The organism is Rhizobium aureum, from assembly GCF_030182495.1.
Lineage (GTDB): Bacteria > Pseudomonadota > Alphaproteobacteria > Rhizobiales > Rhizobiaceae > Rhizobium > Rhizobium tropici_C.
Genome location: NZ_JAQJCI010000017.1, coordinates 56395 through 113420 on the forward strand (window position 1 = coordinate 56395; position 57026 = coordinate 113420).

58 protein-coding genes and 1 riboswitch (2 of these 59 only partly in view) are annotated in these 57026 nt (G+C 60.0%); of the genes, 27 read left to right on the forward strand and 31 right to left on the reverse strand.

Annotation, left to right across the window (positions count from 1 at the left end; genetic code table 11):
• From uvrB to PH552_RS27100, 3 genes are all read left to right on the forward strand, one after another.
• Positions 1-300, forward strand: partial view of an excinuclease ABC subunit UvrB gene (gene uvrB / locus PH552_RS27090; RefSeq protein ID WP_112344005.1) — the 3' portion only. Its footprint begins 2487 nt before the window's first position; 300 of the gene's 2787 nt are visible here — the last part of the coding sequence; its start codon lies off the left edge, out of view; the stop codon is at positions 298-300.
• Positions 301-483: 183 nt separating this feature from the next.
• Positions 484-942, forward strand: coding sequence for an SRPBCC family protein (locus tag PH552_RS27095; RefSeq protein ID WP_112344004.1), 459 nt, complete (start codon positions 484-486; stop codon positions 940-942).
• A gap of 160 nt (positions 943-1102) precedes the next feature.
• Positions 1103-2161 (forward strand): adenylate/guanylate cyclase domain-containing protein, encoded by a 1059-nt coding sequence (locus PH552_RS27100; RefSeq protein ID WP_112344003.1) that lies wholly within the window; start codon positions 1103-1105, stop codon positions 2159-2161.
• Here the strand turns inward: PH552_RS27100 and PH552_RS27105 are convergent.
• Entirely contained in the window at positions 2142-2705 is a 564-nt protein-coding gene (locus PH552_RS27105) for a nucleoside deaminase (RefSeq protein ID WP_112344002.1), read from the reverse strand. The genes PH552_RS27100 and PH552_RS27105 overlap by 20 nt on opposite strands.
• 455 nt (positions 2706-3160) lie before the next feature.
• Here PH552_RS27105 and PH552_RS27110 point away from each other — a divergent pair, with 455 nt between their 5' ends.
• On the forward strand, positions 3161-3373 hold the full coding sequence (locus tag PH552_RS27110; RefSeq protein WP_004109325.1) for a cold-shock protein: 213 nt from the start codon (positions 3161-3163) through the stop codon (positions 3371-3373).
• Between the two features lie 420 nt (positions 3374-3793).
• Here PH552_RS27110 and dusA read toward each other — a convergent pair whose 3' ends face one another.
• Positions 3794-4792, reverse strand: coding sequence for a tRNA dihydrouridine(20/20a) synthase DusA (dusA, locus tag PH552_RS27115; protein WP_432422022.1), 999 nt, complete (start codon positions 4790-4792; stop codon positions 3794-3796).
• Positions 4793-4950: 158 nt separating this feature from the next.
• Here dusA and PH552_RS27120 point away from each other — a divergent pair, with 158 nt between their 5' ends.
• On the forward strand, positions 4951-5646 hold the full coding sequence (locus PH552_RS27120) for a fumarylacetoacetate hydrolase family protein (RefSeq protein WP_145644371.1): 696 nt from the start codon (positions 4951-4953) through the stop codon (positions 5644-5646).
• Positions 5647-5662: 16 nt separating this feature from the next.
• Positions 5663-6193 (forward strand): gamma carbonic anhydrase family protein, encoded by a 531-nt coding sequence (locus PH552_RS27125; protein WP_112343999.1) that lies wholly within the window; start codon positions 5663-5665, stop codon positions 6191-6193.
• Between the two features lie 49 nt (positions 6194-6242).
• Here the strand turns inward: PH552_RS27125 and PH552_RS27130 are convergent, their stop codons facing one another.
• From PH552_RS27130 to PH552_RS27140, 3 genes are read right to left on the reverse strand one after another with little or no spacing between them, the layout of a single operon-like run.
• Positions 6243-6641 carry a Fur family transcriptional regulator gene (locus PH552_RS27130; protein WP_112343998.1) on the reverse strand — a complete coding sequence of 133 codons (399 nt, stop codon included), beginning with the start codon at positions 6639-6641 and terminating at the stop codon, positions 6243-6245.
• Complete coding sequence (gene znuB, locus PH552_RS27135) at positions 6638-7465, reverse strand: zinc ABC transporter permease subunit ZnuB (protein ID WP_285166424.1); 828 nt, start codon at positions 7463-7465, stop codon at positions 6638-6640. The genes PH552_RS27130 and znuB overlap by 4 nt, the downstream gene beginning before the upstream one ends.
• Positions 7458-8330: an ATP-binding cassette domain-containing protein gene (locus PH552_RS27140; protein WP_181592407.1), complete on the reverse strand. Its 873-nt coding sequence runs from the start codon at positions 8328-8330 to the stop codon at positions 7458-7460. The genes znuB and PH552_RS27140 overlap by 8 nt, the downstream gene beginning before the upstream one ends.
• A 100-nt stretch (positions 8331-8430) precedes the next feature.
• Here PH552_RS27140 and znuA point away from each other — a divergent pair, with 100 nt between their 5' ends.
• A complete protein-coding gene (gene znuA, locus PH552_RS27145) occupies positions 8431-9405 on the forward strand; it encodes a zinc ABC transporter substrate-binding protein ZnuA (protein ID WP_112343995.1) in 975 nt (324 codons plus the stop codon).
• 92 nt (positions 9406-9497) lie between these two features.
• Entirely contained in the window at positions 9498-10703 is a 1206-nt protein-coding gene (locus tag PH552_RS27150; protein ID WP_112343994.1) for a GTP-binding protein, read from the forward strand.
• A 187-nt stretch (positions 10704-10890) separates the two neighbouring features.
• On the opposite strand, the gene PH552_RS27155 is transcribed toward PH552_RS27150, so the two are convergent.
• The 14 genes from PH552_RS27155 to PH552_RS27220 form a co-directional block, all read right to left on the reverse strand.
• Positions 10891-11613: a PAS domain-containing protein gene (locus tag PH552_RS27155; RefSeq protein WP_112343992.1), complete on the reverse strand. Its 723-nt coding sequence runs from the start codon at positions 11611-11613 to the stop codon at positions 10891-10893.
• Positions 11614-11886: 273 nt separating this feature from the next.
• The gene (locus tag PH552_RS27160) at positions 11887-12819 is read right to left on the reverse strand and encodes a lipid A biosynthesis lauroyl acyltransferase (RefSeq protein ID WP_112343991.1); all 933 of its coding nucleotides are present in this window, start codon (positions 12817-12819) and stop codon (positions 11887-11889) included.
• A gap of 5 nt (positions 12820-12824) precedes the next feature.
• On the reverse strand, positions 12825-13853 hold the full coding sequence (locus tag PH552_RS27165) for a zinc-binding dehydrogenase (RefSeq protein WP_112343990.1): 1029 nt from the start codon (positions 13851-13853) through the stop codon (positions 12825-12827).
• A gap of 54 nt (positions 13854-13907) precedes the next feature.
• Positions 13908-15188 (reverse strand): beta-ketoacyl-ACP synthase, encoded by a 1281-nt coding sequence (locus PH552_RS27170; RefSeq protein WP_112343989.1) that lies wholly within the window; start codon positions 15186-15188, stop codon positions 13908-13910.
• Between the two features lie 10 nt (positions 15189-15198).
• A complete protein-coding gene (locus tag PH552_RS27175) occupies positions 15199-16404 on the reverse strand; it encodes a beta-ketoacyl-ACP synthase (protein ID WP_112343988.1) in 1206 nt (401 codons plus the stop codon).
• Between the two features lie 46 nt (positions 16405-16450).
• Complete coding sequence (locus PH552_RS27180; protein WP_112343987.1) at positions 16451-16924, reverse strand: 3-hydroxyacyl-ACP dehydratase FabZ family protein; 474 nt, start codon at positions 16922-16924, stop codon at positions 16451-16453.
• Positions 16925-17046: 122 nt separating this feature from the next.
• Positions 17047-17325 carry an acyl carrier protein gene (locus tag PH552_RS27185; protein WP_041677496.1) on the reverse strand — a complete coding sequence of 93 codons (279 nt, stop codon included), beginning with the start codon at positions 17323-17325 and terminating at the stop codon, positions 17047-17049.
• Between the two features lie 217 nt (positions 17326-17542).
• Entirely contained in the window at positions 17543-17971 is a 429-nt protein-coding gene (locus tag PH552_RS27190; protein ID WP_112343986.1) for a L,D-transpeptidase, read from the reverse strand.
• A gap of 119 nt (positions 17972-18090) precedes the next feature.
• A complete protein-coding gene (cbiB, locus tag PH552_RS27195) occupies positions 18091-19071 on the reverse strand; it encodes an adenosylcobinamide-phosphate synthase CbiB (protein ID WP_112343985.1) in 981 nt (326 codons plus the stop codon).
• A 90-nt stretch (positions 19072-19161) separates the two neighbouring features.
• Positions 19162-20181, reverse strand: coding sequence for a threonine-phosphate decarboxylase CobD (gene cobD / locus PH552_RS27200; RefSeq protein ID WP_285166417.1), 1020 nt, complete (start codon positions 20179-20181; stop codon positions 19162-19164).
• Entirely contained in the window at positions 20178-21485 is a 1308-nt protein-coding gene (locus PH552_RS27205) for a cobyrinic acid a,c-diamide synthase CobB (protein WP_285166418.1), read from the reverse strand. Before PH552_RS27205 ends, cobD begins: the two co-directional genes overlap by 4 nt.
• Entirely contained in the window at positions 21482-22330 is an 849-nt protein-coding gene (gene cobA / locus PH552_RS27210; RefSeq protein ID WP_112343982.1) for a uroporphyrinogen-III C-methyltransferase, read from the reverse strand. Before cobA ends, PH552_RS27205 begins: the two co-directional genes overlap by 4 nt.
• 288 nt (positions 22331-22618) lie before the next feature.
• Positions 22619-23578, reverse strand: a complete 960-nt coding sequence (locus tag PH552_RS27215; RefSeq protein WP_112343981.1) for a nucleoside hydrolase — start codon at positions 23576-23578, stop codon at positions 22619-22621.
• Between the two features lie 153 nt (positions 23579-23731).
• Positions 23732-24136: a cobalamin biosynthesis protein gene (locus PH552_RS27220; protein WP_112343980.1), complete on the reverse strand. Its 405-nt coding sequence runs from the start codon at positions 24134-24136 to the stop codon at positions 23732-23734.
• Between the two features lie 148 nt (positions 24137-24284).
• On the opposite strand from PH552_RS27220, the gene PH552_RS27225 reads away from it, so the two are divergent.
• The 3 genes from PH552_RS27225 (at position 24285) to PH552_RS27235 (ending at position 26337) form a co-directional block, all read left to right on the forward strand.
• Positions 24285-25070 carry a TSUP family transporter gene (locus PH552_RS27225; RefSeq protein WP_112343979.1) on the forward strand — a complete coding sequence of 262 codons (786 nt, stop codon included), beginning with the start codon at positions 24285-24287 and terminating at the stop codon, positions 25068-25070.
• Positions 25071-25171: 101 nt separating this feature from the next.
• Entirely contained in the window at positions 25172-25537 is a 366-nt protein-coding gene (locus tag PH552_RS27230) for a nuclear transport factor 2 family protein (protein WP_112343978.1), read from the forward strand.
• A complete protein-coding gene (locus PH552_RS27235) occupies positions 25534-26337 on the forward strand; it encodes a helix-turn-helix domain-containing protein (RefSeq protein WP_285166419.1) in 804 nt (267 codons plus the stop codon). Before PH552_RS27230 ends, PH552_RS27235 begins: the two co-directional genes overlap by 4 nt.
• 15 nt (positions 26338-26352) lie before the next feature.
• On the opposite strand, the gene cobO is transcribed toward PH552_RS27235, so the two are convergent.
• The 5 genes from cobO to cobU all read right to left on the reverse strand — a co-directional run bounded on the left by cobO (position 26353) and on the right by cobU (position 33386).
• Positions 26353-26997 (reverse strand): cob(I)yrinic acid a,c-diamide adenosyltransferase, encoded by a 645-nt coding sequence (gene cobO, locus PH552_RS27240; RefSeq protein WP_112343976.1) that lies wholly within the window; start codon positions 26995-26997, stop codon positions 26353-26355.
• Positions 26994-27593, reverse strand: coding sequence for a dimethylsulfonioproprionate lyase family protein (locus PH552_RS27245; RefSeq protein ID WP_112343975.1), 600 nt, complete (start codon positions 27591-27593; stop codon positions 26994-26996). The genes cobO and PH552_RS27245 overlap by 4 nt, the downstream gene beginning before the upstream one ends.
• Complete coding sequence (gene cobN, locus PH552_RS27250; RefSeq protein ID WP_113249281.1) at positions 27590-31570, reverse strand: cobaltochelatase subunit CobN; 3981 nt, start codon at positions 31568-31570, stop codon at positions 27590-27592. The genes PH552_RS27245 and cobN overlap by 4 nt, the downstream gene beginning before the upstream one ends.
• Before the next feature lie 236 nt (positions 31571-31806).
• Positions 31807-32856 (reverse strand): cobalamin biosynthesis protein CobW, encoded by a 1050-nt coding sequence (gene cobW, locus PH552_RS27255; protein ID WP_112344066.1) that lies wholly within the window; start codon positions 32854-32856, stop codon positions 31807-31809.
• A gap of 5 nt (positions 32857-32861) precedes the next feature.
• Positions 32862-33386, reverse strand: coding sequence for a bifunctional adenosylcobinamide kinase/adenosylcobinamide-phosphate guanylyltransferase (gene cobU, locus PH552_RS27260; protein ID WP_112343973.1), 525 nt, complete (start codon positions 33384-33386; stop codon positions 32862-32864).
• 141 nt (positions 33387-33527) lie between these two features.
• Positions 33528-33926: riboswitch (cobalamin riboswitch) on the reverse strand.
• 179 nt (positions 33927-34105) lie between these two features.
• Here cobU and PH552_RS27265 point away from each other — a divergent pair.
• Positions 34106-35902, forward strand: coding sequence for a chloride channel protein (locus tag PH552_RS27265; RefSeq protein ID WP_112343972.1), 1797 nt, complete (start codon positions 34106-34108; stop codon positions 35900-35902).
• Between the two features lie 21 nt (positions 35903-35923).
• Here the strand turns inward: PH552_RS27265 and PH552_RS27270 are convergent, their stop codons facing one another.
• Positions 35924-37378, reverse strand: a complete 1455-nt coding sequence (locus tag PH552_RS27270) for a cobyric acid synthase (RefSeq protein WP_112343971.1) — start codon at positions 37376-37378, stop codon at positions 35924-35926.
• A 235-nt stretch (positions 37379-37613) separates the two neighbouring features.
• Between PH552_RS27270 and PH552_RS27275 the strand changes: the two genes are divergently transcribed.
• The 9 genes from PH552_RS27275 (at position 37614) to PH552_RS27315 (ending at position 47103) form a co-directional block, all read left to right on the forward strand.
• A complete protein-coding gene (locus tag PH552_RS27275) occupies positions 37614-37757 on the forward strand; it encodes a hypothetical protein (RefSeq protein ID WP_169645061.1) in 144 nt (47 codons plus the stop codon).
• 796 nt (positions 37758-38553) lie between these two features.
• Positions 38554-39552 (forward strand): ABC transporter substrate-binding protein, encoded by a 999-nt coding sequence (locus PH552_RS27280; RefSeq protein WP_112343970.1) that lies wholly within the window; start codon positions 38554-38556, stop codon positions 39550-39552.
• 247 nt (positions 39553-39799) lie between these two features.
• On the forward strand, positions 39800-40711 hold the full coding sequence (locus PH552_RS27285) for an ABC transporter permease (protein WP_112343969.1): 912 nt from the start codon (positions 39800-39802) through the stop codon (positions 40709-40711).
• Complete coding sequence (locus PH552_RS27290; RefSeq protein ID WP_112343968.1) at positions 40704-41756, forward strand: quaternary amine ABC transporter ATP-binding protein; 1053 nt, start codon at positions 40704-40706, stop codon at positions 41754-41756. Before PH552_RS27285 ends, PH552_RS27290 begins: the two co-directional genes overlap by 8 nt.
• Positions 41757-41913: 157 nt before the next feature.
• Positions 41914-42927, forward strand: a complete 1014-nt coding sequence (gene bmt, locus PH552_RS27295; protein ID WP_285166420.1) for a betaine--homocysteine S-methyltransferase — start codon at positions 41914-41916, stop codon at positions 42925-42927.
• A 628-nt stretch (positions 42928-43555) separates the two neighbouring features.
• A complete protein-coding gene (locus PH552_RS27300; RefSeq protein ID WP_285166421.1) occupies positions 43556-43990 on the forward strand; it encodes a sugar 3,4-ketoisomerase in 435 nt (144 codons plus the stop codon).
• A complete protein-coding gene (locus tag PH552_RS27305; RefSeq protein WP_112343965.1) occupies positions 43990-45105 on the forward strand; it encodes a DegT/DnrJ/EryC1/StrS family aminotransferase in 1116 nt (371 codons plus the stop codon). Before PH552_RS27300 ends, PH552_RS27305 begins: the two co-directional genes overlap by 1 nt.
• Positions 45106-45190: 85 nt before the next feature.
• Entirely contained in the window at positions 45191-46483 is a 1293-nt protein-coding gene (locus tag PH552_RS27310) for a glycosyltransferase family protein (protein ID WP_112343964.1), read from the forward strand.
• Between the two features lie 20 nt (positions 46484-46503).
• The gene (locus tag PH552_RS27315; protein WP_210209435.1) at positions 46504-47103 is read left to right on the forward strand and encodes a GNAT family N-acetyltransferase; all 600 of its coding nucleotides are present in this window, start codon (positions 46504-46506) and stop codon (positions 47101-47103) included.
• 399 nt (positions 47104-47502) lie between these two features.
• Here PH552_RS27315 and PH552_RS27320 read toward each other — a convergent pair whose 3' ends face one another.
• The 5 genes from PH552_RS27320 to PH552_RS27340 form a co-directional block, all read right to left on the reverse strand.
• Positions 47503-48477 (reverse strand): hypothetical protein, encoded by a 975-nt coding sequence (locus tag PH552_RS27320; protein ID WP_145644372.1) that lies wholly within the window; start codon positions 48475-48477, stop codon positions 47503-47505.
• A gap of 82 nt (positions 48478-48559) precedes the next feature.
• Entirely contained in the window at positions 48560-49492 is a 933-nt protein-coding gene (locus PH552_RS27325) for a CgeB family protein (protein ID WP_112343962.1), read from the reverse strand.
• Positions 49493-49624: 132 nt separating this feature from the next.
• Complete coding sequence (locus PH552_RS27330; RefSeq protein WP_483315509.1) at positions 49625-50371, reverse strand: phosphodiester glycosidase family protein; 747 nt, start codon at positions 50369-50371, stop codon at positions 49625-49627.
• A 66-nt stretch (positions 50372-50437) separates the two neighbouring features.
• Positions 50438-51130: a 4Fe-4S dicluster domain-containing protein gene (locus PH552_RS27335; RefSeq protein WP_112343961.1), complete on the reverse strand. Its 693-nt coding sequence runs from the start codon at positions 51128-51130 to the stop codon at positions 50438-50440.
• 101 nt (positions 51131-51231) lie between these two features.
• Positions 51232-52812 (reverse strand): trimethylamine methyltransferase family protein, encoded by a 1581-nt coding sequence (locus tag PH552_RS27340; RefSeq protein ID WP_112343960.1) that lies wholly within the window; start codon positions 52810-52812, stop codon positions 51232-51234.
• Positions 52813-53069: 257 nt separating this feature from the next.
• On the opposite strand from PH552_RS27340, the gene PH552_RS27345 reads away from it, so the two are divergent.
• On the forward strand, positions 53070-53771 hold the full coding sequence (locus PH552_RS27345) for a corrinoid protein (protein ID WP_069613213.1): 702 nt from the start codon (positions 53070-53072) through the stop codon (positions 53769-53771).
• 64 nt (positions 53772-53835) lie between these two features.
• On the opposite strand, the gene PH552_RS27350 is transcribed toward PH552_RS27345, so the two are convergent.
• Complete coding sequence (locus PH552_RS27350; RefSeq protein ID WP_015340221.1) at positions 53836-53997, reverse strand: entericidin domain-containing protein; 162 nt, start codon at positions 53995-53997, stop codon at positions 53836-53838.
• 15 nt (positions 53998-54012) lie between these two features.
• On the opposite strand from PH552_RS27350, the gene PH552_RS27355 reads away from it, so the two are divergent.
• From PH552_RS27355 to PH552_RS27375, 5 genes are all read left to right on the forward strand, one after another.
• A complete protein-coding gene (locus PH552_RS27355; protein WP_112343959.1) occupies positions 54013-54651 on the forward strand; it encodes a DUF1638 domain-containing protein in 639 nt (212 codons plus the stop codon).
• A 234-nt stretch (positions 54652-54885) separates the two neighbouring features.
• Positions 54886-55188 carry a virulence factor gene (locus tag PH552_RS27360; protein WP_112343958.1) on the forward strand — a complete coding sequence of 101 codons (303 nt, stop codon included), beginning with the start codon at positions 54886-54888 and terminating at the stop codon, positions 55186-55188.
• Positions 55181-55759, forward strand: coding sequence for a methylenetetrahydrofolate reductase C-terminal domain-containing protein (locus tag PH552_RS27365; protein ID WP_112343957.1), 579 nt, complete (start codon positions 55181-55183; stop codon positions 55757-55759). The genes PH552_RS27360 and PH552_RS27365 overlap by 8 nt, the downstream gene beginning before the upstream one ends.
• 3 nt (positions 55760-55762) lie before the next feature.
• A complete protein-coding gene (locus tag PH552_RS27370) occupies positions 55763-56869 on the forward strand; it encodes a methylenetetrahydrofolate reductase (protein WP_112343956.1) in 1107 nt (368 codons plus the stop codon).
• A 103-nt stretch (positions 56870-56972) separates the two neighbouring features.
• Positions 56973-57026 carry the beginning of a methyltetrahydrofolate cobalamin methyltransferase gene (locus tag PH552_RS27375; RefSeq protein WP_112343955.1) on the forward strand. 915 nt of this gene lie beyond the right edge of the window, so the window shows 54 of its 969 coding nt (coding positions 1-54); the start codon lies at positions 56973-56975; the stop codon falls past the right edge of the window.

The window sequence follows — 57026 nt, forward strand, 5'->3', positions numbered from 1 at the left end:
CTCGAAAGCCGCGGTTCTGCACCGGGCAAGCGTGCACCGCCAGCGCCGGATTCCCGCTCCTATTTCGCCAAGCCGAGCCTTGACGAAATGGGTCCGGGCGGCGATGCCGGCACGCCGCTTTTCCGCAAGAACACATTGGACGAGATGACCGTCGGCCGCACCGAAAAGCCTGTCACAGGTAAGGTGCCGGACAAGCCGATCATCCGGGCGAAGCCGGGTGTCGGCTCCTATGAGGATGCGGTGGACGAAAAACAGCGCAAGGGACGGACGAAAGGCAAGACGGGCCGGCCTGGGCGATAAGGCGACAGCCGCCAAAGTCTGCTAACCGCAGCTGCCGGCTTATGAGGAGTGACGCCCGGCAAGTATAGAATGACGCCTTGCTGCCGGGGCAATGGCTCCTACATGCCGGCACATAGGAGGCCCACGGCGGGACGAAGGTATTCGTCACGGTGGGAAGCGACAGCAACCACGGGAGAGAGACCGATGCCAGAAGCTTTAATCGTTCGTCGCGAGACCCATGTCTCCGCGCCGCCTGCGGCCGTCTTCGCGCTGCTGACCGATCCCGAAAAGATCCTGCGCTGGATGGGCACGGAAGCCAGGACGGAGCCGCAGCCGGGCGGCATCTATCTCGTCAATGTCACCGGCGCCCGCGTCGCGCGCGGCTCCTTCCGCGAAGTCGTGCCGGTGCATCGCCTCGCCTACAGCTTCGGCTGGGAAGGCAGCGAAGAAGTGCCGCCGGAGTCGAGCCTGGTGGAGATCGATCTGATCGAGCAGCCCGACGGGACGCTGGTGCGCCTCACCCATTCGGGCCTGCCGACGCCGGAGCAATGCGAAGCCCACGCAAAGGGCTGGGCGCATTATCTCGACCGAATGGCGGAAGTGGCAGCCGGACGGGATCCGGGTCCGGATGTGATGCGCGGTCACGACGGCCAGAAACAATAATGCCTTAGGGCTGCTCCATCCGGCTCGATGGCTTGAGGAACAAGGAAGTCACCGCCCAGGGACAATAATTTCGCGCGCTGGAACTTGATGATCTCAGCGCTGTCGGGAAGGTTGCGCCGGCAAGGATGACAGCTCGCGAGCGGCGTGGCATGATCGCTGCATGGATTTACCCGCCCCCCTTGCCTGGCTGGTCGACGAAGCCGGTACCGCGCTCAGCCCCGAACGCTTCCTGGCCGATCTCGGCGGTCGTCTGCTGGCCGTCGGATTGCCGCTGACTGGCGGCGCCCTGACGCTTGCGGCGCCGCATCCTATCATCACCCAGCGTTCCTGGCTTTGGCGAGCGGAGACGGGCACGGTGATCGAAGCCCTCGGCTTCGCCGGCACATCGCTCGGACAGGCCGGCCGCGACTGGCTCGGCGAACTCGGTCCGACATGCGAGGAAACGATCGGCACCGCGCCCGGCAATTCCGTGCTCGCCTGGGCCGGAACCCGGCCCTTCACCTCCCCCGAAACGGACAGGCTGCGTCAGGTCGCGCGCTTTGCCGCCGCCCCCCTGGCCGGCCTTGCCGCGCGGGCCACTCTATCGACCCTACTCGAAGCTTATCTCGGCCGCAGAAGTGCGGCGCGCGTGCAAGCAGGCGCGCTCAGCCGCAATAGCGGCGAGACCATTCGCGCAGCGCTGCTTTGCGCCGACCTTCGGGATTTCACGGCTCTCTCCGAAGCGACGGAGCCGACTGTCGTCATCTCGGCCCTCGACGCCTGGTTCGATCGCGTCGCCGGCGCCGTGCATGCCTTCGGCGGCGAGGTGCTGAAGTTCATCGGCGATGGGGTGTTGGCAATCTTCCCTGTCAATGAAAGGCCGGCGGAAGCCTGCGAAGCGGCACTGCGCGCCGTCACCGCCATCCGCGCCGGCATGGTGCATCTCGACGCGACCCGGGCAAACCAAGGCCTGCCGCCGCTCCCCTTCGGCGCCGCGCTGCATTTCGGCGACATGCTCTGGGGCAATATCGGCGCCGCCGACCGCCTGGACTTCACCGCCATCGGCCCCGCCGTCAACCTCGTCAGCCGGCTGGAGGGGCTGTGCAGGCCGCTCGGCCGCACCGTGCTGATCTCCGGTGCGCTTGCGGCGGAGACGACGACGCCGCTGGTGCCTTTAGGGGATTATGAGCTACGGGGGATTGCCGAGCCTTGTTCGGTGTTTACGTTGGCTGAGAGCTAGGTCCGCACCACCTGCGCTGCAATACATCGTCGTCAAGCTCGGCTCTCACGGCGGCCTGAAAATGCGAAGCTCCGCCTGTAATCCAGAAGTTTTCCGTCGTCGTCGCAAGAAACTCCGCAAAAAGCTTGGAAGCCTCCTGACGACGCACGCCTCCAACGATCTCCACCGTTCTCGAGAGGTGTCTTGGAGGCGAATTTACCAGCCTAACGTGAGCGCATCCGCCATACGCATCGGGCATAGCGAAAACAAGCCGCGTTATCGGCAAGTGCATCATCGTACCGAAACACATGATGCAAGACTCGAGTGTCGTATACAGCGTCAGGCCATCGTTTCGCGAAAAACTATAGTTTCCCTTGAATACCTGATGAAACAAATTCATTTCCGCATGATTCAAATGATTCGAAACCATGGTTTTATGAGAGCGTCCCAAAACCTTGTTTTCCATGCATAGAACTGCGCCTACGGGAAACACGCCTTCATTCAGCGCGATCCGGGCTTCATCAAGTGCGAGACCCATCATGTATTCGTCACTCGATTGAGCCATGTAATTCCCTCAAATCCCGCATTAAAGTTTGTGCCTAAGATAATGGCCTTCGTTACAGCCGCGTGACGATTTATCGCTTCTTCGATCATCGCCGGCGCCTTCTCGTCAGGCAACGAATACATTTATCATGTAACTTCGCCGGCGCCTGAGGCACCAGCCTCTCGTCAACCCCTTGAAATTCCCACCCTATCCTACCCGTTCCCCACCCGGCCCTAATATTGCCCCTTGCCTTTTTCCACAAACCCTGTCACCCATATGCATGCTCGGGCATTTGCATGCCGGTGACTGGACTGATTTGGTGATCCGCTTGCGACAGGCAGCGGTTGGGTCTTCTGACCCGCGCAGACGTTCTTTCCCCGTACGTGACTTCTCGACTGGCTTTCGCATGTCGCGGAAGCAAAGCCGTCCGGGTTTATCCGGATAAACTAAGACTGATGGGTAAAGGACTATCCCCCATGGCCACCAAGGGCACCGTAAAATTCTTCAACCAGGACAAGGGTTTTGGTTTCATCACTCCTGACGGCGGCGCAAAGGACGTTTTCGTCCACATCTCCGCTCTTCAGGCTTCCGGCATCCAGTCGCTGCGCGAAGGCCAGCAGGTCACGTTCGACACCGAGCCGGATCGCATGGGCAAGGGCCCGAAGGCTGTCAACATCCAGGCTAACTAAGCCCTGGGTGACTGCCTGAATGAAGTTTCGGACGGCGCGGTGCAAACCGCGCCGTTTTTCGTTTGTGAAGATAGCACCCTCGCCCTGAAGCAAGCCTGGCTATGCCCTTTACCGCAAGCCCGTTGTCTGCCCTGGACCATCCCAACATTCCGTCATCCTCGGCTTGACCCGAGGATCCAGGCACAAGCCTCACCGTCTCCTCTGCGAAAAGGGATACACTCGCAAAGCGAAACCAGCACTCTCGTCGATTTAGACGCGCCAACGTGCCTGGGCGTGGATCCTCGGGCCAAGCCCGAGGATGACGGGTGAGTGGTGATCTTTTTAACACTAAACTACTTCCTCAACTCTCAGCCGATCACCCGCTTAGGTGGGGCCGACAGCTGCCCTCGAAGGACGAAGGCAGTTGGAATCATCGTCACCTCAAGCGCTGACCCGCTCGGAATGCGCGCTGAAATCCACTGCTGCGAAGGCCACCGCAATCACCTCCGGCCCCGCCCCCGGCTTGTTGGCGTCGGTGGAGAGGATCTGGCGATAGCGGCGCGAGCCGGGCAGGCCGGTGAAGAGACCGACCATGTGACGCGCGACATGCTGCAGACGGCCGCCGTTGGCGATATGGCGCTCCACATAATCCATCATCCGGTCGCGCAGCGCGTTCCAATCGGCCTCGGTGGCCGGTTCGCCATAAAAGCGATGGTCGACATCGGCAAGGATCGCGGCATTCTGATAGGCGGCGCGGCCAAGCATGACACCATCGACATGGGCGAAATGCTCTTCCGCCTGATCCAGCGTCTGGATGCCGCCATTGATGCCGATGAAGACCTCCGGCCAACGCTGCTTCATGCGATAGACGATGTCGTAATCCAGCGGCGGTATTTCGCGGTTCTCTTTCGGTGACAGGCCCTTCAGCCAGGCCTTGCGAGCATGGATCCAGATCGCATCGGCGCCGGCATCGAGCACGCGCGTCATCAGCTCCGGCAAGGCCTCTTCCGGCTCCTGCTCATCGACGCCGATCCGGCATTTCACTGTGACGGGCGCCTTCGAAACCGCCTTCATCGCTGCGATACAAGATGCCACCGTCTCCGGCGTCAGCATCAGGCAAGCGCCGAAGGTGCCTGACTGTACCCGATCCGAGGGACAGCCGACATTCAGGTTGATCTCGTCATAGTTATAGGCTTCCGCGATCCGCAGCGCCTCGACAAGCTTGGCCGGGTCGGAGCCACCGAGTTGCAGTGCAACGGGATGCTCGCTGACATCATGCCCCAGAAGCCGGTCGCGCGGCCCATGGATGATCGCGTCGGCCACCACCATCTCGGTATAGAGCAGCGCATGCCGGCTGATCTGCCGATGCAGGTACCTGCAATGGCGATCCGTCCAGTCGATCATAGGGGCTACCGCGAAGATCTTGCGGCCGGTTTTCAGCGCGTCGCTATACATGGGAAACCTTTCTGATCCGCGCTCTACACCAAATCCCTCAAAAAGGCCAGTTTTCGTGGCAGTCACAATGATGCTAGTTTGTCCGGACGGAGTCGGAGGGCAACAGGCCTTCCCAAGAAAGAGCAAGAGTTTCGAAAGCCGATATGAACGCCCCATTGACGACAGTCATTCCGCCGCCCGCCCCTGTCCTTCTACCGATCGAGGGTGAGACCGAGTTTTTCCCTGTACGTCGTGTCTATTGCGTCGGCCGCAACTATGCCGACCATGCCATCGAGATGGGTCATGACCCTACCCGCGAGCCGCCCTTCTTCTTCCAGAAGAACCCGGACAACCTGCTGGTCTCCCGCGATTTTCCCTACCCTTCGCTATCGTCCGACGTGCATCACGAAGTGGAGCTTGTCGTGGCGCTGCGCAGCGGCGGCGCGAACATCCCGGTCGAACAGGCCCTGGATTGCGTCTACGGCTATGGCGTCGGCATTGATTTCACCCGCCGCGACCTCCAGGGTGAAGCCAAGAAGCTCGGTCGCCCCTGGGAAATCGGCAAGGCCTTCGATCATTCGGCCCCCATCTCCGCGCTCGTACCCGCCACTCATGTCGGCCATCCCGACAAGGGCGGCATCTGGCTGATGCGCAATGGCGAGGCTGCCCAGAGAGGCGATCTCTCTCAGATGATCTGGAAAGTGCCGGAGATCATCGCCGAGCTCTCCAAGCTCTTCACGCTCGCACCGGGCGATATCATCATGACCGGCACGCCCGCCGGCGTCGGCCCCGTTGCGCGCGGCGACCGGATCAGCTGCGCCGTCGATGGCGTCGCCAATCTTGTGCTGAACGTCGTCTGATCGAGGAGGATCGACCATGCCCATCTACGCCCTTGCCGGCTCGACGCCGAAAACACCCGAGCCGGGCCGTTACTGGATCGCGCCGGATGCCAGCGTCATCGGCAAGGTCGAGATCGGTGAAGATGTCGGCATATGGTTCGGCGCGGTGCTGCGCGGCGATAACGAACCGATCGTCGTTGGCAAGAACACGAACATCCAGGAAGGTACAATGGTTCATACCGATCCGGCCTACCCGACCATCATCGGCGAAGGCTGCACGATCGGCCATCATGCCATCATCCATGGCTGCTCTATCGGCAACAATTCACTGATCGGCATGGGAGCCACGATCCTGAATGGCGCGAAGATCGGCAATAATTGCCTCGTCGGTGCCAATGCACTCGTCACGGAAGGCAAGGAGTTCCCGGATGGCTCGCTCATCGTCGGCGCACCGGCAAGAGCGATCCGCACGCTGGACGAAGCCGCGATCGAAGGCCTGCGCCGCTCCGCGCGCAACTATGTCGCCAACTGGCAGCGCTTCGCCCGCGATCTTAAAAGATTAGATTAGGAATTTCTTATAAATTCTTGGCAAGTTGGAATAAACCGCGGTTTGCAATTCAAGCAGCGCAATTTGCGCAATGACCGCGAATTTCGATGGTCGACTTTTCCGCCTTGAACTTCTGCGATTTCAGCCAGTCCATCAGCCGATGATCCACTTCGTCGTCGTGGAACTCGATCACTTGACCGCAGCTCTCGCAGATGGCGAAGGCGACAAGGCCGTGGCTGTGGCAATCCTCATGCGGATGGGCGCAGGCAACGAAGGAATTGATGCTCTCGAGTCGGTGTACCACGCCATATTCGAGCAGCTTATCCAGCGCGCGATAGACCTGAAGCGGCGCGCGGAAACCCTGATCGCGCAATTTGTCGAGAATAGTATAGGCGCTGAGCGGCGCTTCCGCCTTGGTCAGAATATCGAAAACGAGGGACTGGTTCTTGGTGAGCATCGGAGTGGTCATGACGACTGTCCTCTCGGTTGCGCCGCTGGCGTGCCGCCCCTGCGAACGAGGGGCAGCAGACTGAAGATAAACAAGACGAGCGCCGCGACGACGATGGAAGGCCCGGATGGCGTGTCGTAGCGCAGCGATCCGAATAGCCCGCCGACAACGGCGATAGCGCCGAGCAGCGAAGCCAAGATCGCCATCGTTTCCGGCGCGGCGGCAAAGCGGCGTGCGGTGGCCGCGGGGATGATCAGAAGCGCGGTGATAAGCAGGATACCGACGATTTTCATGGCGATCGCGATCACCACGGCCATCAGCAGCATGAAGAGAAGCCGCGCGCGCTCCGGCCGCAACCCTTCGGCTTCCGCGAGTTCGGGATTGACCGTCGAAGCCAAAAGCGGCCGCCAAAGCCAGGCGATTGCCGCCAGCACGAAAATGCCGCCGCCCCAGATCACCGCAATGTCCGACTGGCTGACGGCCAGTATGTCGCCGAAGAGGAAGGCGATGAGGTCGATCCGCACCCAGCTCATGAAGGCGACAATGACAAGGCCGATCGCCAGCGTTGCATGCGAGAGAATGCCGAGCAGCGCATCCGCCGACAGCGCCTGCCGCCTCTGCAGCAGCAAGAGCAGGATCGAGACGAGCGCGGCAACCGCAAAGACGGAGAGAGTCAAATTCAGCTGGAAAAGCAGCGAGAGCGCCACGCCGAGCAGTGCCGAATGCGAGATCGTATCGCCGAAATAAGCCATACGTCGCCAGATGATGAAGCAGCCGAGTGGCCCAGTCGTCAGCGCCAGCCCAACGCCGGCGACGACGGCGCGCAGGAAGAAATCGTCAAACATGGCGCTCTCCCTCGGCATGGTCATGGCCGTGATGATGATCATCGTGATCGTGCTCATGATGGTGATGGCCATCGTCAGCATGGCAATGGTCCGTAATCGAACCGTCCGCATGCTGCACGCGGCCATCCGGCAGATGCGTATGGTCGTGATGATGGCTGTAGATCGCCAGCGACTGCGCCGCCCGCGTTCCGAAGAGCCTGACATATTCGGGACTCTGGCTAACGGTCTGCGGCGTGCCGCGGCAGCAGACATGGCCGTTCAGGCAGACCACCGTATCCGTCGCCGCCATCACGACATGCAGATCATGCGAGATCAGCAGGATGCCACAGCCCTGCGAATTGCGGATCGACTTGATGAGATCGTAAAGCGCGATCTCACCGTTGAAATCGACCCCCTGCACCGGCTCGTCCAGCACAAGCAGATCGGGCTTGCGGGCGATGGCACGCGCCAGCAGCGCCCGCTGGAATTCGCCGCCGGAAAGATGCTGCACCTCGGCTTTGGCGAGATGCGCGATGCCGACTGCTTCAAGAGCAGCGATCAGCTCGCGCTCAGGCAAAGGCCCGGTCAGCGTCATCAATCGCTGCACGCTGAGGGGCAAGGTCCAATCGATGGCGAGCTTCTGCGGCACGTAGCCGACCTTCAGATTGGCAATACGGTCGACGCGCCCTTCGTCCGGCTTCAGCACGCCGATTGCCGTTTTGGCGCTCGTGGATTTGCCGGAGCCGTTCGGGCCGATCAGGGTGACGATCTCGCCGCGGCTCACGGAAAAATCGACGCCGCGCACCAGCCAGCGGCCGCCGCGTCGGACGCCGACATTATGGAGCGACACCAGCGGCCGGTTCTTGCTGTCGAGGGAAGAAAGCATGAAATTTCCAATTGCACTATTGCGCCATGCTATCGCACACGTTATAGCATAACGCAATTGATGTAATAACATAACAGACCCATTCAAGGGCATTTCTAGCATGAACGCAGCAAAAGCTTTTATTCCCCTCGCCGCCACCCTCCTGCTTTCCGGCCTGCTTGCCGGTACCACTGCGACGGCAGCCGACGCACCAAAGGTCGTCGTCTCCATAAAGCCGATCCATTCGCTTGTCGCCGCGATCATGCAAGGGGTCGGAACACCTGATCTGATCGTTGACGGCGCCACCTCGCCACATACCTATGCGCTCAAGCCGTCGAATGCCCGCAGTCTCCAGCAGGCGCAGGTGGTTTTCTGGGTCGGACCAGGCATGGAAGCCTTCCTGGAGAAACCGCTCGCATCCCTCGGCGCCAACGCCACCGTCGTCGAACTCGACGATGCGCCCGGCATCACCAAGCTCAAATTCCGCGAAGGCGGCGCCTTCGAGCCGCATGACGACGGCGATGAAGCGGCGACCGGGGAAAACCATGCACATGATCATGGTGACCACGATCATGATCACGGCGAGTTCGACACCCATCTCTGGCTCGATCCACACAACGCCAAAGCGATGGTCGCCGAGATCACCACGTCGCTGGTCGCAGCCGACCCTGCCAATGCACTGACCTATGAAGCAAACCAGAAGGCTCTGAACGATAAGCTCGATGCTCTGGATAGCGAAATCGCCGCTGCCGTCGCGCCGGTGAAGGACAAACCTTTCATCGTCTTCCACGACGCCTATCAGTATTTCGAGCATCGCTATGGCGTGCGCGTTTCCGGCTCGATTACGGTTAGGCCGGAAACCATTCCGGGCGCACAGCGCGTCGCCGAGATCCACAGCAAGGTCGCCGATCTCGGCGCGACCTGCGTTTTCGCGGAACCGCAATTCGAACCGAAGCTGGTCAATGTGGTGCTGGAAGGTACGCCCGCAAAATCTGGTGTCCTCGATCCTGAAGCCGCAACGCTGCCGCAAGGGCCGGATCTCTATTTCGACCTGATGCGCGGTATCGCAAGTTCTCTGAAAGAGTGCCTCTCCTGAATAAGGCTATGTAGCGCCGAAGGAAGCGAGCCCTATGCTCGCTTTTTTTATCTTACCAGATGTAATGATATTACATTACGAGCGAGGTTATCATGAACAAGAAGCTTCCGGTCACCGTCCTCTCCGGTTTCCTTGGCGCCGGCAAGACGACGCTGCTCAACCATATCCTCAACAATCGTGAAGGCTTGCGTGTCGCCGTCATCGTCAACGACATGAGCGAAGTAAATATCGATGCGGCGCTGGTGCGCGATGGCGGCGCCAATCTCTCGCGCACGGAGGAACAGCTCGTCGAGATGACCAATGGCTGCATCTGTTGCACATTGCGCGACGACCTGCTGAAGGAAGTCCGCCAGCTCGCGGAGCAGGATCGCTTCGACTATCTGCTGATCGAATCCACAGGCATTGCCGAGCCCCTGCCCGTTGCCACCACCTTCGAGTTCCGCGACGAGGATGGCAGCAGCCTCTCCGACGTTGCCAGGCTTGATACGATGGTGACCGTCGTCGATGCGGCCAATCTTCTTGCCGACTATGGTTCGACGGATTTCCTGGCCGACCGAGGTGAAACCGCCGGCGACGGCGACAACCGGACCATCGTCGATCTCCTGGTCGAGCAGATAGAATTTGCCGATGTCGTGATCCTGAACAAGGTCGGTTCGGCAACGGCTGGACAACGCGACGCCGCCCGCAAGATCATCGTCGGCCTCAACCCCGATGCTCGTCTCATCGAGGCGGATTTCGGCGCGATCGAACCGACGGAGGTTCTCGGCACCGGCCGCTTCGACATCGATCGAGCCGAGACCCATCCGCTCTGGTACAAGGAACTGCACGGCTTCAAGGATCACGTTCCCGAAACGGAAGAATACGGCATTCGCTCCTTCGTCTACCGCGCGAAAAAACCGTTCGATCCCACGAAATTTCAAGCCTTTCTCAATCGCTCCTGGCCGGGCGTCGTCCGCGCCAAGGGCTTCTTCTGGCTTGCAACCCGGCCCTTTTATGTCGGCGAGATGAGCCAGGCCGGCGCGCTTGTCCGCACGAGCAAGATGGGTCTCTGGTGGGCTGCCGTGCCTGAGGATCAATGGCCGCGCGATCCCTCCTTCAAACGCGCCCTCGCGCCCTATCTCGATCCGATTTGGGGCGATCGCCGCCAGGAATTGGTATTCATCGGCGCCGACCCGATGAATGAGAAGCAGATCACGACCGAGCTGGACGCTTGTCTTGTCGAGGCGGATCGTTTCACGCCGGAACGTTGGCGGGACCTGCCCGATTCCTTTGCAAGCTGGAACGGGCCGACGGCATGAAAAAGCCGAAAGTGATCAGGTTTCGCTGCCAATGCTTCGAGTGCGGGAGCGATGACACTCCCGAGGACGACGGATTGCGATCCGCTGCGGCCGAGCCGGACCAGACAGACAGAAAATCAGGCGAAACGAATCCTCGCCTGATGACGGATGTGGTCGGAAAATTGCTGTTTGGGGCCTGAACGTGCGTTCAGGCCACCAGCATGCCAGTGGGAACGGCGATGATCTCATGCATGACGAGTAGCGCGCCGATCACCTCTGTCTTGGCACGCAGCGGCGTCATCGTGCAGTGAAGCACCTTGCCGGACTCCACCTGACGAAAGGATGGATAGAGACACTCCACCTTCTCGCCGGCAAAGCAGGCATCGAGCTTCGCCTTCACACTGCTTTCGAAATAGTCGGAACCGATGAATTCGGAGATATGACGCCCGACGAGCTCCATCGGTTTCGATTTCAGAAATTCCGAATTGGCCGCGTTGCTGTAGAGATAGCGATAGTCCTGCGTGACGACCGCAACGCGATCCGGCAAGCTATCCAGAATGACATCGTTCAAAACGCTGCCTTCCCCGAATCCCAACTCATTGTCGAGACTGGTTTTCTCACTCGAAAATGCCCGTAGGACTTCGCTGGCCGCTTGGTTTGCGCCACCGAAATAACGGTCGATCAGCACCGAAAGCGAAGCGGAATTATGCATCACTCGCGACCGATCATCCGCTTCTTCCCGGATGAGATTGTTCATGAACTGGAGCTGCATGTAGATTTCGAGCAGACTCGTGGCCTTATAGGCCAGGATCGCCGCGATAAGTGGCTCTAATTCGCTATCAAGCGACGCTACAAGCTCATCGTCGCCAAGTTTTATCGCACGCTGAATCTGATTACATTTCGTGGAGAAGGCATGAAAGAGTGCCAGCAAAATTGCCCTCCTGTCCCTGAACACAACAGGACGCAGGGGCCTCGTTTCCCGGCGTTGCCATGCCCAAGGATATTCAGTTTGGTGTCCGCATTCTCACCAAACTTTCTACATTGTGAATTAACATGACTTACCTCCACTTTCAATCCGGATGAACGGAAGTTCTCGGGAAAGGAGAATTTTCTGGAAAGCAAGGCTTACCGACAGCAACGACTGCATGAAAGACAGGATGCAAATCCGCGCACAGATTCGTCGCGCACGCGCCGGAATTCGGGCCTAGAAAACGGTTTTCTTGATATTCCAGCGATCGTGATACCAGAGCCACTGCTCGGGATTTTCCCTCACCCAGCTCTCCACCTTGTCGTTCAGCATCTGCGCCGTTGCCGTCAGATCGAGACCGCCGGCCTCGTTGCGCGGCATCTCTAGCTTCGGCTCGATTTCCAGCCGGTAGCGATTGCCGGGCAGCCGGATGCAGCGGGCCGGGTAGACCTCGCAATTGAACTGGCGCACAAGTTTCGGCAAAAGCGGATTCGTCTTCACATCCCGGCCAAAGAATCGGGTTTTCAGGCCCTTGCGAAATTTCTGATCGACCAGCACGCCGACACCGCGACCCGCCTCCAATTCTCTCGCAAGGCTGAAGGATGATCCGGCGTGGGACGGTACAAGATTGCCCATGCGCTTGGCGCGAAAGTCAAAGACCTTCTTCGCGACATAGGGGTTGTTCGGCGGACGGAACAATACGGTCACCGTCAGGCCGAAAGCGGCGCCCGCGACAGGCAGCAGCTCGAAATTGCCGGTATGTCCGGTAAAGACGATGAACGGCCGAGGATTGTCCCTGAGATCGAGGAAGATCGGAATGCCTGAAACTTCGATTCGCCCGGGCTTGTCGCTATGGGGATCGAAGTCGAAAAGCCGGTCGAGAAAGACATATTCGGCCGCGAGCCGGCCCATATTCCCCCAGCTTGCGCGTGCGATCTCCTCGATTTCGCTCTCGCTCTTTTCCGGAAAGGCATTGCGCAGATTGGTCAGCATCAGCTGATGCCGGCGCATGCGCGGGCCAATCCTGCGGGTCAGCCGATCGGCAAAATTGATGCCCGCATCTGCCGGAAACAGCTTCAGGAAATTGAGAAATCCGAAAATGACCTGCGCCACCAGCCACTGCCGGAAATTTCTGAGCGCAAGGACGATCCGGGTGATGAAAAGCTTCACGCGGCTCAGTCCATCTTCAGGATGATCTTGCCGAAGATCTGGCGCGATTCCATCCGCTCCAGCGCTCGATCGATATCATTGAAGCCGACTTCGGTATCGATCACAGGGTGAACGAGGCCGCGCGCCATCTTCTGCATGGCATTGGCCATGTTCTCCATGCGGCAACCGAAGGAGCCGAGCAGCTTCAATTGCTGCTGGAACAGCATCATCAGATTGATATCGGTCGAAACGCCCGAGGTCGAGCCGCAGGTGACGAGACGTCCGCCACGCTTCATGCAGAGCATGGAGCCTGCCCACGTATCCTTGCCGACATGTTCGAAGACCACGTCGACCCCCTTCTTCTTCGTCAGCTTGCGCACGACGCCCTCGAAGCGGTCGGTGCGGTAATTGATGACGTGATCGGCGCCGAGTGCCTTCGCCTTTTCGATCTTGTCATCGGAACCGACGGTGGTGATCACGGTGCAGCCGATCTTCTTGGCAAGCTGGATTGCGGCGGTACCGATACCCGAGCCGCCCGCGTGAACGAGGATCGTCTCGCCCGGTTCGAGCTTGGCATTGTCGAAGAGCATATGCTCGACGGTGCCGAAGGTGACGGGAGCAAGGGCCGCGCCGATCGCGTCGACGCCGGGAGGCGCCGGGACAAGCAGGCGAGCCGGGAGATTGACCTTCTCCTGCGCGAAACCATCGAGATGGAAGCCGTGCACACCGCTGACATGTTCGCAGAGATTGTCGCGGCCTTCTCGGCAATGGCGGCAAAGCCCGCAGGTCTGCGCACCGTAGATCGATACGAGCTGCCCAGGCAGGACGTTGGCAACGCCCGGGCCGATCGCTTCGACGACGCCAGCAGCCTCGGCGCCGATGACCAGCGGCATCTTGCGCTTGGCGAACGCCATGCCGCGCCATCCCCAGACATCGATATGGTTGAGCGCGACGGCCTTGACGCGCAGGGTCACCTCACCTGCGCCCGGCGCATCCGGCTCCGGCAGATCGGTGATCTCAAGTTTGCGGTCGTCGATCAGTTGCAAAGCACGCATGGCAAAGTCCCTCGCCCCTCGGGCGCAGTTGTATTCTGTTTTTCAGACGTCCGATTAAGCCGGTTCAAGCGCCATGACAAGGCTGGCATTCTGGCCGCCGAACCCGAAAGAATTCGAAAGAACGGCATTCACCTGCTTTTCACGCTTCTTGTTCGGCACCACGTCGAGGATGATCGACGGATCCGGATTGTTGTAGTTGATGGTCGGCGGCAGAGTGCCGGTCAGCATGGTCTGCAGCGAGAACACCGCTTCGACTGCGCCGGCCGCCGTCAGCGTATGCCCGATCATCGACTTGTTCGATGAGACGGGGATGTTCGGAAGCCGCTCGCCGAAGACCGCGGACATCGCACCATATTCCATCTTGTCGTTCTCCGGCGTCGAAGTGCCGTGAGCGTTGATGTAGCCGATATCGGCCTCTGCCATGCCGGCATCGGCAAGTGCCGCCCGGATCGTCGCAATCGCCGGGCCGCCATCGGGCGAAGAGCGCGTGCGATGGAAGGAGTCGGCCTTGTCGCCCGCACCCTTCATGATGCCCAGGATCTTCGCACCGCGCGCGACTGCCGCTTCGAGCGATTCCAGCACCAGCGTCGCCGCCCCTTCGGCGATGACAAAGCCGTCACGATCCTTGCTGAACGGCTTGGAGGCCTTGGTCGGCGGATCGTTCTGCGTCGACAGCGCCGACAGCAGCGAGAAGCGGATCAGTGCTTCGGCACTCAACGAACCATCGGTCGCAACCGTCAGCGCCCGCGTCGTGCGGCCCTGCCGGATCGCCTCGATACCGAGCTGAATGGCGGTCACACCCGATGCACAGGCTGTCGACAGCGTCACCGGCAGGCCGCGCGTGCCAAAGCGATCGGCAAGGCGTTCGGAAATGGCGCCGAAAAGTGCCGCTTCATGGAAGGCCGGATCCGGACGCTGGCGCATGGCCGCAAGGAAACGCTCATAGGCGTCGCCCTGATGATCGGCCGGCGGCGAGCGGTCGGCGAGCTCGAAACGCGCGCTCCATTCCGGCTCGATCGGCGGTGCAGCCAGGAACAGCGGCGCGTCGAAATCGCCAGAAATCCCGGCCTGGGCCAGCGCTTCGATGGTTGTTTCGCGGGCGAAGGCGTAGGAGCGCTCGACAGCGTTCGGGACGGGAATATCGATGAAATCCACCGTGCCGGCGATACGCGTCGAAAGGCCGTCCGTCGGGAAGCGCGTGATACCGTGAATGCCTGACGTGCCGGAGGAAAGCGCGTTCCAGTTATCCTGCAGGCCCTGCCCCAGCGACGTGATGATCCCCATGCCGGTGACGGCGACGATCGGACGTCCAAGATGATCCTTGTAAGCGGTCATATCCTGCTCCTCACGCTTCAGCGGAAATTACGGCGATGCCTTCACCGCGCGAATGCCCGACGGTCGTCACCACAGCCTTGCGAGCACCCGTCGCCATCGGCTTTTCATGCGCGGCATCGAAGGGCGGCACCTTGGCCTGGCTGGCGACGGCGAGCGCCGCAAAGGCGAGCCCGAGCGGGAACTGGCTTTCCAGCCCGTGTCCGGAAATACCGGAATAGGCGCGGATGGCCGAGCCCGGAAGCTGCGCCTCGAGCACCGTCTTTTCGCGCTGGGCCAAGCCGGGGATGGCCGTCGTGCCGGAAAAAACGACTGTCGCGTCGCCCGACGCCTGCTTGGCTGCCGGTGCGAGCAGGCGCTCCAACCGCGCTTCGAACTTGCCCTCGTCGCGCCGGCCGCGATCGCCCTCGACGGCATCGATGGTTGCATAGATATGCGCGCCGCGGCCTTCGGCATGGGCACGCGATTCAAGAACGAGGAAGGCGCTCAGCGATCCCATGATCATGCCGCCGTCTTCCGGCTTGCGCGACCAGACGGGATGCCAGTCACCCTGAGCGTGGGCATTGATCGCCTCGATCAGCAGGATCATGTCCAGTCTTTCAGCGGAAAAGGCGCCCCCCACCAGGGCATGGCTCGATTCGCCCGACTTGATGCGATGAAAAGCGGTCTCGACGGCGGAAATACCAGCGGCTTCCTCACCCATGAAGGTGCGCGACGAGCCCGTGACCTTGTGGACGATCGAAATATTGCCGGCAAGCAGGTTGGAAAGCTGCGCCAGGAACAAAGTCGGCCGCAGTTCGGTGGTCAGCTTCTCGTTCAGAAGCAATTCGCGATCATTGCGCTGCAGGCCTTCGTTGACGATCAGCGTATCGACATTGATGTCGCGCTCGCCGCCGCCGGCTGCAACGATCATGTCCATGGTGCCGCAGGCTTCCAGATCGTCCTTGAAGCCGGCGTCGTCAAGAGCAAGGCCGGCGGTGAAGACGCCAATGCGCTGCCAGTTTTCCATCTGGCGCTGATCGCCCCGCTTTGGAATCTGTTGCGACCAATCGATCTCAGGCAGCGGATGCACGGGATAGGGCTTGAATTTCTCGGTTTCGACGATGGTCGCCGGCGCCTTGTCCGCCTTCAAAAGGGCGACATGCGCGTCCTTGCCAACGCCCTGACAGGTAACGATGCCGATACCCGTGATCACCACATCATTCTGAGCCTTGCTCATTCATCAATCCTCTTCGAATGCGGCGGCGCCGAACAAGCCGGCAGCATCAACCGTTGGCGGCGATGGCGTCGAGAAGCCCGACTTCGCCTGCCCGCTTGCGCACGATATCGCCAAGCGGCAACTCATTAAACGGCATGGTCCGCAGCTTCAACTGCGCATCGCAGACCTTCTTTCCGGCGATGGTGATGCGCGCCTTGGTGACGGCGAAGCCCGAACCGTCATGCTCGAGTTCGGCCTCGATATCAAGTTTGGCTTCCGGCTCGACGAACGTCCGCATCTTGGCACCGTCCACCGACATCAGGAATGGCATATAGGCGAATTTCGTCGCGGCAAGCACGAGCATGCCCGAGGCCTGCGCCATTGTTTCGATCAGCAGAACACCCGGGACAAGCGGCATGCCGGGGAAATGGCCTTCGAAAACCGGGCTTTTCGCCGGAACGACGGAATGCGCCTTCAACAGGCCCTTGGACAGATCGACCGATTCGACCCTGTCGATCATCTGGAAATATTCCAGCAGCATTAACGCCTCCGCTCCAACCCGATAACGCAGCATGCGTCGGGCGGGATACGCTATTTAAGAATGAAACCGCCCGGCCGCCATGTTCAGGGGCGGCTGGGCGTCAAAAAATGCAAGGATGTTGCTCAGCCCTTGGCGGCGCGCAATTCATCGATCTTGGCGCAGAGATTCTTCAGGACGAAGTACTCTTCGGTCGAGACCTTGCCTTCGTTGACTTCCTGCGTCCACTTCTCGAGCGGGATCTTGATGCCGAACTCCTTGTCGATAGCAAAGACGATATCCAGGAAGTCCAGGCTGTCGATACCGAGGTCGTCGATCGTGTGGCTATCCGGGGTGATCGTGTCACGATCGATTTCGCTGGTTTCAGCGATGATGTCGGCAACTTTGTCAAATGTAGCAGTCACTGCCCATACCTCTTGAAATAATAATTCACCCCCTCATAGGGAAATCCATATCAAAAGCCAATGGTTTCCACCAGAAACTCCGGCAATTTGGCGAAGCACTGTTGCGCAAACAGCAAAGTGACGATCGCGTCACAATTGCGGAATCAAGGGCGACATGCGCGCAAGATGCGGCAGTATTGCGGCTACAGCGAAGCGAAAGGCTTGCCGCGTTGCGGCGCTAATCGCTGATCACGATGCGGGTATTGTGAAGCCCCGCATCCGACGTCATCGCAAAGAAAGTGGCGGCGTTGCGTGTGTCGAGCCGCACGCAGCCATGCGATGCCGGCCGGCCAAGTCGCCTCACCTCGTAAGTGCCGTGAATGGCATAGCCGCCGTTGAAGAACACGGCATAGGGCATCGGCGCATCGTCATATTTCTTCGAGCGGTGATCCCTGGACAACCATTTGGCGGTATAGGAGCCGACAGGCGTCACATAACCCGTGCGAGCCGTCGATACGCGCCAGCGATATTTAAAAGCCCCGTCCTCGGAAACGGTCATTGTTTGCGATCGAAGATCGACCACTGCAAGAACAGTTCCGGCATGAGCCGAAATGGCATGAAACTGCATGAACAGACATGCCGTTGCTACGAATGCGACACGCTTCATCTTGCCCCCTCCGACTGTTTGCTTCCTTCCAGAGCAATTCAGACGATGGGGAATTCTATCGCTATGCTAATTATACCAAATTAATACATATAGTGAGCGATTGCTTAATTTAGGGGCGCTCACAGCAGCAGCAGAAATCCCAAAAAGGCGAGAAATGTCAGCATCGAGCATGCGGAATAGAAGATGGAAATACCGGCTTCGATATCGCTGACGGTAGCGGTATCGCGGCCGGAACCGTTGATCATCGGTTCACGCACGAGTTCCCCGCCATAGATTCTCGGACCGGCGAGCTGGATATCAAGCGCGCCTGCCATGGCGGCCTCCGGCCTGCCGGAATTGGGCGAACGGTGCAGTCCGCCGTCCCGGACCCCGATGCGGATCGCATTTCCAAGCGCGGAAATCCCCCGCTTGGCCAAGGCTCCGGCAGCAATCAGCAGAATGGAGAGCCGTGCAGCCGGCCAGTTGGCAATATCATCCAGGCGCGCGGCGGCGCGGCCGAAATCTATATAGGTCTCGGACTTGTGGCCGATCATCGAATCGGCGGTATTGAGCATCTTGTAGAAGAACAGGCCCGGAAGGCCGAAAAAACCGTACCAAAGGGCGGGGGCAACGACGCCGTCGGAAAAATTCTCGGCGAGGCTTTCGATGGCCGCGCGGCAAATCCCGGGTTCATCCAGCGTCTCGGGGTCGCGGCCGACGATGCGCGATACGGCCAACCGACCGCCTTCCAGACCGTCCGCACGCAGCGCACGCGATACCTCGCCGACATGATCGGCAAGGCTTTTCTGCGCCAGGAAAACCGCCGCGAGTATCGCTTCTGCCAATATGCCAAGCCAGCCGAAGAAGGCGAGAAATCCATGAATGGCCCAGCCGGCGATGGCAGCTCCCATGAGCAGCGCGACGATGGACATGATCCCGTTGCGGCGGCGGAGCACTCCGGGCAGATGCTTTGCATTGAACCGGCCGTCGAAATATGAAATCGCCTTGCCGAACAGCACGACCGGGTGCGGAAAGCGCTTCCACAACCAGTGGGGATCGCCGACGATACGGTCGAGCAGCAAGGCAAGGACCAGAATGAGCAAATGTTCGTCGGCGGTCATTGCGAATAATCCTTTAGAGCATGATGCCGAAAAGTATTTGAGCGGTTTTCGGACACCATCATGCTCTACTTCTTTGTTTCTAGAGCGGATTCAGATTTTAGGTCGAACAGACCTAAAATCATCCGACTCTAGCACCCCGGCGAGTCTTTGATCAGCCTCCTCGTCCGGGGTCAGTCCGAAGCGCAGCCAATTGCGGGCGTAATCGAACTTGCGGACCAGGATACGATGGCGGCAAAGATGCGTATATAGGCCCTCGGCGCGGTCGTCTGCAACCAGTGCAAACAGGGGGGTGCCGCCGGCGATCTCAAGCGCCGATCGACGAAGAACTCCTTCCAGCGCCGAATACCGTTGAAGAATGCGGTTTCGGATGGCGCCTGTATCGCCTTCCATGAGCGACGCGGCGATCGAAAGAGCCGGCCCGGAAACCGCCCAGGGACCGAGCCAATCCTCGAAACGGGTTAGGATCGCGGCCTCGGCAATCACGAACCCGAGACGAAGGCCGGCCAGGCCGAAAAACTTTCCGAACGAACGGAAGATGATGAGATTCGGCATCGAGGCGGCAAAAGGCGCCACGCTCGCTGCCGGCTCCATATCGCCGAAGGCCTCATCGACAAGAAGGCTCCCCCCTTGGCTCCGTAGCCTGTCGTGCAAATCCCGCAACTGCTCGATGGGCAGTCTCCGCCCATCGGGATTGTTGGGATTGACGGCAACGACCAGCCTGTCGTCGGCGGTGAGTTCGGCAATCGTCGAAACCTGGCGGACCCGCAGCCCCGCCAGCGTAAAGGCTCTCGCATATTCGCCATAGGTCGGCGAGAGGATCGCGACGCTGCCACCGGGAACCAGCCTCGGAAGCAATTGAATGACGGACTGCGTGCCGGGAACCGGCAAGGGCAGAATATCGCCGCTGCGGTAATAGTTCCTCGCCGCTTCCCGCGCCCGCTCGTGCAAATGCTGGTCAGGCAACCTGTGCCATGCCGCGACAGGGATTTCCGGCAGCGTCACCGGATTGGGATTGATGCCGGTGGAGAGATCCAGCCATTCCTCCGGACGACCGCCATATTGGCGTGCCGCAGCCGTGATGCCGCCTCCATGGACGATCCTGTTGGTCATACGGCGTCACCGGCGAGATCGATCAAATGCATGTAGGAGCCGGCAACGTTGCCACGCTGCAAGCCGGCGGCACCGAGATCGTTATTGAGCGCATCCCTCACTGCAAACAGACGGTCCGCCTCACCTTCCGAGACGATGGTCGAATAATGAAACTCATGGGCCGTCATCGGCTTGTCGAAAAAAGAGCCGGCAAGCGGCACCACGCGCCGATAGCCTAAATGACGCTGCCGCTTCTCATAACTGGTGACCACGGGCAAGAGGCTCAGCATTTCGTGGCGCGCACCTGCCGCATCTACAAGCCCCTCGCCGAGCACCATATAGCCGCCGCACTCGCCATAGATGCGCACCCCGCGGGAAGCCGCCGTCTTCACGCCATCCCGGAAATGCTGAGCGGCAGCAAGCTTAGGGGCGTGCAATTCCGGATAGCCGCCCGGCAGATAGATGGCATCGGCATCGGCCGAGGGGGCTTCGTCCGCGAGCGGAGAAAAGAAGGATATTTCCGCGCCACGCTGCTTCCAACCGAGCAGCATATGCTCATAGCAGAAGGCGAAAGCGATATCCCGCGCGACCGCAATGCGCTGGCCGAACGGCATAAGCCGCGCAATATTGGCCGCTGAGGTGCGAACGAGATGCTGGTGCGCCGCCCTCAACAGCAGATCGAAATCGCAGGCTTTCGAGACGACCTCGGCAGCCGCCTCGATAAACTGCTCCAGTGCACCGTGCTCTCCCGCCTGCACAAGACCGAGATGCCTCTCCGGCAATGCCAGGACGGCATCACTGCGGATAACCGCGACAACAGGCATATGCACCGCATTCAACGCCTGGCGCAGCATTCTCTCATGCCTGTCGCTGGCGACGCGATTGAGCACGACACCGGCAATGCGGATATCGGCACGGAAATTGGCAAAACCGGTAACGATGGCGGCAACCGATTGCGACATGCGCGAGCAGTCGACGACGAGCACGACGGACAAGCCAAGCAAGGCGGCAAGATCCGCCGGCGTGCCCGTACCGTCAGCAGCACCGTCGAACAGGCCCATCATCCCCTCGGTGACGAGCATCCTTCCGCCGGCGCGATGAAGTGCCGCGTTAGCGGAAATGAGTTCGGCGCGCATGGCCCAGGGATCGAAATTGAGGCAGGCCGATCCGACCGCTGCCGCATGAAAGGCGGGGTCGATGTAATCCGGTCCGGCTTTGCCGGATGCGACCGCGACACCCCTGTTTCGCAGTGCTCTCAGCAGACCGAGTGTAAATGTGGTCTTACCGGAGCCTGATGAAGGTGCCGCGATCAGAAGCCCGCTCATGCCGACACCTTGCGTCCGCTTTCGCCGGGCCTTTCAGCGGCCGGCACCAGCGTGCGGCCGGATAGGGCGCCAAGCCAATCGAGCGATGACCGCAATTTCACCACCTCGCCGACGACGACGATAGCCGGCGGCTCGAGACCGGAAGCTTCGACATCAACAGGCGCTCGCCCGAGCGTCGTCTCCAGGACTTGTTGAGAGGATGTCGCCGCATTGCAGACGAAGGCAACGGGTTCGTCCGCCGAACGGCCGGCGGCAATGAGATTGGCGCTGATCTGGGCGATGTGCTTCATCGCCATATACATGACGATGACGGGCGATCCCCTGCCGATGGCCTCCCAATTGATGGCGTCTGGCACAACACCGGACGAATCATGGCCGGTGAGGAAGGTGACGGCGTGATTGACGTCGCGATGGGTGACGGGAATGCCGGCATAGGCCAAACCGCCGATCCCAGCCGTAATGCCGGGCACGATGCGGAAGGGAATTCCGTGCTCGACGAGTGTCAACGCCTCCTCACCGCCGCGCCCGAAAACGAAAGGATCGCCGCCCTTCAGGCGCAGCACGCGCTTGCCTGCCCGCGCTAGCTCCACCAGCCGCAGAGAAATATCCCGCTGCTTGGCAGAAGGCTTGCCGCCGCGCTTGCCGGCATATTCCAGCACCACACCCGATCGGGCGAGCTTGAGGCAATCCTCGTTCACCAGGGCGTCATGCACGATGATATCCGCCTCAGCCAGCCCTTTGGCCGCCAGCAGGGTCAGGAGCCCCGGATCGCCCGGCCCGGCGCCGACGAGCCAGACGGAGCCCGGCTCCAAGGCCGGCAGAGTGGAAAAAGCGGTATCGTTCATCCCATGTGTCCTATGCCCGGATGGGCGAAATTGCAATGTTGAGAACGGGATAAGACAGCCTCGGTTCGACATCGTTCCCATTGCCGACATTACGCCATAGGACTGCCCAGCGTGAGCGATAGCACGCTATGAGCTTTTCCAACGGCGACAGGAAATGAAAAACCTATTGATTGATCGTATGACATTCCGGACTTGGTATGTCCGGAAACTTAAATAGGCCCACAATAAGCTGAGGAAATGGCTCTTCAGCGAGATGTGAAGGGGGCACGCGCCCCCTTCAGAGAGAATTTAATGTCTGATCTTGCCCAGGATCACGTCGCGGATCAGATCGACGACCTGCTGTGAGCGAATGCCGGTGCAGACGATCTGGCTCGGCAGATTGTCCCAATCGCCCGGCGGGAAATGACGGCCGTTCGGCTTGACGATCGTCTGACCATCGGCAATGCCGCCGCAGACGACGCGGACCGAACCTTCGATCGTGTCGAACAGCTCCGGCGCGACGACATAGACGCAGGCGCAGCTGTCGTGCACCATCATGCCGTCTTCGACGGCGTGCTTGTAGAAATCGATATAGGATTGCGATAGATCCGACAGCAGCTGCACCGAAGGTCCGCCGTCCCTCGCCATATCGGCCAGATAGCCGCGGCTCATGGTCGTCACCGCCGTCACGTCGAGGCCCACCACGACCACTTTCCAGGCCGCCGTCATGACGAAATCGGCGGCTTCCGGATCACCGTGAATATTGGCTTCCGCAACCGGAGAGACATTGCCCGGCACATAGAAATTGCCGCCCATGATGACCACACCCTTCACGAGCTTGGCGATATCCGGATCGTGCTTCAGCGCCAGAGCCAAATTGGTCATGCGGCCGACGGCGACCAGGGTCACCTCGCCCGGATTGGCGCGAACGGTGTCGATGATGAACTGGTAAGCCGGCCGCGGATCGGCCGGCAGGTCGATCGTATCGGGCACATCGATGTCGCCGAGGCCGTTATGGCCGTGAACCATTATCGGCCACGGCCGCTCGTGCCGCGAAGGATCGAAAGTGACGCTGGCGCCGCGCGCAACCGGACACGCAATATTCCACTCGCGCTTCAGGAACAGCGCATTGCGGGTCGTCGTATCCACTGAGGCGTTGCCGAACACCGTCGTCACGCCAAGAAGGTCGATATCCGGGTGACGATGCAGGAAGAGAAGCGCCATGGCGTCGTCAACGCCCGGATCGGTATCATAAATGACCTTATGCATGATTTTTCCTTACCAACATGCTGAATAAGCTTGATCTTTCGGAATTTTCGTCATCGCGGATCGCGCTTGAACTACCGGCATACACGAGAACCGCAGACGGCGAAATGCCCCACCGATATCGCACGGACCATTTAAGTCTGACAGCGTTAGCCCTCAGGCAATTCTAGCGATCGCCGCCGTCGCAAAACTGGATTTGATCTTCGGGAGCACAAGCTCCGAATCCGGCCCGGCCGCCGCAAGCGCCGCAGCTTCCGCGACGCCATGACAACCGGTATGGGCGAAAACGAGTTCGGACGGGTTCTTCAGCCTGGGTGTCTCCCGCTCCAATGCGGCCGCCTTGAAGAAGCGGACTGGCAGACGGAAATGCGTGGCGGTCTCGAGGATCGCCTGCTCATTCATGCGCGTATCGATCGACACGACGGCCAGAACCTGCTGGCTCCCGATCCCAACCTCCTGAAAAGCTCTTTCCGCAAGCATCCGCACGTCGTTCCAGTCGGTGCCGCGCTCGCAGCCAAGACCCAGAAGATAGCGGCGGGTGGAATTGGCATAGGTCGTCATGTTCACTCCCAACAGCATCAACCGATATCACAGCTGTAACGAGCGCCTTTCGACGCGTCAATTTCGCCTGGTGTGTCTCGATAGCAATTGCCTTGCGACAAGCGAAGTGCCAGAAGGCCGCTGATTTCCCGCCTCCGAGTTCCCCGCCTTGCCAGACATTACAGTTCAACTCCTGCTTTTGCTTTTTGCCGCCGCGTTCTTCGCCGGTTTCGTCGATTCGATCGCCGGCGGCGGTGGGCTGATTACCGTGCCTGCCATGCTGCTGGCCGGCATTCCGCCGCTGCAGACCCTTGGCACGAACAAGGTGCAGTCGATCTGCGGCGCGGCTTCGGCAACGATCGCCTATGCCCGGCAAGGACATGTCGAGCTTCGCGAGCAGCTTCCGATGGCGGCGATGGCTGTGATCGGAGGCATGCTCGGTGCATTGCTGGCGACCATCATGCCGAGCCAGGTTCTGCGCATCATCCTGCCCTTCCTGCTGATCGCAATTGCGCTCTATTTCGCCCTGAAACCCAACCTCGGCGATGTCGAAAAGCATCGGCGCATGAGCGCCAGACTCTTCGGCGTAACGTTCGTGCCGCTGATCGGCTTTTATGACGGCGCCTTCGGCCCCGGAACCGGTTCGTTCCTGATGCTCGCCTTCGTCACACTCGCCGGCTTCGGCCTGCTGAAGGCGACGGCGCATACGAAGCTGCTCAATTTCGGCTCGAATCTTGGTGGCCTGATCGTCTTCATCTCCTCCGGCGCCATCCTTTGGAAGGTCGGTCTGACGATGGGGCTCGGCCAATTCCTCGGCGCGCAGCTCGGCTCGCGGCTTGCCATGCGCATCGGTGCGAAACTGATCAAGCCGCTGCTCGTCATCGTCTGCATAGCCTTTGCGATCAAGCTGCTGGCGGATCCCACCCATCCCGTCAGGATCTGGCTTGGGCTGTAAGAAACGCGCCTTTGATTACCTCCGACGTAATTGATAGTGCTTCGGTACGCGCCGATGATCGCCCTGCCTGAACGGTTCAGGCGATCCAAAGGAGTTGACCGATGACTGACGCGAACACCATTGCAGACCGCTATATCGCCATCTGGAACGAGGCCGACGCCGAACGTCGCCGCGCGCTCATTGCCGAGGCATGGACGGAAGACTGCAGCTATGTCGACCCGATGATGCACGCGGACAATCGTGAAGAAATCCACGCGCTGGTCACGGCGGCGCACGAGCGCTTCCCCGGCTTCCGCTTCACACTCATCACGAACGGCGATCGCCACGGCGACAATCTTCGCTTCTCCTGGGGCTTCGGTCCGGCCGATGCCGAACCGCTGATCAAGGGCACGGATTTCGCCATCCTCGAAGGCGAGCGACTGAAATCCGTTCACGGCTTTATCGACCAGCTGCCGGTTGCCGCATGATGAACCCGGCCCGCTCTCTCGGCGACCATCTGCGCGAATGGCGGCAGCGCCGCCGCCTGAGCCAGCTCGAATTCGCCCTTGAAGCTGATATATCGCAGCGACATCTGAGCTTCATCGAGAGCGGGCGGGCGCTTCCAAGCCGCGAGATGCTGATGCATCTCGCCGAACGGCTCGGCGTACCATTGCGCGAACGCAATCCGATGCTCCTCGCTGCCGGATTTGCCCCGGTCTTTCCGGAGCGCAAACTGAATGATCCGGCGCTTGCTCCGGCACGCCGCGCCATCGACATGCTCCTGAAGGGGCACGAACCCTTCCCGGCTCTGGCCGTCGACCGGCATTGGACGCTGATCGCTGCCAATGCCGCCGTCGCACCGCTGCTTGCCAGCGTGACCGATACCTCGCTGACCGAAGGACCGATCAATGTCCTGCGTCTAAGCCTGCATCCGCATGGCCTGGCGCCTCGGATCGCCAACCTCTCCGAATGGCGTGCGCATCTATTGGAACGCCTTCACCAGCAGATATCGGCAACCGGCGATCCCGTTCTGACAAAACTGCTTGAGGAATTGTTGGCCTACCCCGCACCTGCGGCACCGAAATCGGTGGCTCCGGAACGGGATTTTGCCGGCATCGCCGTGCCCCTCGAACTTGTCACCGAGGCAGGCCAGCTCTCCTTCATCTCGACCACGACCGTCTTCGGAACGCCCGTCGACGTCACGCTTTCGGAACTCGCAATCGAATCGTTCTTTCCCGCGAACTCGCAGACGGCAGAAGCTCTGAAGGCGATGCTGCTGGGCGATTGAACGCCTGGGAAACGATCAGAACTCGACGCCAGGCTGCCCCTTGATACCCGAGCGGAAGGGATGCTTGATCAATTCCATCTCGGTGACGAGATCGGCGATCTCGATCAATTCTTCCTTGGCGTTGCGCCCGGTCAGAACCACATGGGTCATGTAGGGCTTCTCATTCTTGAGGAACTCAAGCACTTCGTTGATATCGAGGTAGTCGTAGCGTAGCGCGATATTGATCTCGTCCAGCAGCACCATGGAGTTGCGCTCGTCCCGGATCAGCTCCTTGGCCTTTTCCCAGGCGGCAGAGGCCGCGGCCACGTCGCGGGCGCGGTCCTGTGTTTCCCAGGTGAAGCCCTCACCCATCGTATGGAACTGGCAAAGATCGGAAAAATGCTTCTCGATGAGGTCGCGCTCGCCGGTCCACATGGCACCCTTGATGAACTGCACCACCGCACTCGGCTTTCCATGAGCGATGTGGCGGAAGATCATCCCGAAAGCGGAGGAGGATTTTCCCTTGCCCTTGCCTGTATGGACGATGATCAGTCCCTTCTCGTCGGTCTTGGTCGCCATAATCTTGTCGCGCGCGGCCTTCTTCTTGGCCATCTTGTCGGCGTGACGGGCATCGTCGTTCTTCGGCGCGCCCGCACCGGTTTCGGCCAATTCGTCGCTCATTGCATTCTCCCTGATATGATCGTTTTCTGTGCCAGCGGCCCGCCGCGCCAAAGGTAGAGCGCGACAAGCGGCTGGTCTTCCGTGCGCATGGCGTGGCGGATGTTGGAGGGATGATGGATGATCTCGCCCGACCAGCGCGGCAGGAATGGCTGCGCGTCCTTGCTCCAGAGCGAACCGTCTGTCAGCGGAATATAGATCTCTTCCGCTTCGTGATGATGATCCGGGTAATGCACACCGGGACCGAGCAGCAGGAAACCGCCGGCCATCTCTTCGCTTGCGAAATGTCCGCGCGTGCCGAACAACTCGACCCAGCCATATCTCTGCAGGAAATCCGCACCGAAATCTGTGATGCTGTAGGTCTGGGCCCAATGCAGCATAGCCGCCGCATTCGAAAGCTTCTCGAAAAGAGCGCCTTCCGCCCCATCGACCGGTCGCTCTAACTCGCGGAGATAGGTAACGACCGGCAGATCGCGCGGTGCTAGCACCCGCTCTTCAGCCGGCCAGTCAAAACCTTGGATAAAATGCTGAAGCATCAGGTCGCTACGCGACAGCAGGTAATCTCGAAAAGCAACCAGAAGCTCGGCGACCGGACTCATTCCGCCGCCTCATTGCCCTTATCCAGGCTTTCGAGATCGAACCGCGCCGAATTGCTTCTCGGCGTCCAGAGCTTGCGATCGATTGCCTCCAGCAGACGTTCCCGCATCTCCCTCAGCGCCGCCGGGTTCTTCTCCGCCATGAAATCGCGCACATGCTGATCGACGACAAAAGCCTGGTAGACGGCCTCGAAGTGATGATTGCCGACAACGCCCGTCGTCGCGGCAAAGGCAAAAAGATAGTCCACCGTTGCAGCGATCTCGAAGGCGCCCTTGTAGCCGTGACGCATGATGCCCTCGATCCACTTGGGATTGACGACCCGCCCGCGCACGACCCGGCCAATCTCCTCTTCAAGCGAGCGGATCACCGGCTTTTCCGGCCTCGAATGGTCGTTGTGATAGATCGAAGGACGCGCGCCGCCAAGCTGCTCGGCCGCCGCCGCCATGCCGCCCTCGAACTGATAATAATCGTCGCTGTCGAGCAGATCGTGTTCGCGATTGTCCTGGTTCTGCACGACCGCCTGGATCGAACGCAACCGCTCTTCGAAGACGCCACGCTCGGCCCTTCCTTCCTCGCCGGCGCCATAGGCATAGCTTCCCCATACGAGATAAGCTTCGGCCAAATCCGCACGCCGCTCCCATCCCTTCTCGTCGATAAGCGCCTGCAGACCGGCGCCATAAGCCCCAGGCTTGGAACCGAAGACGCGATAACCAGCCCTGCGGCTGGCAGAGGCAGCGTCGAGGCCGGCAGCTTCGAGCCGCGCGATCTCGCCGCGCATACGCGCCGCAATCGGATTGTCCGCCGCATCTTCATCGAGCATGCCGACCGCGCGGATGGCCTTGTCGAACAAGGCGATCTGTTCGGGAAAGGCATCACGGAAGAAGCCGGAGATGCGCAGCGTGACATCGACACGCGGCCGCCGGAGCATGGCCGGCGGAATGATCTCATAGCCGGTGACGCGCCGCGAGGTCATGTCCCAGACGGGCTTGACGCCGATCAGCGCCAGCGCCTGCGCGATATCGTCGCCACCCGTGCGCATGTTCGATGTGCCCCATGCCGTCAGGCCGAAGGAAACGGGCCATTCGCCATGGTCCTGAACGTAACGGCGGATCAGCAATTCAGCCGATTTCCTGCCAAGCTCATAGGCGGCCGGCGTCGGAACCGCACGACTATCGACCGAATAGAAATTCCGCCCTGTCGGCAGAACATCCGGCCGCCCGCGTGTCGGCGCACCGGATGGGCCGGGAGGTACGAAACGGCCATCGAGCCCCTTGAGCAGGGCCGAAATTTCGGCATCGCCGCAAGCGAGGATGGAGGGCTGGAGTTTTGAGGCAATCTCGCCGAGAACCATGCGGGTGTTTGGCCAACTTTCAGGGCAGGCTGTTTCGCCATCCACGAGCTTCGCGGCCAGGAGTTCGATGCGCTCGACAGTGTCGCCCTGAGTGCGCCAGGGGGTATCGGAAGCATCCTGCAGGATGAAGGGGCGCGGGCCGGTCCATTCGGCGGCCACGTCGCAGTCAAGCGGATCAAATGGCTTATGTGGAGAGATACCCCCCTCTGTCCCTTTCGGGACATCTCCCCCACAAGGGGGGAGATTGTTCGCTCGCGGCACCTCCTCCGTCCGAAGCGAGATCGAAGCCGCTGATACTGTTGATGGAGAGGCAAAGGAACCAAGCGGCATACTCCCTCCAATCTCTCCCCTTGTGGGGGAGATGTCAGCAAAGCTGACAGAGGGGGGTATCGCACGCTCCACACCCTCAAAAGCATCCCACGCAATCGCCCGCTGCAAACTCTGATCGCCACCCTCGCCCACTCCGCGCGGCACCCTTGCCAGCGCCACCGTCAAATCCGTCAGCAGCCGTCCGGACGGCGAAACGCCGAAGATGTGCAGGCCGTCGCGGATCTGCATTTCCTTGAGGTCGCAGAGATAGGCGTCAAGCTTGCGCAAGGCCTCGTCTTCGCCCTCGCCCTTGGCAATACCCGCATCCTGATCCAGCCCGATATCGGCGACGAGATCGAGGATCTGCTTGCGGAGCAGACGGATGCGGCGGGGATCGCCGCCCGAAGCCTCGTAATATTCGTCGACGAGCGCCTCAAGGTCCTTCAGCGGGCCATAGCTTTCGGCGCGCGTCAGCGGCGGCGTCAGATGATCGATGATGACGGCGCTCGTGCGGCGCTTGGCCTGCGTACCCTCGCCGGGATCGTTGACGATGAAGGGATAAAGGTTCGGCAGCGGCCCGAGGATCGCTTCCGGGTAGCAGCTTTCCGACAGCGCCAGCGCCTTGCCCGGCAGCCATTCGAGATTGCCGTGCTTGCCCATGTGGATGACCGCATGCGCATCGAAGGAACGGCGAAGGAAGGCATAGAAGGCGAGATAGCCGTGCGGCGGCACGAGATCGGGAGAGTGGTAACTCTCCTTGGGATCGATGTTGTAGCCGCGCGCCGGCTGAATGCCGACAAGCACGTCCCCGAAGCGGGCGAACGGTAGCGCAAAGCCGCCATCGAACGCGTAAGGATCCACCGCCGGATCGCCCCAGCGCGCCGTGATTTCATCCTGAATCTGTTTGGGAAGCGACGAGAAGAAATCCTTGTAGTCGCTAAAGGAAAGCCTCTCGCGAACGACGCGCCCATCATGCCCCGAATTCGTCGGACCTTCCGCCAGATGCCGCATCAGTGCATCGCCGTCGGCAGGCAGATCGGCAACGCCGTAGCCTGCCGCCTGCATCGCCTTCAGCACCTCGATCGTACCGGCCGGAGTATCGAGCCCGACGCCATTACCCAAGCGCCCATCGCGATTGGGATAGTTCGCCATAATAAGCGCGACGCGGCGATCTTTAGGCAGCGTATTGCGCAGCCGCGCCCAATTGGCCGCGAGCCGCGCCGTGTAGCGCATGCGATCCGCAAGCGGCTCGCTGGCGACGATATTGGCTTCGACCCGCTCGTCGTAATGAGCCGCAGCCTTGAAGGACACAGCGCGCGCAAGAACACGGCCATCGACCTCGGGCAAAGCCACGTTCATGCCGAGATCGCGGGCCGAAAGCCCCTGCGAAGATGCCTCCCACGCCTCCTTCGATGAAGCCGAGAAGATAGCCTGCAGAACGACAGCGTCGTTGGTTTCCAGCACCGTCGCCTGACGATCCGCACCCGGCGCCGAAACGGCAAAGCCTGTCGCGTTGATGACCACTGCCGGCTTCAGCTCGGTAAAGACACTTTCGAGAATGCCGACGGACACGGCGTCCTTCAGGCTATAGGCAAAGACCGGCAACGGCCGCATGCCCTCGGCAATGAGCGCCTCTATCATGGCCTCGACGGGCTTGGTTTCACCGCTCTGGACGAGGGCGCGGTAGAAAGAAATAGCGACGGTCGGAGGTTCGAGTCCCTCCGGGACGACCACCCCCAAATTGAAAACCCTCCGCCACTCCTCCACGCCGATCACGCCCCGGCCCGGCCACCATATGCCGCCCTTCATCAACGGTACGGCAGGGATCGGCTTCTCGGCACCCGAGAGCATAGCTTCGGCATAGCCAAGAAACGCCCGCGAATTCGTCTCCCCGCCCTCGATCAGATAGGACCAGAGCGCGTTGAGATCATCGAGCGCGACGTTGGAAAATGGCGTCAGTCCCGGATCCGGCTTCGAATCCCCCGGCAGCACCGCAATCAAGGCGCCCTGGCGCGCCGCGCAGGCATGCAGCGCTTCCAGAGCATAATGGAAGTAGCTCGCCCCTCCCAGCGCCCGCACGATGATGAGCTTCGCGTGCCGCGCTGTCCTGTCGATATAGGTATCGACGGACATCGGATGCTTGAGGCTCATCAGGCTCGCAAGCCGAAGGGAACGGTCGCCCTCGCCATGCGCTGCGGCAATCGCCGCAAGCTCGGTATCGGCAGCCGACAGAAAAAGGATATCGCCGGGCGACTGCCCGAGATCGATCGCCTCCTCACCGTCGCTGATCGTTCCCTTCTGTGCCAGGAGGAGATGCATTAGATCTTAGAGTATGCGGCGGCATACCCCCCCCTGTCCCTCCGGGACATCTCCCCCACAAAGGGGGAAATTGTTTGGTGCCATGCCTCACCCCATCGACCATTCGAAGCCACTAAAACCTCGGTAGTCAGCCGTTTCGCAAAAACGTAGTCGTGAGTTCCCAATCTCCCCCCTTGTGGGGGAGATGTCCCGCAAGGGACAGAGGGGGGTATCGCACAGCAAAATCGGGACATCGATCAGACCAGCGCTTCAATCGCTTTGCGAACGATCGTCTCGTCCATCTCGTGCAGGCCGATCACCACGAGCCGGGTCGCGCGCGCTTCACCCGGCGTCCAGGCGCGATCGAAATAGGTGTCGATGCGACTGCCGACGGCCTGAAGCTGCAGGCGCATAGGCTTGCCGGGGACATCGACGAAGCCCTTGAGGCGCAGCACATCATGCTCCGCAATCACGCGCTTCAGCGCATCGACGAAGGCGGCCGGATCGGCAATCGGGCCGAGTTCGACGACGAAGCTGTCGAATTCGTCGTGGTCATGCGGCGTGCCGTCCTCATGCTCCAGTTCATGATGGGATTTGCGGTTGACGATATCGTCTTCCGTGCCAATGCCGAGGCCGAGCAGGACGGCAGCGGGCACGTCACCATTCTTCGCCTCGATGATTATCGGCTTGCGGGCGGTGCGCGAGGCGACCTCGGCGCGCACACGGCCGAGTCCGTCGACGTCGATCAGATCGGTCTTGTTGAGCACGATCAGATCGGCACAGGTCAGCTGATCTTCGAACAGTTCCTCGATCGGGCTTTCGTGGTCCAGCGAGTCGTCCTCGACGCGGGCAGCCTCGACAGCGTCGTGATCGTCGGCGAAGCGGCCGGCGGCAACGGCGGCGCTGTCAACGACAGTGATGACGCCGTCGACCGTGACATGGGTGCGAATGTCGGGCCAGTTGAAGGCGGCGACCAGCGGCTGCGGCAGCGCGAGGCCCGATGTTTCGATGACGATGTGATCCGGGCGCGCATCGCGCTCCAGCAGTTTCGTCATGGTGGGAATGAAATCATCGGCGACAGTGCAGCAGATGCAGCCGTTGGTGAGCTCGATGATGTCGTCTTCCGTGCAGTTCTCCGCGCCGCACCCCTTCAGAACGTCGCCATCGACGCCGAGATCGCCGAATTCGTTGATGATCAGCGCGATCTTCTTGCCGCCGGCATTCTGCAGGAGGTTGCGGATCATCGTCGTCTTGCCGGCTCCCAGGAAGCCGGTGATGACGGTGGCGGGAATCTTTTCCTGATTCATATGGATCAACCCTTCATTTTCAGCGGCAGGCCCGCTGCGATAAAATAAACTTCGGCACTCGCCGCCGCGACCATCTGGTGCAGACGGCCGGCATGGTCGCGAAATTCGCGCGCCATGCGATTTTCCGGCACGATTCCCAGGCCTACCTCATTGGAGACGAGAACGAGCCTTGATCGCGCAGTTGGCAGAAATGCAGTGAGAGCGGCAAATTCCGCCGCCATGTCACGCTCGGCCATCATCAGATTGGTTACCCAGAGCGTCAGGCAGTCGATAAGCACCGCCCGCCTCTCCGCGTCGATAGCCGCGAGCTGCCCGACGAGATCGATCGGCTCCTCATGCGTCTGCCATAGATCGCCGCGGTCGGCCCGATGCTTGGCGATGCGTTCGCGCATCTCGTCGTCCCACGCCTGCCCTGTCGCCACATAGTGACGTTCGAGACCGGTATCCGACACCAGAGATTCGGCAAACCTGGATTTGCCGGAACGCGCACCACCGAGGACGAAGATCGCTTGGGAAATCGAAGCCGACATGCGTTATGCCCACCCCCGTGCGGAAGCGAGGGTCGGCAGCACGTCGCTGGAACCGGGAAACGGGCGTCTACACGCCGAAAACTCGTCTTGCGCCATGACAACCTCCGTGCTGGCAGCGGAACTCGCGTCCCAAAACAGGCTCTGCGCCCGGCACGCATGGCAGGTCTCCTGGCTCGCGGATGAGGCGCCGCGACGGGGGCTGACCGAAGCCGGTCGCCCCCGATCGTGCGCCAGCGGATCTTTCTCGCCTTCCCGGCAATGCATCATGAAAAGGCGGACGATTCGTAGAATAAGAGGCGTCCAGCCCCGGTTGATCATGATGCCACACTAGTGGCTTTTTCGATTTGCGCCTGCCCCGCCCCGTTCGCCCCATGCGAACCATCGACGGAATCGGCTTCAAACCGAACGAAAGACCCTGACCGCTCTACAGTCGCGGGGTCGGCTGTGATGAGAACGCCCGGGTTGGGTCCGTCCCTTCACATTCCCTTTTCATCCCATGCGGCAGATCGCCGCCCGGGAACCATTCGTTATACGGGCAATGATTAGGCTTTCACCGACTTCAAGTCAATCAAGGGCATGGATGCGATGCCAAACGTCCCGATTGCGAAATTGACCTGACATTCCCGCAAAATCAGCGGCTTTTTTGCCGCATTTCTTTGATGTTAGAAGTCTATAGAGGGTAAGCCCTCACATTCGAAAAAACATATCGTTCGTTCCCAATGCTGCAGAAATTCCAACCGCGCCGCCTCGGCGTCTTCTCCGCCCTGTTCGATCTCGGTCGGTTCAGGGCATTGCTGCGCCGTGGCGAACTGGGACTTGTTTTCGCCGGCGCGCTGGTGGGAATAGCCTCCGGCTGTGCCGTAACGGCGATGAGCTTCATCTCCCGCAAACTTCACAGCCTCATCTACGGCATAACCGACTATGAGCGCCTGAGTTCGGCGGCGGTGGCGATTCCCGACAAATCGGTGTTGCTGATCGCGCCGATCGCGGGAGGCATTATCCTCGGTATCCTGCTCTATATATTATCGCGCACACGCAAGAAGCCGATGGTCGACCCGATCGAAGCCAATGCGCTGCACGGCGGTCGCATGTCGCTCACCGACAGTATCCTCGTCGCCGTGCAGAACCTGATCTCGAATGGATTCGGTGCCTCCGTTGGCCTCGAGGCAGGCTATACCCAGCTTGCCGCCGGCATCGCCTCGAAATTCGGCTACAAGATGCAGATGCGCCGCGCGGACCTGCGCATGCTCGTCGGCTGCGGCGCCGCCGGCGCGATTGCCGCCGCCTTCAATGCGCCGCTCACGGGCGCCTTCTACGCCTTCGAGCTGATCATCGGCACCTATTCGATCCTAACGCTGACGCCTGTCGTCGTCTCGGCATTGATATCGACGATGATCGCAAGGCTGCTGGCCGGTGACGACTTTGCCATCGATATCGGCCATATCGGATCGATCGCCCCCGCCGATTATCTGCCGGCAGTTCTGCTCGGCGCCTTCTGCGCCGGCGTCGGCGTCCTGATCATGCAGGGCGTCGCCTGGACCGAGGAGCTCGCACGCAAGAGTTCGATCGCGCCGCCCTTCCGCCCGGCGCTCGGCGGCCTTGTCGTCGGGAGCCTGGCGCTGATCTCCCCGCAGGTTTTGTCAGCGGGACACGGCGCCCTGCATCTCAACCTGTCGACGGACGTGACGTTCGGGGCCCTGGTGGGGCTGTTCCTCCTCAAATCGCTGGCCTCTGCTGTCTCGATCGGCTCAGGCTTCAGAGGTGGTCTATTCTTCGCATCTCTGTTCATGGGTGCGCTTCTCGGCAAAATCTTCGCCTATTGCGCCCCCTATTTCGATCACAATGCGCTGACGCCAGCCGTCTATGCCGTGGTCGGCATGAGTTCGCTGGCCGTCGCGATCATCGGCGGGCCGCTGACGATGACGTTTCTGGCGCTGGAAATTTCCGGCGACTTCCCGATTACCGCCCTCGTGCTGGCCGCCGTCATCACATCCTCGCTCGTGGTCCGCACCACCTTCGGCTATTCCTTCGCCACCTGGCGCTTCCATCTGCGCGGCGAAAGCATACGCAGCGCCCATGACGTCGGCTGGATCCGCAATCTCACGGTTGCCCGCATGATGCGCCCCGACGTGCATACAGCCAGCATTGACATGAGCATCGAGGAATTCCGCAAGAATTTCCCGATCGGCTCGGCCCAGCGCGTCATCCTGGTCGACAAGAACGACAAATATGCAGGAATGGTCCTCGTGCCCGACGTCTATGCGAGCCCGGTCGAAAAGGATGACGAGGAACACGGGCTTTCCGATTTCATCCAGCTGCGCAATGAATTCCTGCAGCCGCAGATGAACGCCAAGCAAGCGGCCGCCATGTTCGAGCAGACCAAGAGTGAAGCGCTCGTCGTCGTCAACGATCTGATCGAACGCAAGGTAATCGGCCTGCTGACAGAAAGCTATACGCTGCGCCGCTACAGCGAGGAGCTCGACCGCCGCCGCCGGGAAGTCTCGGGCGAACTCTGAAGCAGATCACCGACCTGAGTTTTATCGAACCAGGCTGTCGAGCCAGGCAGGGTCGAGCACGCTCTCCAATTCCCCGGCAACGTCGTCCAGCGCCGCATCGACGCTTGCTCGATAATCCGTGCGCTCACCGGCAAGGCCAAAGCTCGCGAGCAGCTTTGCTCGATAGGCATCGCTGCTAAAGAGCCCATGTAGATAGGTGCCCATGATGCGCCCGTCCGGCGATATGGCTCCATCGGGCCGGCCGTCAATGACAGTCGAGGGTCGTTCACAGTCCGCCCCACGCGTTACCCCGAGATGGATTTCATAGCCCGACAACGGCACGTCATATTCCCTGGAGACGGCCTTGCTGTTGCGCACCGTCTTTTCCGGCGCCATTTCCGTCTCGATATCCAGCAGGCCCAATCCAGGCGTCTCGGTAACCGATCCCTCGATGCCGAGCGGATCGTAAACGGTATGGCCGAGCATCTGATAGCCGCCGCAAATGCCGATGACGCGGCCGCCGCGACGCACATGTGCGGCAATGTCGCGGTCCCATCCCTGCTCGCGCAGATCGAGCAAGTCACCGATCGTGGACTTTGAACCCGGCAGAACCACAAGCCCCGCATCGGTAGGCAGATGCTCACCCGCCCGGACAAAGACGAGATCGACATCGGGCTCGGCCCGCAACGGATCGAGATCGTCGAAATTGGCAATGCGCGACAGCACGGGCACGGCGACCTTCAACGCGCCGGAGGAGCCGCGCGCCAGCCGCTCCAATACGACGGAATCCTCGGCCGGCAGGCGCGCGGCCGCTTTGAGCCATGGCACGACGCCATGGCATTGCCAGCCCGTGAAGCCGCCGATCGCCTCGATGCCCTCTCCGAACAGGGAGACGTCGCCGCGAAACTTATTGATGATGTAGCCGCGGATCATCCGGCGATCTTCTTCCGGCAGAATATGGTAGGTGCCGACCAGCGATGCGATCACGCCGCCGCGGTCGATGTCCCCTACGAGTACGACAGGAACGTTTGTCCGCGTCGCAAAGCCCATATTGGCGATATCGCCCCGTCGCAGATTGATCTCGGCGGGAGAACCGGCCCCCTCGACGATGACGAGATCGGTTCCGGCACGCATCGCGGCAAAACTTTCAAGCACCGCGCCAAGCAGCTGCGGCTTCAGCGCCTGATAATCCCGCCCCTTGGCATTCCCCCAGACCTTGCCCTGCACGATAATCTGGCTGCCCGTCTCCGATTGCGGCTTTAACAGCACCGGATTCATGTGAACGGATGACGGCACGCGCGCCGCCAGCGATTGCAGCCATTGAGCCCGGCCTATCTCGCCGCCATCCTCGGCAACGGCGGCATTGTTGGACATATTCTGCGGCTTGAACGGACGGACCCTCACGCCCCTGTTGGCGAACAGCCGGCACAACCCCGCGACCAATACCGTTTTTCCGACATCGGAGCCGGTTCCCTGCAGCATGATCGCCTTTGTCATTCCCCACCACCTCGATATGCTGCAGCCACTGGAAACGCGGAGTTTCGCCTTGATTTTGCCACTATGCTCAACGGCTGGAAGCAGCAGTCCAGATACAAAAATGCATCACTTCGAAATATGCTCTGTTTGCGACATTGGATGACGATTTCATCCGTTGTGAGTTACGCTGGAGAGGATTATCTCCGTCGCGAAAACAAACAACGAAATGGGCCGCCCCGGCTCGGAGGATACCCCAATGCTCTTCATCTTCAACAGACAGAATTCCATCCAGATCGCGTGGAATGGCAAGCTTCCAACCCACCGCCCGGAGAACCGCCTGCAGCAGCTCGACACCCGCTTCGGGACCGTCGGCTTCATCCGCACCTATAACGTCGGCTGATCTCCGGTCAAGCCACGGGCCTGCGCACATCAAGCCGCCATGCGACCGCATCGGCGGCTTTAATTTTGACTTGAAACGTGAGATCGCATCGCCAGGTGCCCCGAAACGGTACGGCTGAAACGCGAAAACCGCGCGATCCGGAGATCAACGCGGCTTGCCAAAAAACGCCGGCTTCCCTGCACATACACCGCAAGGTTCGCTTTCTCCGGGACGCGATACCTGATCCGAAGAAGCAGCGGTGTGTCCCCCGCCACGTCTCGATTGATAACCCGACATCGTTACCGTAGGGTTATTAAGTGCTTAAATTAGAGTGAATCTGAAATTTTTTCGAAAATTCTCTTCTTTGCATTGAGAAATCGCAAAGGCCGCAAATTGAACATAAAACGTCTTTCAGGGACGCGATATTTGAGCCCCATTTAACTCCGCACCCAAGGAAGCGCTTCATCGAAGCCTCACATTGCCTGTTTTGCAGCCATGAATAGCAGAAAACAGGCTAATTCAGATGCTTATATCAGCTTCTCCAAGAGACGCGATAACTCCGAATGGCCGGCAGGCTGTTGATTTATTCATTCAAATCCTTAGGCTGCCTTCTGTCGATGCAAGAAACATCCGGCCGCGACAAAGTTCCGCGGTCGCAAAAAGACCAGATGCACGACGGCAGCAAGGGGACCGTGCTCGCATCGTCAGCGGTGTAGGAACGGTTGCGGTAGGACCACGCTGACAGGGGATCGACAGAAATCGAAAGCGTTTGGGGTCGATTTCCGCCACGCAACGAAAAATTGGGAGACAATACCAAATGAAGAAGCTACTCGCTTCCGCCATCCTGGCATTCGGCGCCTATGCTTTGGCTGGCTCGGCGCAGGCTGCAGAATGCGGCAATGTATCGATCGCCGAAATGAACTGGGCATCCGCCGGCGTCGCAGCCCAGGTCGACAAGATCATTCTGCAAAACGGCTACGGCTGCAACGTGACGCTGGTGACCGGCGATACGCAGCCGACATTCACCTCAATGAACGAAAAGGGTGAGCCGGACGTCGCTCCGGAACTCTGGGTCAACGCCGTGCGCACTGCACTCGACAAGGCCGTATCCGAAGGCAGCCTGATCGAAGCAGCACCGCTCCTGAGCGATGGCGGTGTCGAAGGCTGGTGGATTCCGAAATTCGTCGCCGACGCCCACCCCGATATCAAGACCGTCCAGGACGCGCTGAAGCATCCGGAGCTCTTCCCTGCGCCGGAAGATGCTTCCAAGGCTGCGATCTACAATTGCCCGTCGGGCTGGAACTGCCAGATCTCCACAGCCAATCTCTACAAGGCGCTCGGTGCCGAAAAGCTCGGCTTCACGCTGGTCGATACCGGCTCCGCCGCGGGCCTCGACGGTTCGATCGCCAACGCTTTCGAAAAGAAGACCGGCTGGCTCGGCTACTATTGGGCTCCAACGGCCATCCTCGGCAAGTACGAGATGGTTCGCCTGAGCTTCAATGTGCCACACGACAAGAAGGAATGGGATGCCTGCACGTCGCAGCAGGATTGCGCCAACCCGAAGGTGAACTCCTATCCGGTTTCGGACGTCTATACCGTCGTAACCAAGTCCTTTGCCGAGAAGGCGGGCGTCGCCATGGATTACATGAAGACCCGCAAGTGGGATAACGGCACCGTCGGCAAGGTTCTCGCCTGGATGACCGACAATCAGGGTACCAACGAGGATGGCGCCAAGTACTTCCTCAAGACCTATCCGGACATGTGGACCAAGTGGGTCGCCCCGGAAGTCGCCACCAAGGTGAAGGCTTCGCTCTAATCGTGTCGTGGAATCGGCGGCTGGCCAGCGCCTGCCGCCGATTTCGTATTCGCCGGAATCGACAGCGGCGGCTCTCATTGCTGACGGGATGACACGCCGCAAGGTCGCAACGAGTGCAGATCAGAGAAGGCAAATACTGTAAGAATTGAAGGGCAGCCTGAAGAACCGGTCGCAGCGCTGCAATGCCATCTGCGCGTGAAAGCCACACGCCGGACCAGGACAGAACCGGACCAAGAAGGGGAAATACATGGCTATCCAGTGTACGATCCTGCCGAGTGTGCTCTGCAACTTTCCGGCAATAGATGAATCGCTCATACGTCTTGCGCGCAAGAATATCGATGACGGGTTTCGCGCATCCGTGCGCGCCTACGGCAACATCATCGATGCCGTCGTGCAGCCTCTGCAGTGGTTTCTGAATTATCTGGAATGGGCTTTTACCAATACGCCCTGGTTCATCGTGCTCGTCGTCATGATGCTCGTCGTCTATGCCGCAAGCCGTAACCTGAAGATCGTTTTAGGCACGGCGATCTCGATGATCCTCATCGGCGTCTTCGGCCTTTGGACCGACACGATGGTAACGCTTGCCATGGTGACGGTCTGTACGCTCATCGCCATCGTCATCGGCCTGCCGATCGGCATTCTGATGGCGCGCTCCGACCGGCTGCAGTCGATCGTCAATCCGACCCTCGACGTGATGCAGACCATGCCGAGCTTCGTTTATCTGATCCCCGTCGTCGTCATCTTCGGCATCGGCAAAGTCCCGGGTCTTATCGCCGTTGTCATCTATGCCGTCCCGCCGATGATCCGCCTGACCAATCTCGGCATCCGGCTCGTGGACAAGGAAGTTCTGGAAGCCGCCGACGCCTTCGGGTCGTCGCATCGCCAGAAACTGTTCAACGTGCAGATCCCACTGGCGCTGCCAACCATCATGGCAGGCATCAACCAGACCATCATGATGTCGCTCGCCATGGTCGTCGTCGCCTCCATGGTTGGGGTCGGGGGGCTTGGCAAGAACACGCTGCAGGCGATCAACAATCAGTTCTTCACTGTCGGGTTCCTCAACGGTTTCGCCCTGGTTGCCATCGCCATCATTTTCGACCGCACGAGCCAGGCCTATGGCAGACGGCTCCAGAAGCACTCGGAGGTCATTCATGGCTAGTCACGCGATACAGATAAAAAGCCTCTACAAGATCTTCGGCCCGCGCGGACGCGACTATGTCGACCAGGTCAAGAACGGCTTGGGCAAGGCAGAGCTCAACGAGACGCATGGCCATGTGCTCGGCCTGCAGGATATCAGCATCGACATGCCGGCCGGTGCCATCACCGTCGTCATGGGCCTTTCCGGCTCGGGCAAGTCGACGCTGATCCGTCATATCAACCGGCTGATCGAGCCGACCGTCGGCGAAGTGCTCTATGACGGCGTCGACGTCTGCAAGATGAACGAAAATGACCTGCGCGAATTCCGCCGCCACAAGACGGCGATGGTGTTCCAGAAATTCGCGCTGCTGCCACATCGCACGGTGATCGAGAACACGATCTACGGCCTGGATATCCAAGGTGTGCCGCGTTCTGAAAGCGAGAAGAAGGGCCAATACTGGATCGAGCGCGTCGGCCTCAAGGGCTTCGAGAGGCACTATCCGAACCAGCTTTCCGGCGGCATGCAGCAGCGTGTCGGGCTTGCCAGGGCATTGACGAACGATGCCGATATCCTGCTGATGGACGAAGCCTATTCGGCCCTCGATCCGTTGATCCGCGTGGATATGCAAACTGTTCTGCTCGATCTTCAGAAGGAATTGAAGAAAACCGTCGTCTTCATCACCCATGATCTCGACGAGGCGCTGCGCCTTGGCGACAAGATCGCGATCCTGCGCGACGGCAAGGTCGTGCAGCAGGGAACCGGTCAGCAAATCGTGCTGCAGCCGGCGGACGACTACATTACCGCCTTCGTCAAGGAAGTGAACCGCGGTCGCGTCATACAGGCCCAGACGATCATGAAGCCGCTTGGGGGCGAGTCCGTCACCACACGCGTGCCCGGCGATATGACCCTGGAACTCGCCGCCAAACAGATAACCGAAGCCGGCCAGACCGGAGCGCTCGTCACCGACGCCGGCGGAAAACCTGTCGGCATCATAGATCTGCAAAGCATCATCGCCGCCATGGTCACGCCCAAGACCCATGAGGCGGCCGAGATGGCGGCGGCCTGAACCAAAGCGCTGCAACGAAAGCGCCCTTCATGGGGCGCTTTTTTCTTGTCTGGTCGGCACATCGAGACAAGCGGACCATCTAGTCATTGTGTTCACATAAAGAAATGTTTATATCTGCATTTGATATCCAGATATTCGACGCATCCGAGGACAAACCATGACCGTCGCCATCAATCCCTTGACCGATCTTCTTGCTGAAAAGGGCGTGCTGCTTGCCGACGGCGCCACGGGCACCAATCTTTTTGCCATGGGCCTCGAGGCCGGCGAAGCCCCCGAACTCTGGAACGAACAGCATCCGGAGCGCATCACGAAGCTGCATCAGGATTTCGTCGATGCGGGCGCCGACATCATCCTGACCAACACCTTCGGCGGCACCCGCCATCGTCTCAAGCTGCACCATGCGCAGGATCGCGTCCACAGCCTCAACAAGACGGCGGCCGAGATCGCTCGTGCGGTTGCCGACAAGGCCGGCCGCAAGGTCATCGTCGGCGGTTCGGTGGGACCGACAGGAGAGCTGCTGATGCCGCTCGGCGCGTTGACCTATGAAGACGCCGTCGCGGCCTTCGTCGAGCAGATCGAAGGCCTCCAAGCCGGAGGCGCCGATGTCGCATGGATCGAAACCATGTCCTCGCCGGAAGAGATCCGCGCCGCAGCCGAAGCTGCCGCCAAGGTCGGCCTGCCCTATACCTATACCGGCTCGTTCGACACGGCCGGCAAGACCATGATGGGTCTGCATCCGAAGGATATTCACGCCGTCGCCGCCGACATCGGCGAAGGCCCGCTCGCCGTCGGCGCCAATTGCGGCGTCGGCGCCTCGGATATCCTGTCAAGCCTTCTCGACATGACGGAAGCGGATGCCTCCGCGATCGTCATCGTCAAGGGCAATTGCGGTATTCCGGAATATCGCGGCGCCGAGATCCATTATTCCGGCACGCCGCCGCTGATGGCCGACTATGCACGCCTTGCCCGCGATGCCGGCGCCAGGATCATCGGCGGCTGCTGCGGCACCTCCTGCGGGCATCTCGCCGCCATGCGGCAAGCGCTGGACAGCTACGTACCCGGCCCTCGCCCGACGTTGGAAACGATCATCGAAAAGATCGGCCCCTTGCGCAACAAGACCGCCAGCGAAAGCGGCGCGGCCCCGGCTCGCGAACGCCGCCGGCGCGTTTAAAGAGCACATCGTTGCGCTGGGCTTTCAAGCCTGGCGCAAGCAACCTGTCGGGTAAGTGTCACCGGCCGAACGGATCAAGGCCGAAAAACCGCTTGTGCGGAGTGACACAAAGCGGGTTGCTTCCCATGACCTTCCTTGCTCGCAGTACTGTTGACGTTCATGCCTCCGCCGACGGCAGAATCTCTGTTCGCCCCGTCGCGGGCGCGAGCTCGGCTGCTCTCGGGGCATCGGTACCGCCCATAGGCTATCTCTCATCCAGTCAGCCTCGCCGTTCGCGTTTCGCTTTCGCCGCAAGCAAGTCGGATCGGAAATGCCGATGCGATCCTACGATCCGGGTTAATTCGCCCTCCGCCAATTGCCGACGAACACCGCAAACGATCACAGAAACGAGGGGCAAGCCTTGAATGACGTCCTGTTGCAGATGAGCTAGAGCGTTCCCCATGCGACGGCCTGCGTTGTCTTCCGCCCCGTTGGCGGGGTAGTGCAGTGGTAATGTCACCTCAATCCGATCGACGACAGTTTCGGACAAGTGTGGAGTGGCAAATTGGCCTTTGGAGGCTCTGATCCGGCACCGGCGAGCAAAGGATGTCGGGCGATCGGGCCTAATCCCATGGAGGATCGATAAGGCATGCTCAATTTTTCAGATGTGCGCGAGCAATCGGGTGGCTGGGAGATTCTCAACTTTCCGCGCATACCCGACAACCGTGGGAATTTGACCTTTCTCGAAGGTAATCGCCACGCGCCGTTCGACATCAAGCGTGTCTATTACCTTTACGACGTTCCGGGCGGCGCCCATCGCGGCGGACATGCCCATAAACAGCTCCGTCAACTGATCATTGCCATATCCGGCAGCTTCGACGTCGTTCTGGATAACGGCTTCGAAAAGAAGCGGTTCTCGCTCAATCGCTCCTATTACGGCCTCTATGTTCCGGTGATGACATGGCGTGAGCTGGATAATTTCTCGTCAGGCTCCGTCTGCCTCGTTCTCGCCTCGGAACACTATGACGAGGCCGACTACTATCGCGATTATGAAGAGTTCGTGCAGGTGGTTAGGGGCGCATAATGAATACGGTTCCCTTTTTCGACCTGTCCGCGACACAGACGGACATTCAGACCGCGCTCGATGATGCTGCCAAGCGCGTCGTTTCCAGCGGCTGGTTCATCCTCGGCAAGGAACTGGAAGCTTTCGAGAACGAGTTTGCCTCCTATATCGGCACAAGGCATGCGATCGGCGTCGGCAACGGCCTCGATGCCCTGACGCTCACGCTGCGTGCCTGGAAGGAACAAGGGAAATTGAAGGATGGCGATGGCGTCATCGTACCGGCCAACACCTACATAGCGAGCGTGCTGGCGATCACGGAGAACAATCTTCGCCCTGTTCTCGTCGAACCCGATGAAGCCACTTACAATCTGTCTGCAGAAGGTATCGAAGCCGGCGTACTGCAAAATGCAAAGGCGGCGATGGCAGTCCATCTCTATGGTCAAGCCGCCGATATGCCCGCTATCGCGGCCTCTTGCCGGAAGCATGGACTTCTGCTCATTGAAGACAGCGCGCAGGCGCATGGCGCGGCGATCGGCGCCCGAAAGGTCGGAACCTTCGGCCATGCCGCGGGCTTCAGCTTTTATCCGACGAAGAATCTCGGCGCACTCGGCGACGGCGGTGCGATCACCACCGATGACGACGAACTCGCGGCTCTGCTGAAGGCGATACGCAATTACGGGTCGGAGCGAAAATACCATAACAGTCATCAAGGCCCGAACAGCCGCCTCGACGAGATACAGGCAGCGTTCCTGCGGGCGAAGCTGCCGCACCTAGACGAACAGAACGCACGCCGGCGCAAGATCGCCGAGCGCTATTGCAGAGATATCGTCAATCAGCATCTGCAGCTGCCCGTCGTTTCGGGCGATCCGGCAAGTCACGTCTGGCACCTCTTTGTGGTTCGCTGCAAGCAAAGGGATGCGTTGGCCGCTCACCTTGCCGAGCAGGACATTCAGACCGCGGTGCATTACCCGATACCGATCCATAAGCAGACCTGTTACCGGCATGTGATGAGCGATGTCAGCCTGCCGCTGACGGAGGCCATCCATCGCGACGTTCTCTCCCTGCCCATGAGTCCGGCGATGAATGCCGAGCAGGTCGAACGCGTCATCAATGCCGTCAACGCCTTCGCCGTATAACCAGCGAAGGGACCGGAAGGGAACCGGGTTCAATGGTTCCTGACGGCCGCCGCTTGCGAAAGCTTCCCGAACAAAAGGAAACGCCATGTTCATCAACATCAATAGTCTTGAGCAGGAGTTGAAGACGATGTTTGAGAGCAACGAGATCGAAAGCTTTCTGGCGATGCTGACGCAGATGTTCTTCGAGATGTTGAGCGATCCGCGGTTCAGGGGCCAGGCCCTTTTCGAGCCGATTTCCGATGGCTATCTGCAAAAACTGGCGCTATCGCTCTGCGACTATAATCTGGAAGGGCGCCACAAGAACGCCGTTCTGCACGTTGCAACGGAAGTATACGATACCGGCGGCCACACGCGCGTGCTGGAAGACATCGTCGCCAATTTGCCCGACAAGCGTCATGTCCTCGTCTTGACGGGCGGAGCCGCGGGGCGGCCGCCCCAACTCTCCAAACTCCTGCAGGAGCGCTTCGCGACCCTCGGCCTGTCGGTCATCTATTTGCATCGCCAAGCGCTCTTCGACCGGGTCAAAGAGCTGGTCGCGCTCATTCGCAATCTGGCGCCGCATACGATTTTCCTGAACGCCCATCATTTCGATAGCGTCGCCTACGGCGCAGTTTGCGGTTACAGCGCACCCCGAGTCCATTTCCTGCATCATGCGGATCACCAGCCGAGCCTTGGCGCCACCCGAACCGACTACGAGCATTTTGATCTGACGCCGGAATGCCACGGCGCTTGTCGCAAACATCTGAAGTTCGGTCCGAAAATGCTGCATATGAGCGCCGCCGATCATGGCATGGTCTGCGACGGGCCGACCGACGAAGCGACATCCCTGGTCTGCGTAACTTCTGGAAGCGCCCAAAAATTCCATGGCGAAGTCGGTTTCGGCTATCCGCAATTGGCCTCGGCCCTTCTCAAAGCCGGCGTCGACCGATTGCATCACATCGGCCCGTTCCCGGATGTGCTGCAGCAGCAGGTCCGCAATCAGCTAGCGATCGATGGCTCAGATCCCGGCAGGATTGTCTTCGAGGGTCCGGTTCCCTCACTTGTCACGCGTCTGAAGGAGATCGCGCCCGACTTCTATCTGGAATCTCATCCGGTCGGCGGCGGAAAAGCAAGAGTCGAAGCTCTTGCCCTCGGGCTGCCTATTCTCAGGGCGGAGCCGCCCGAGAAACTTCCGCTTTTTCGCTGGGTTGATGGCGAACTCGGCTCGGCGGCAATCATCTCGCACCTCGGCGACGTCCCGGCTGCCGTCGACAAAATCAGGACGACGGGCAAGGCCATGGGCGCGTCCAACAGAGAATTCTATCAGCAATTCCATGCGCCCGATGTCTTCCGGCAGAAACTGCTGAACATGACCGAACCGGTCCCGGCTGGTCTCTGATCCCGGGCAGCATTCCCCGAATGCTTGCTTTCGACAAAAGCCTCAAACGCCGAGTAGCGCCGCAAATGACGAATTTTGACTGGTTCGATAAACTGCAGTTGAAGACCATACAGCTGGTCCCCGCCCGGAGCGAGCATGCGGATTACATTTATTCGCTGCGCATCGATCCTCTCTACAATACCCATCTCTCCCCGCCTCCCGCCTCCGCCGAAGCGCAGCGCGCATGGATCGAGCGATATGTCCAACGCGAGCAGCAAGGCGAGGAGTTCTATTTTGTTATCGAGCGATTGGACAAAGTCGCATGCGGTACCGTGCGCCTCTATGATTTCCGCGGGCCCTCCTTCTGTTGGGGAAGCTGGATCTTGGATCACAATAAATCCCGCTATGCGGCGATTGAATCGGCCCTGTTGGTCTACCGCATCGGTTTTGAACACCTTGGCTTTGACGAAAGCCATTTTGACGTGAGACGGGAAAACAGGAAGGTCATCAGCTTTCACAAAAAGATGGGCGCCATCACCACTGAGATCGATGACGACAACGAATATATGCGCCTTCCCAAGGAAGTATTTTACGAAAAGCAAAGAGACATCATCGATTTTCTTGGCAGAAGCGCAGATTAAGCGCAGCGGGATGTCTGCCGCCCACCGTCGAGCAAGCTGCCTCGCATCGATGATGTCCTGGGCACGATTGACGGCTGTTCGACCGCGATCATAGACACGATGCTTGTAGCCGGTGAATGCAGTGAAGCTGTTGAGATGGGCCCAGACCAGTTCGTTCGGCTTATGAAAGAGATGCGTGCCGTAGCGGTGAACCTCGATACCGGTCTCTGTCGAACTCGCTATAGGCGTTGCCGCCGATATGGCTTCGCCGATCGATCAGAAGCACGTTCTTCTGCAAGCTCGTTGGCCACCCGCTCCGCGATCGTCGCGCCATAAAAGCCGGCGCCAACCACAAGCAAGTCAAACATCGGCGAAATTGATCATGATCGCAAGACCAACCTTCTTGCCGCCAACTTTCGATCAGACCTGCCCGAATACACTGAAGACCTCCAGTTCGAACTTTGTCTCTTCGACGGCAATAGAGCGCCGGTAGACGCCGAAATCCTCGAACCTCTCCGGGAAATTCTGGATCACGTCACCGATCGCCCTTGAAATCTCGTGCATTCTTTGGAGATGGTTGCCGAACTTGTATTTGGCCGGAATGGGCAAATCCTCGAAATTGTTGGCCGAACCGTTCCGACCGGTGATCACGCAGCATCCGAGGAGCGCCGCTTCACGCGGCATGCGATCCTTGCCGGCATGCGGACCGAAGTCGACATAGAGCTTCGCCTGCGCCATGTTTTGGTGGACTTCCGTCGGCGACATGTTGCTCAGGATCTTGAATTCATATTGCGGAGACATGATCGCCAGTTGGCGCTCGAAAGCCTCGGCCTTGTCGTTGAACAGAACCAGATCGCGCCGCTGCTGAAGCGGCTGTGGCGCCACGTTGTTTGCCAGTGTCGTAAAATCCGAGATCCGCAAGACATCGCTGAAGCCCAAAACACTGAGCTGTGCCGTGGCATAAGCGGATTGCGACAACATCTTGCAGTCGTTCGCCAGAAGGAACTGCACGCCGCCCAACGGCATCAGATGTCCCATGCCGTAATCGAAACTCAACCACCAAAAGGCCTTAACCGCCTTCTTGAAGAGCGGAATCAGATGCGGCCATATCTCCGGAAATACCACGATCGCGTCTTCGTTGTCGATGATATAGTCCGAGCTTTCGGTCGCGTAGGCCCGATATTGCGGATGGATGGCATTCTCGTATTCCCGAAATACCATCGCTGTTTCCCCCTTAGGGGACGGCATCAGCGAGTGATCGGAACCGTTGGTATAGACCATTCTGGCGTTGCGCCCGATTTTGGTCAGCCTCGCGCAGAGCTGGTGAAGGGCTTCCGGGCCGCCCGTCATATGATTGGGTGGGCAGAGGATGTAGATCGTTTCATTTCCAGTCATAGTCGCAGTCCGCCTTCACATGTCGTTTGCCGATTCACCCGCCACAGGCGCCCGGTTCGCCGCCAAAATGCTCTAAAAAAACCTAGCCGCCCCTCGTCATCAAAGCGGAAAGGATGGCCGCCTGCTGGCGCTCGCACATGAGGCCGAAGCCGCGGCCCCCGATTGCCGACCGTCTCTCGTCGTCGCGAACGAGTTCGATGCAGGTTTCGACAAGCCGATCATAGTTGCAAAACGCCATTCCCTTGGCAAAAGCGGCCACTTCCGGGTCATGGATATTGCCCTCGCTGACGACACAGGCGCCATTGGCAAGCAGGAAGGAAACGCGGCAAATCTCGAAGATCGCGGCGTCGAAATGATGCACGTTGAGGACGATTTTGGAGCGCCCGATGAAGGCGTCGCGCTCGGTGCCGTAGACACCGAACAGGTGAACGAGGTTCAGCCCGCTTGCTTGCAGCGCCACAAGCACATTCTTGCGGCGTTCGTTGATCGAGCCGTAAAAGAGAACGTCGATATCCTTCACCGGCGCTTGCGGCACACGCGTCAGGTGCCTGTTGTATCCTACATCGAGAATTTCAGCGGGAACGCCGAACCTGGCCAGTCCCTGGCGATTGCGCTCGCTGTAATCGAGCACGGCGAATTTCTTGAGCAATCCGAGATAGCGATGATTGATCCAACTGCTTTCAGCCGAGACCTGCTCCATATTCACGATGATGCTCTCGGGCGGCAGCCATTGCGCTGCGACCGACGGCAGCAAATTTGCGCCGTAAACGATCGGCACCCGTCCGTTCCACTCTCGCGGATCGGTAACCAGAGGCGCGCTGCCGCCGAGTTCGGCAAAGGCGTAGTGGAGACCAAGGGCAACATCCTCGAAAGCGCGGCTGTGCACGTAGCCCTCTGGGCTGACGATCCAAATGCAGTGCCGATCCTTGTGATGCTCCCAACCGAAAGGAAAGGCTGGCAGGGCGTGTTCCGCGCCATGCGATGCGACAGTCTGCTTCTCCGCTTGCGCGTACATGTTGATCCTTCTCGAAGACTCGCTGGAACCCCTCGCTTGGAAACTGCGCGATGGGCCTTGCTCAAACCTTGCGAGGCCGAGAGCCGATGGAGAGCTTCGGGAAGGCATTCTTGCCTGTGTATGGAAGCTGCCCTAGCCTGGCAGCATTTGTGTTACCGCAATGATCGGACCGAGCGGAAACAGGCTGTCGCGCCTTTGCCATTCCGGTATGTCGATGCTGGAAATGCTGCCGTCGAGAAACAGCGCATTCGGACATTGCAGATCATCGCGGAACAGCGTCGCAAAATCGTGGAAGCGCACCGGGCCGTCGGAAATCGCAAACACGACGAGCCCATCGGCGGTGACGCCGACGCCGTTTCTCGTCTTGAGACTGGTGCTATCGGCCAGAAATGACGGATGAAGCTTGCCGTCGATGACGAGCATCGGGCCGGACTGAGTCGCATAGAACGGCTTTGTACCGGAAGCAGCGAAGGTCTTGCTTTCCACGATCCCGGCCTTGCCTCTATCGACATAGAAAACCCCGTTCGGCAAGAGATGGAAATTGCCCCAGCCCCTATTGGTGTTGATCGCCTTTACCTCGCGCCCGTTTTCGATGAAGAGACCAACAGGAGATTGATCATCGAGATACATGCCGCCATTCATGGCAAAGCGCACATAGACGCGATCCTGGCGCAGATCTATCTCCAGTGCCCGGAACGAGCCGTAAGGCTTGCCGTTGTGATCATTTTGGAAAATCTGGATGTCGTAACGGGCGGGATCGAAGGTGCAAACCGTGTAGCTGTCGCCGAGATGCTCAACCTTCCGGCAATCTTCGCCAGCCGAGGCGGTGGCGGCGAAGGCAAGAACGGCAAGGATGAGCATCAAACGAATCAAGCGCATAGCTCCGCACCAATAGCACAGGCCCTGGAATGCACCGCAATGCGGCGAAACGAGGAACCCGCGAGGCTAAAGCTGAAGTGCCGCCATATGGAATGCAAGCTGTTCGGCGGGATATCGATAGGTTGCACCGACAGGGCAGATGTTGCGTGCGAGGCAGCCGCCGACCATGCAGCCGGCCTGCCCCTCCTGCGTGCGCAAATGCGAGCGACAGGCCTGAACATCGAAACCGGTCGTGGTAATGGCCTCGACGGGACAGGCGGTGAGGCAAGGCTTCTCCACGCATGACGCGCATGGATGCGGAGAAGACGCTGTCGTCCGAGCCGCCTTTAAATCCTCGGCAAATCCCAGGGCACCACGATATCCATGCCATAGGCCGTATTCCGGATGGATCAATATGCCGAGCGGCGACGGCTGCAATCCCTCGGCCTGCATCGCCCAGCGCTGGAACGGCTGCCACGGGGGATCCGAAGGAAAATAAGCCGTGGCCCCCAATGTCTTTGCGACCGGACGGATGATCTCTTTCGACCAATCGTCGAGAGGATCGATGCGTGTCCCGTTGCCGGGCATATCTCGCCAAGCCGAAAATGCCGGCCAGATCGAGCCGCCGATATTGCCCAGCAGCGCGACGCTGCGCACGGGCGTGCCATTGGTCAGCAACGGTCCTTCGCCTTCATTGAAGGACACAACGCCTCGAACGAAAACTCCGTGGACGCCGAGCGCCGCACGGAGCTGTTCGAGTATGACAGGGCCGCGGCTCACCGTGGCCCCTTATATTGATAGTGCGGCCGCCAGACTTCCTTCTGGATCAGGTCGGCAACGCGTATGGCACCGCCTTGCTCCCTGGCGGCCTCGGGCTCTCTTCAGGTGAAGGCGTCCGGCATGGAATCCTTGCGCTTCTGGATATAGGCCAGAAGAGCCTCGTCGATGGCCGGATCGAGCGGCGGCGCTTCGTAATGATCGAGCCAGGAGCGGCAAAGTGCGTTGGCGCGCTGCTCGATGCGCTTCTGGCCTTCAATCTCCCACTGCTCGAAGGAGTTGTTGTCGGCGAGCGGCGAGCGATAGAAGGCGGACTGGAAATTCGCCTGCGTGTGGCCGCAGCCCAGATAATGGCTTCCCGGGCCGACTTCGCGGATGGCATCCAGTGCCTGGCCATTGTCGGAGAGATCGATACCTTCAGCCATCTTCTGCATCATGCCGAGCTGGTCCTGGTCGATCATGAACTTCTCATAGGAGGAGACGAGCCCCCCTTCGAGCCAGCCGGCCGCATGAAGCACGAAATTCGTGCCCGCCAGCAGCGTCATGTTCAAAGTATTGGCGGATTCATGCGCGGCCTGTGCATCCGGCACCTTCGACGCGCAGAGCGAACCGCCGGTACGGAACGGCAGGCCGAGACGGCGGGCAAGCTGCGCTGCACCGTAAGAAACAAGCGACGGCTCCGGCGTGCCGAAGGTCGGCGCGCCCGACTGCATCGAGATGGATGCGGCGAAGGTGCCGAACAGAACCGGCGAGCCCTTGCGGATCAGCTGCGTGAAGGAAGCTCCGGCCAGCACTTCGGCCAGAATCTGCGTCAGCGTGCCCGCGACCGTCACCGGGCTCATCGCGCCCGAGAGAATGAAGGGCGAAACGACCGAAGCCTGATTGTGCCGCGCATAGACCTTCAAGGCGCCAAGCATGGTCTCGTCGAACACCATCGGCGAATTGGCGTTGATGAGGTTCAGGGTTACGCAATTATTCTCGACGAAATCGTCGCCGAACACGATCTTTGCCATAGCGATGGTGTCTTCGGCACGCTCCGGTGCCGTGACCGAGCCCATGAACGGCTTGTCGGAATATTTGATATGGCTGTAGACCATATCGAGATGGCGCTTGTTGACCGGGATATCCACCGGCTCGCAGACCGTGCCGCCGGACGAATGCATCGACGGCGCCATATAGGCGAGCTTCACGAAATTGCGGAAATCTTCGATCGTCGCATAGCGGCGGTTGCCCTCGAGATCGCGCACGAAGGGCGGGCCGTAGACGGGCGCGAAGATCGTCGCCTTGCCGCCGACATGAGCGTTGCGGGCGCTGTTGCGCGCATGCCAGGTAAATTCCTTCGGCGCGGTCTTCAGAAGTTCGCGGCAAAGTCCCTTCGGAAAATGCACGCGCTGCCCGCGTACGTCGGCACCGGCGTCCTTCCAGAGCGCCAGAGCTTCCGCATCATCGCGAAACTCGATGCCGATTTCCTCCAGAACCCTGTCGGCATTGCGTTCGATGAGCTGCAGGCCCTCTTCGTCAAGCACTTCATAGACGCCGATCTTACGGGTGATATAGGGGAGCGAAGGACCCGGCCCGCCGCCGCTGCGCGAAGCGCGCCGCGCTGCCGCACCCCTGCCCTCGCTGCGCGAACGCCGTCCGCCGCCGTCATTGCCTGCAGCCGGTTGCTCAATCATATCGTCCATGATGTTTCCTCACTCCTGCGCATGAATGCGTCTATCAGGCTCCATGCTACCTGATTCCGACAAGCGGACGTTCCTTAATGCGCCAGCAATTAGCATAGGACAGACATCGGCTGACAATATCAACTGTTCTTCGTCCGTCGCGATTGTTCCGTGCGACGTCGCATTCAAAAAGAGTTTTGGCGGCCTTCCGGTCTATCCGTAATGGCGGCAGTGTTTTATACAAGTCTCTGATGCTGCACGAAAATGGGATGGAGCGCATGTCTGACGACGAAATCATTCTCTCGGAACTTTCTGATGAAGAGCTCGTGCAGCAGATGCATGACGATCTGTATGACGGTTTGAAGGAAGAAATCGAGGAAGCGACCAATATCCTCCTCGAACGCGGCTGGGCTCCTTACGATGTCCTGACCCAGGCGCTGGTCGAGGGCATGCGCATCGTCGGCATCGATTTCCGCGACGGCATTCTCTTCGTTCCGGAAGTGCTGCTTTCGGCCAATGCGATGAAGGCAGGCATGGCGATCCTGCGGCCGCTGCTGGCACAGACCGGCGCCCCCAAGCTCGGCAAGATGGTGATCGGCACCGTCAAGGGCGACATTCACGACATCGGCAAGAACCTCGTCGGCATGATGATGGAAGGTGCCGGTTTCGACGTCATCGACCTGGGGATCAACAACCCGGTCGAAAACTATCTTGACGCCATCGAACGCGAACAGCCTGACATTCTCGGCATGTCGGCGCTGCTGACGACCACCATGCCCTACATGAAGGTCGTGATTGATACGCTGAAGGAAAAGGGCCTGCGCGACGACTATGTCGTGCTGGTCGGCGGCGCACCGCTGAACGAGGAATTCGGCAAGGCCGTCGGTGCCGACGCCTATTGCCGCGACGCAGCCGTGGCGGTCGAAACCGCCAAGGAATTCATGAAGCGCAAGCACAACAGCCTGGCTGCCGGCGCCTGATCGCTTTATTTCTCCGAGCCGGCGACGAAAAGGTTGTCGCCGGCCCGTGGACATCCCAAATGAGTTACTGAGCAGCCTTCTTGACGGTATGACCGGCGTCTTCCGTCGCATTGACGGCGTTTGCCGTATCCCTGCCCATGCCACGAATGGTGTTGGAGCACGAAGCAAGCACCATAAGCACGGCGAAGGCAGCGGCGATTTTGCTTGTTGTCGATACGGTCATCATCAGGAGCCCCTTTGAATGGATGTTGATCGGCAAGATTCGGAGAAAAACCCTCCGCGCGATAAACGCGCCGCAACTCAAAAAGTTCATGTGATCGCGTGCGGCGCAATCGCGCGCGAAATACTGGCGATCGTCAGAATAAACAGCCTCGACCACATCGACCTGCACTGTCTTCCCGCAATCTACCATTCCTATCCGCAGAGGATCGCGCCGGCGCTGGAACAGGCGATCGTCGATGCCCGCTCGCGCGGGTTCGACAAGATCTTCATCGGTTATGCAGATTGCGGCACCGGCGGCGATATCGACAGGATTTGCGAGCGCGAGGGGATAGAACGCCTGTCCGGCCCGCACTGTTACTCCTTCTTTACCGGCAACGAAGCTTTCGCGGCGCGTGAGGATGATATCACCTCGTTTTTCCTCACCGACTTTCTGGCCCGCCAGTTCGAATCCTTCGTCGTCGTCCCACTGGGTCTGGATCGTCATCCCGAGCTGCGCGATATGTATTTCGGCAACTATCGCAAGGTCGTCTACCTTTCGCAGGAAGAGGATCCCGCCTTGCAGGCGAAGGCGAAGGAAGCCGCCGCCTATCTCGGCCTTGACTATGAATATCGCTTCACCGGCTACGGCGACCTTGCCCGCGAACTGTCGGTCGTCTGATTGCGGCGCCCTGTCGTTTCTCGCCCGCTGCTGCTTTGTCGCCACCGACATGCTGGACGAGTGAGGCACATTCAATCACAGTTCGAACCCGGTAATTTCAAAGGAAAATGCCCGTTAGGAACGCTTGCGGACAAGCTTTTCATGCGGCGTCGCTTTTCGGCATGTGCCGCGTCGTGGCGAGCGCAGTCCAATGGTCTGCCGGCGTGCATTCTGGCGTGAAGAGGAGATTTGTGCATGGCAGATCGCATTGTCGTCTACTGGCGGGACATTCCGGCCCAGGTGATTATCAAGAAGGGCAGGCAGACGGCAAAACGTGAGCTTTCGCTACGCTTTACCGAAGCAATAGACATGTGCGCCATGCGCACCGGCGCCGCCGAAACCGACGACTACCTGGCCGAATGGCGCAAGGCGGATCCCGTGCCGGTCTCCGACGATCTCGAAGCCGAGGCGGACAAGGCGGCGAGCGAATTCGAGGCCGCCTATGATCGCGAGCGGCTGGTGGCACTGGTGAAATCCGGAGGCCGCGACAATGGCTGATGCCGTTCAGAAGCCCGGCAATGCCGCCGCGGGCGCAAAGGCGGCCAGCGGCGCCTATACCCCAGCCGGCGTCTCGCCCAACCGCCGCGCCCGACGCAAATATACCGTTCGACTCTGGGCCGTCCGTCATTCGCGCTTCTTGGAATGGTTCTACCGTCGTTTCGCCGACGCTTTCCTGCTGCTTCATCCGCTGTGGAAGGCACTCGGCTATGACCGGGTGGAGCGCCCGATCACCTTCATCGAACGCAATGTGAAGGGCTTCCTGTTCGATTGCCGCATGTGCGGCCAGTGCGCTCTGTCGTCGACGGGCATGTCCTGCCCGATGAACTGTCCCAAGCAGCTGCGCAACGGTCCGTGCGGCGGCGTTCGCGCCAATGGCAATTGCGAAGTGGAGCCCGATATGCCTTGCGTCTGGGTGCAGGCCTGGAACGGTTCTAGGAACATGACCCACGGTGACGCGATCCTCAACGTGCAGAAGCCCGTGAACCAGTCGCTGCGCGAAACCTCCTCGTGGCTCCGCGTCACGGCTGAGGCCGCTGCATCCCGCGAAACGGCAAGCAAGGAAGCCTGAGCGATGGCGCATATCGATGAAAATCCGCTTGGTGCGCATCTGCCGCTCGATCCCCTGCCCGGCCACTCCTCGCTCGGGCGGCTGGAACGCGTGCTTCGCCGCGGCGAGTTTGCCGTCACCGCCGAACTGAACCCGCCCGACAGTGCCAATCCGGAAGACGTCTACGAACGTGCTGCGATCTTTGATGGCTGGGTAGATGGCATCAATGCCGTCGATGCTTCCGGTGCCAACTGTCATATGTCGTCGGTCGGGATCTGCGCGCTGCTGACGCGGATGGGCTATGCGCCCATCATGCAGATCGCCTGCCGCGACAAGAACCGTATCGCCATCCAAGGCGACGTGCTGGGTGCGTCGGCCATGGGCGTGCAGAATATCATGTGCCTGACCGGTGACGGCGTGCAGGCCGGCGACCAGCCCGGCGCCAAGCCGGTCTTCGATCTCGATTGCATGTCGCTGCTCGAAACCGTACGCATTATGCGCGACAACGCCAAATTCCTTTCCGGCCGCAAGCTGACGTCGCCGCCGAAGGTCTTTCTCGGCGCCGCCATCAATCCCTTCGCGCCGCCCTACGACTTCCGCCCCTATCGGCTGGCAAAGAAGATCGAGGCCGGGGCGCAGTTCGTCCAGAGCCAGTATTGCTACGACGTGCCGATGTTCCGCGAATACATGAAGAAGGTGCGCGATCTCGGCCTCCACGAAAAATGCTTCATTCTCGTCGGCGTCGGCCCGCTCGCCTCGGCAAAGACCGCCCGCTGGATGCGCTCCAACGTACCGGGCGTCCATATTCCCGATGAGGTCATCAAGCGCATCGAGGGTGCACAGGATCAGAAGAAGGAAGGCAAGCAGCTCTGCATCGACATCATCAACGAGGTGAAGGAGATCGAGGGCGTTTCCGGCATTCACGTCATGGCCTATCGCCAGGAAGAATATGTCGCCGAAATGGTGCATGATTCCGGCGTTCTGAAGGGCCGCCAGCCTTGGAAACGCGAGGCGAGCCGCACCGATGCTCTCGTCGCCGAGCGGCTGCACCAGATCAGCGAAGGCAGAGAAGAAAACCAGCAGGCAATGGCGGAGATCGCCGCACATCATACGCCGCCGCAGGCACATTGAATTCGAGACGATAGCAGCAGGCCAGGAGAGGAACCGGCCGGCTTGTAACCCAGATCACCGCACGATAGACCAGCTATCGGGCCAACTGACCAGAGGATCAGATATGACGCGTACCATCGTTGCCTCCGCCACCCGCGAGATCATCATAGGCTTCGAC

Coding starts and splice junctions, on each gene's coding strand:
- PH552_RS27290 (WP_112343968.1), top strand. CDS start 40,704: ATGGCTAGTCACGCGATACAGATAAAAAGCCTCTACAAGATCTTCGGC.
- PH552_RS27305 (WP_112343965.1), top strand. CDS start 43,990: ATGAATACGGTTCCCTTTTTCGACCTGTCCGCGACACAGACGGACATT.
- PH552_RS27150 (WP_112343994.1), top strand. CDS start 9,498: ATGAACAAGAAGCTTCCGGTCACCGTCCTCTCCGGTTTCCTTGGCGCC.
- PH552_RS27265 (WP_112343972.1), top strand. CDS start 34,106: ATGCTGCAGAAATTCCAACCGCGCCGCCTCGGCGTCTTCTCCGCCCTG.
- cobN (WP_113249281.1), bottom strand. CDS start 31,570: ATGCATCTCCTCCTGGCACAGAAGGGAACGATCAGCGACGGTGAGGAG.
- PH552_RS27320 (WP_145644372.1), bottom strand. CDS start 48,477: ATGACTGGAAATGAAACGATCTACATCCTCTGCCCACCCAATCATATG.
- PH552_RS27285 (WP_112343969.1), top strand. CDS start 39,800: ATGGCTATCCAGTGTACGATCCTGCCGAGTGTGCTCTGCAACTTTCCG.
- PH552_RS27100 (WP_112344003.1), top strand. CDS start 1,103: ATGGATTTACCCGCCCCCCTTGCCTGGCTGGTCGACGAAGCCGGTACC.
- PH552_RS27350 (WP_015340221.1), bottom strand. CDS start 53,997: ATGATGACCGTATCGACAACAAGCAAAATCGCCGCTGCCTTCGCCGTG.
- PH552_RS27310 (WP_112343964.1), top strand. CDS start 45,191: ATGTTCATCAACATCAATAGTCTTGAGCAGGAGTTGAAGACGATGTTT.
- cobU (WP_112343973.1), bottom strand. CDS start 33,386: ATGTCGGCTTCGATTTCCCAAGCGATCTTCGTCCTCGGTGGTGCGCGT.
- PH552_RS27270 (WP_112343971.1), bottom strand. CDS start 37,378: ATGACAAAGGCGATCATGCTGCAGGGAACCGGCTCCGATGTCGGAAAA.
- PH552_RS27130 (WP_112343998.1), bottom strand. CDS start 6,641: ATGACCACTCCGATGCTCACCAAGAACCAGTCCCTCGTTTTCGATATT.
- PH552_RS27325 (WP_112343962.1), bottom strand. CDS start 49,492: ATGTACGCGCAAGCGGAGAAGCAGACTGTCGCATCGCATGGCGCGGAA.
- cobA (WP_112343982.1), bottom strand. CDS start 22,330: ATGAACGATACCGCTTTTTCCACTCTGCCGGCCTTGGAGCCGGGCTCC.
- PH552_RS27370 (WP_112343956.1), top strand. CDS start 55,763: ATGGCGCATATCGATGAAAATCCGCTTGGTGCGCATCTGCCGCTCGAT.
- PH552_RS27140 (WP_181592407.1), bottom strand. CDS start 8,330: ATGCTTTCTTCCCTCGACAGCAAGAACCGGCCGCTGGTGTCGCTCCAT.
- PH552_RS27365 (WP_112343957.1), top strand. CDS start 55,181: ATGGCTGATGCCGTTCAGAAGCCCGGCAATGCCGCCGCGGGCGCAAAG.
- cobO (WP_112343976.1), bottom strand. CDS start 26,997: ATGAGCGACGAATTGGCCGAAACCGGTGCGGGCGCGCCGAAGAACGAC.
- PH552_RS27230 (WP_112343978.1), top strand. CDS start 25,172: ATGACTGACGCGAACACCATTGCAGACCGCTATATCGCCATCTGGAAC.
- PH552_RS27345 (WP_069613213.1), top strand. CDS start 53,070: ATGTCTGACGACGAAATCATTCTCTCGGAACTTTCTGATGAAGAGCTC.
- PH552_RS27355 (WP_112343959.1), top strand. CDS start 54,013: ATGGATGTTGATCGGCAAGATTCGGAGAAAAACCCTCCGCGCGATAAA.
- PH552_RS27300 (WP_285166421.1), top strand. CDS start 43,556: ATGCTCAATTTTTCAGATGTGCGCGAGCAATCGGGTGGCTGGGAGATT.
- PH552_RS27110 (WP_004109325.1), top strand. CDS start 3,161: ATGGCCACCAAGGGCACCGTAAAATTCTTCAACCAGGACAAGGGTTTT.
- PH552_RS27315 (WP_210209435.1), top strand. CDS start 46,504: ATGCTTGCTTTCGACAAAAGCCTCAAACGCCGAGTAGCGCCGCAAATG.
- znuA (WP_112343995.1), top strand. CDS start 8,431: ATGAACGCAGCAAAAGCTTTTATTCCCCTCGCCGCCACCCTCCTGCTT.
- PH552_RS27170 (WP_112343989.1), bottom strand. CDS start 15,188: ATGACCGCTTACAAGGATCATCTTGGACGTCCGATCGTCGCCGTCACC.
- PH552_RS27340 (WP_112343960.1), bottom strand. CDS start 52,812: ATGGACGATATGATTGAGCAACCGGCTGCAGGCAATGACGGCGGCGGA.
- PH552_RS27125 (WP_112343999.1), top strand. CDS start 5,663: ATGCCCATCTACGCCCTTGCCGGCTCGACGCCGAAAACACCCGAGCCG.
- znuB (WP_285166424.1), bottom strand. CDS start 7,465: ATGTTTGACGATTTCTTCCTGCGCGCCGTCGTCGCCGGCGTTGGGCTG.
- PH552_RS27330 (WP_483315509.1), bottom strand. CDS start 50,371: ATGCGCTTGATTCGTTTGATGCTCATCCTTGCCGTTCTTGCCTTCGCC.
- PH552_RS27215 (WP_112343981.1), bottom strand. CDS start 23,578: ATGCATAAGGTCATTTATGATACCGATCCGGGCGTTGACGACGCCATG.
- PH552_RS27175 (WP_112343988.1), bottom strand. CDS start 16,404: ATGAGCAAGGCTCAGAATGATGTGGTGATCACGGGTATCGGCATCGTT.
- PH552_RS27220 (WP_112343980.1), bottom strand. CDS start 24,136: ATGACGACCTATGCCAATTCCACCCGCCGCTATCTTCTGGGTCTTGGC.
- cbiB (WP_112343985.1), bottom strand. CDS start 19,071: ATGACCGCCGACGAACATTTGCTCATTCTGGTCCTTGCCTTGCTGCTC.
- PH552_RS27120 (WP_145644371.1), top strand. CDS start 4,951: ATGAACGCCCCATTGACGACAGTCATTCCGCCGCCCGCCCCTGTCCTT.
- PH552_RS27245 (WP_112343975.1), bottom strand. CDS start 27,593: ATGAGTCCGGTCGCCGAGCTTCTGGTTGCTTTTCGAGATTACCTGCTG.
- cobD (WP_285166417.1), bottom strand. CDS start 20,181: ATGACCAACAGGATCGTCCATGGAGGCGGCATCACGGCTGCGGCACGC.
- PH552_RS27165 (WP_112343990.1), bottom strand. CDS start 13,853: ATGCGTGCTTTGCAACTGATCGACGACCGCAAACTTGAGATCACCGAT.
- PH552_RS27205 (WP_285166418.1), bottom strand. CDS start 21,485: ATGAGCGGGCTTCTGATCGCGGCACCTTCATCAGGCTCCGGTAAGACC.
- PH552_RS27180 (WP_112343987.1), bottom strand. CDS start 16,924: ATGCTGCTGGAATATTTCCAGATGATCGACAGGGTCGAATCGGTCGAT.
- cobW (WP_112344066.1), bottom strand. CDS start 32,856: ATGAATCAGGAAAAGATTCCCGCCACCGTCATCACCGGCTTCCTGGGA.
- PH552_RS27275 (WP_169645061.1), top strand. CDS start 37,614: ATGCTCTTCATCTTCAACAGACAGAATTCCATCCAGATCGCGTGGAAT.
- PH552_RS27105 (WP_112344002.1), bottom strand. CDS start 2,705: ATGGCTCAATCGAGTGACGAATACATGATGGGTCTCGCACTTGATGAA.
- PH552_RS27095 (WP_112344004.1), top strand. CDS start 484: ATGCCAGAAGCTTTAATCGTTCGTCGCGAGACCCATGTCTCCGCGCCG.
- PH552_RS27190 (WP_112343986.1), bottom strand. CDS start 17,971: ATGAAGCGTGTCGCATTCGTAGCAACGGCATGTCTGTTCATGCAGTTT.
- PH552_RS27280 (WP_112343970.1), top strand. CDS start 38,554: ATGAAGAAGCTACTCGCTTCCGCCATCCTGGCATTCGGCGCCTATGCT.
- PH552_RS27360 (WP_112343958.1), top strand. CDS start 54,886: ATGGCAGATCGCATTGTCGTCTACTGGCGGGACATTCCGGCCCAGGTG.
- bmt (WP_285166420.1), top strand. CDS start 41,914: ATGACCGTCGCCATCAATCCCTTGACCGATCTTCTTGCTGAAAAGGGC.
- PH552_RS27235 (WP_285166419.1), top strand. CDS start 25,534: ATGATGAACCCGGCCCGCTCTCTCGGCGACCATCTGCGCGAATGGCGG.